Annotated in this window: 47 protein-coding genes, 2 tRNA genes, 1 rRNA gene and 2 pseudogenes (1 of these 52 running past the window's edge); 22 read left to right on the top strand and 30 right to left on the bottom strand. The window is 38.7% G+C overall.

Features of this window, described 5'->3' with window-relative positions; translation table 11 throughout:
• The 3 genes in view from gcvH to rpoN are tightly spaced (at most 30 nt apart) and all read right to left on the bottom strand, a layout consistent with a single transcriptional unit that may run on beyond the window.
• Window positions 1–212, bottom strand: partial view of a glycine cleavage system protein GcvH gene (gene gcvH / locus PHO71_RS16195; protein ID WP_300205282.1) — the 5' portion only. It extends 169 nt beyond the left edge of the window; only the first 212 of its 381 coding nucleotides appear in the window; it begins with the start codon at window positions 210–212; its stop codon lies beyond the left edge, outside the window.
• A gap of 30 nt (window positions 213–242) precedes the next feature.
• Window positions 243–914: a phosphatase PAP2 family protein gene (locus tag PHO71_RS16190; RefSeq protein WP_300205314.1), complete on the bottom strand. Its 672-nt coding sequence runs from the start codon at window positions 912–914 to the stop codon at window positions 243–245.
• A 29-nt stretch (window positions 915–943) separates the two neighbouring features.
• The gene (gene rpoN, locus PHO71_RS16185) at window positions 944–2,428 is read right to left on the bottom strand and encodes an RNA polymerase factor sigma-54 (protein WP_300205280.1); all 1,485 of its coding nucleotides are present in this window, start codon (window positions 2,426–2,428) and stop codon (window positions 944–946) included.
• A gap of 137 nt (window positions 2,429–2,565) precedes the next feature.
• On the opposite strand from rpoN, the gene PHO71_RS16180 reads away from it, so the two are divergent.
• Entirely contained in the window at window positions 2,566–3,939 is a 1,374-nt protein-coding gene (locus PHO71_RS16180) for an aminopeptidase P family protein (protein WP_300205279.1), read from the top strand.
• Window positions 3,940–4,055: 116 nt separating this feature from the next.
• On the opposite strand, the gene PHO71_RS16175 is transcribed toward PHO71_RS16180, so the two are convergent.
• Entirely contained in the window at window positions 4,056–5,609 is a 1,554-nt protein-coding gene (locus PHO71_RS16175) for a HAMP domain-containing sensor histidine kinase (protein WP_300205277.1), read from the bottom strand.
• A 90-nt stretch (window positions 5,610–5,699) separates the two neighbouring features.
• Window positions 5,700–7,373, bottom strand: a complete 1,674-nt coding sequence (locus tag PHO71_RS16170; RefSeq protein WP_300205275.1) for a nucleoside kinase — start codon at window positions 7,371–7,373, stop codon at window positions 5,700–5,702.
• An 88-nt stretch (window positions 7,374–7,461) separates the two neighbouring features.
• Between PHO71_RS16170 and PHO71_RS16165 the strand changes: the two genes are divergently transcribed.
• From PHO71_RS16165 to PHO71_RS16150, 4 genes and pseudogenes are all read left to right on the top strand, one after another.
• A complete protein-coding gene (locus tag PHO71_RS16165) occupies window positions 7,462–9,159 on the top strand; it encodes a Na/Pi cotransporter family protein (RefSeq protein WP_300205274.1) in 1,698 nt (565 codons plus the stop codon).
• A 163-nt stretch (window positions 9,160–9,322) separates the two neighbouring features.
• Window positions 9,323–10,171 (top strand): annotated as a pseudogene (locus tag PHO71_RS16160) (HlyD family efflux transporter periplasmic adaptor subunit); the annotation flags it as partial.
• A 23-nt stretch (window positions 10,172–10,194) separates the two neighbouring features.
• Complete coding sequence (locus PHO71_RS16155) at window positions 10,195–10,392, top strand: ABC transporter permease (RefSeq protein ID WP_367279910.1); 198 nt, start codon at window positions 10,195–10,197, stop codon at window positions 10,390–10,392.
• A pseudogene (locus tag PHO71_RS16150) lies at window positions 10,382–10,807 on the top strand (PAS domain-containing sensor histidine kinase); the annotation flags it as partial. The gene PHO71_RS16155 and the pseudogene PHO71_RS16150, both read left to right, overlap by 11 nt.
• A gap of 64 nt (window positions 10,808–10,871) precedes the next feature.
• On the opposite strand, the gene rd reads toward PHO71_RS16150, so the two are convergent.
• Window positions 10,872–11,036: a rubredoxin gene (gene rd / locus PHO71_RS16145; RefSeq protein ID WP_300205272.1), complete on the bottom strand. Its 165-nt coding sequence runs from the start codon at window positions 11,034–11,036 to the stop codon at window positions 10,872–10,874.
• A gap of 234 nt (window positions 11,037–11,270) precedes the next feature.
• Here rd and PHO71_RS16140 point away from each other — a divergent pair, with 234 nt between their 5' ends.
• The 5 genes from PHO71_RS16140 to PHO71_RS16120 all read left to right on the top strand — a co-directional run bounded on the left by PHO71_RS16140 (window position 11,271) and on the right by PHO71_RS16120 (window position 17,621).
• The gene (locus tag PHO71_RS16140) at window positions 11,271–12,446 is read left to right on the top strand and encodes an ATP-binding protein (protein WP_300205270.1); all 1,176 of its coding nucleotides are present in this window, start codon (window positions 11,271–11,273) and stop codon (window positions 12,444–12,446) included.
• Window positions 12,447–12,537: 91 nt separating this feature from the next.
• Entirely contained in the window at window positions 12,538–15,240 is a 2,703-nt protein-coding gene (locus PHO71_RS16135; RefSeq protein WP_300205268.1) for a calcium-translocating P-type ATPase, PMCA-type, read from the top strand.
• Window positions 15,230–15,856, top strand: a complete 627-nt coding sequence (locus PHO71_RS16130) for an HAD family phosphatase (protein ID WP_300205266.1) — start codon at window positions 15,230–15,232, stop codon at window positions 15,854–15,856. The genes PHO71_RS16135 and PHO71_RS16130 overlap by 11 nt, the downstream gene beginning before the upstream one ends.
• A gap of 10 nt (window positions 15,857–15,866) precedes the next feature.
• Window positions 15,867–16,820 carry a bifunctional riboflavin kinase/FAD synthetase gene (locus PHO71_RS16125; protein ID WP_300205264.1) on the top strand — a complete coding sequence of 318 codons (954 nt, stop codon included), beginning with the start codon at window positions 15,867–15,869 and terminating at the stop codon, window positions 16,818–16,820.
• Between the two features lie 18 nt (window positions 16,821–16,838).
• A complete protein-coding gene (locus PHO71_RS16120; protein ID WP_300205262.1) occupies window positions 16,839–17,621 on the top strand; it encodes a CPBP family intramembrane glutamic endopeptidase in 783 nt (260 codons plus the stop codon).
• Window positions 17,622–18,045: 424 nt separating this feature from the next.
• Here the strand turns inward: PHO71_RS16120 and PHO71_RS16115 are convergent, their stop codons facing one another.
• From PHO71_RS16115 to PHO71_RS16100, 4 genes are all read right to left on the bottom strand, one after another.
• Window positions 18,046–18,471, bottom strand: coding sequence for a SufE family protein (locus PHO71_RS16115; RefSeq protein WP_300205260.1), 426 nt, complete (start codon window positions 18,469–18,471; stop codon window positions 18,046–18,048).
• A 79-nt stretch (window positions 18,472–18,550) separates the two neighbouring features.
• On the bottom strand, window positions 18,551–19,534 hold the full coding sequence (locus tag PHO71_RS16110; RefSeq protein WP_300205310.1) for a M28 family peptidase: 984 nt from the start codon (window positions 19,532–19,534) through the stop codon (window positions 18,551–18,553).
• A gap of 71 nt (window positions 19,535–19,605) precedes the next feature.
• Window positions 19,606–20,514: an LD-carboxypeptidase gene (locus PHO71_RS16105; RefSeq protein ID WP_300205258.1), complete on the bottom strand. Its 909-nt coding sequence runs from the start codon at window positions 20,512–20,514 to the stop codon at window positions 19,606–19,608.
• A 4-nt stretch (window positions 20,515–20,518) separates the two neighbouring features.
• Entirely contained in the window at window positions 20,519–21,322 is an 804-nt protein-coding gene (locus tag PHO71_RS16100; protein ID WP_300205256.1) for a glycoside hydrolase family 16 protein, read from the bottom strand.
• Between the two features lie 177 nt (window positions 21,323–21,499).
• Between PHO71_RS16100 and PHO71_RS16095 the strand changes: the two genes are divergently transcribed.
• Both PHO71_RS16095 and buk read left to right on the top strand, forming a co-directional pair.
• Window positions 21,500–22,447 (top strand): phosphate acyltransferase, encoded by a 948-nt coding sequence (locus tag PHO71_RS16095; protein ID WP_300205254.1) that lies wholly within the window; start codon window positions 21,500–21,502, stop codon window positions 22,445–22,447.
• 17 nt (window positions 22,448–22,464) lie between these two features.
• Window positions 22,465–23,526 carry a butyrate kinase gene (buk, locus tag PHO71_RS16090; protein ID WP_300205252.1) on the top strand — a complete coding sequence of 354 codons (1,062 nt, stop codon included), beginning with the start codon at window positions 22,465–22,467 and terminating at the stop codon, window positions 23,524–23,526.
• 385 nt (window positions 23,527–23,911) lie between these two features.
• Here the strand turns inward: buk and pnp are convergent, their stop codons facing one another.
• On the bottom strand, window positions 23,912–26,038 hold the full coding sequence (gene pnp / locus PHO71_RS16085; RefSeq protein ID WP_300205250.1) for a polyribonucleotide nucleotidyltransferase: 2,127 nt from the start codon (window positions 26,036–26,038) through the stop codon (window positions 23,912–23,914).
• 195 nt (window positions 26,039–26,233) lie between these two features.
• On the opposite strand from pnp, the gene PHO71_RS16080 reads away from it, so the two are divergent.
• From PHO71_RS16080 to PHO71_RS16070, 3 genes are all read left to right on the top strand, one after another.
• On the top strand, window positions 26,234–27,385 hold the full coding sequence (locus tag PHO71_RS16080; protein ID WP_300205248.1) for a DUF4369 domain-containing protein: 1,152 nt from the start codon (window positions 26,234–26,236) through the stop codon (window positions 27,383–27,385).
• Window positions 27,386–27,562: 177 nt separating this feature from the next.
• Window positions 27,563–28,027, top strand: coding sequence for a transcription elongation factor GreA (gene greA, locus PHO71_RS16075; RefSeq protein ID WP_300205246.1), 465 nt, complete (start codon window positions 27,563–27,565; stop codon window positions 28,025–28,027).
• A gap of 51 nt (window positions 28,028–28,078) precedes the next feature.
• Window positions 28,079–28,471 (top strand): HIT family protein, encoded by a 393-nt coding sequence (locus tag PHO71_RS16070; RefSeq protein ID WP_300205244.1) that lies wholly within the window; start codon window positions 28,079–28,081, stop codon window positions 28,469–28,471.
• Between the two features lie 76 nt (window positions 28,472–28,547).
• Here PHO71_RS16070 and PHO71_RS16065 read toward each other — a convergent pair whose 3' ends face one another.
• Window positions 28,548–29,474, bottom strand: coding sequence for a DMT family transporter (locus PHO71_RS16065; RefSeq protein WP_300205242.1), 927 nt, complete (start codon window positions 29,472–29,474; stop codon window positions 28,548–28,550).
• A gap of 8 nt (window positions 29,475–29,482) precedes the next feature.
• Window positions 29,483–30,724, bottom strand: coding sequence for an MFS transporter (locus PHO71_RS16060; RefSeq protein WP_300205240.1), 1,242 nt, complete (start codon window positions 30,722–30,724; stop codon window positions 29,483–29,485).
• A gap of 181 nt (window positions 30,725–30,905) precedes the next feature.
• On the opposite strand from PHO71_RS16060, the gene PHO71_RS16055 reads away from it, so the two are divergent.
• Window positions 30,906–32,351, top strand: a complete 1,446-nt coding sequence (locus tag PHO71_RS16055; RefSeq protein WP_300205238.1) for a glutamate decarboxylase — start codon at window positions 30,906–30,908, stop codon at window positions 32,349–32,351.
• An 8-nt stretch (window positions 32,352–32,359) separates the two neighbouring features.
• Window positions 32,360–33,325 carry a glutaminase A gene (glsA, locus tag PHO71_RS16050; RefSeq protein ID WP_300205236.1) on the top strand — a complete coding sequence of 322 codons (966 nt, stop codon included), beginning with the start codon at window positions 32,360–32,362 and terminating at the stop codon, window positions 33,323–33,325.
• Between the two features lie 109 nt (window positions 33,326–33,434).
• Here the strand turns inward: glsA and PHO71_RS16045 are convergent, their stop codons facing one another.
• Entirely contained in the window at window positions 33,435–34,217 is a 783-nt protein-coding gene (locus PHO71_RS16045) for a potassium channel family protein (protein WP_300205234.1), read from the bottom strand.
• Window positions 34,218–34,396: 179 nt separating this feature from the next.
• Here PHO71_RS16045 and gadC point away from each other — a divergent pair, with 179 nt between their 5' ends.
• The 4 genes from gadC to PHO71_RS16025 all read left to right on the top strand — a co-directional run bounded on the left by gadC (window position 34,397) and on the right by PHO71_RS16025 (window position 38,776).
• Entirely contained in the window at window positions 34,397–36,037 is a 1,641-nt protein-coding gene (gadC, locus tag PHO71_RS16040) for a putative glutamine/gamma-aminobutyrate antiporter GadC (protein ID WP_300205232.1), read from the top strand.
• A gap of 235 nt (window positions 36,038–36,272) precedes the next feature.
• Window positions 36,273–36,345: transfer RNA gene (locus PHO71_RS16035), tRNA-Phe, on the top strand.
• 10 nt (window positions 36,346–36,355) lie between these two features.
• Window positions 36,356–36,428 (top strand) — tRNA-Pro (locus PHO71_RS16030).
• Window positions 36,429–36,997: 569 nt separating this feature from the next.
• Window positions 36,998–38,776 (top strand): glycoside hydrolase family 2 protein, encoded by a 1,779-nt coding sequence (locus PHO71_RS16025; RefSeq protein WP_300205230.1) that lies wholly within the window; start codon window positions 36,998–37,000, stop codon window positions 38,774–38,776.
• 120 nt (window positions 38,777–38,896) lie between these two features.
• Here the strand turns inward: PHO71_RS16025 and PHO71_RS16020 are convergent, their stop codons facing one another.
• The 3 genes from PHO71_RS16020 to PHO71_RS16010 form a co-directional block, all read right to left on the bottom strand.
• Window positions 38,897–41,098 (bottom strand): S41 family peptidase, encoded by a 2,202-nt coding sequence (locus PHO71_RS16020; RefSeq protein ID WP_300205228.1) that lies wholly within the window; start codon window positions 41,096–41,098, stop codon window positions 38,897–38,899.
• Between the two features lie 297 nt (window positions 41,099–41,395).
• On the bottom strand, window positions 41,396–44,524 hold the full coding sequence (locus PHO71_RS16015; protein WP_300205226.1) for a glycosyl hydrolase: 3,129 nt from the start codon (window positions 44,522–44,524) through the stop codon (window positions 41,396–41,398).
• Between the two features lie 66 nt (window positions 44,525–44,590).
• Window positions 44,591–45,106: a DUF2961 domain-containing protein gene (locus PHO71_RS16010; protein WP_300205224.1), complete on the bottom strand. Its 516-nt coding sequence runs from the start codon at window positions 45,104–45,106 to the stop codon at window positions 44,591–44,593.
• Between the two features lie 463 nt (window positions 45,107–45,569).
• On the opposite strand from PHO71_RS16010, the gene PHO71_RS16005 reads away from it, so the two are divergent.
• On the top strand, window positions 45,570–47,204 hold the full coding sequence (locus tag PHO71_RS16005; protein WP_300205223.1) for an alpha-galactosidase: 1,635 nt from the start codon (window positions 45,570–45,572) through the stop codon (window positions 47,202–47,204).
• A 153-nt stretch (window positions 47,205–47,357) separates the two neighbouring features.
• On the opposite strand, the gene PHO71_RS16000 is transcribed toward PHO71_RS16005, so the two are convergent.
• The 13 genes from PHO71_RS16000 to rrf all read right to left on the bottom strand — a co-directional run.
• The gene (locus PHO71_RS16000; protein ID WP_300205221.1) at window positions 47,358–48,164 is read right to left on the bottom strand and encodes a hypothetical protein; all 807 of its coding nucleotides are present in this window, start codon (window positions 48,162–48,164) and stop codon (window positions 47,358–47,360) included.
• A 15-nt stretch (window positions 48,165–48,179) separates the two neighbouring features.
• Window positions 48,180–48,548: a GntR family transcriptional regulator gene (locus PHO71_RS15995; RefSeq protein ID WP_300205219.1), complete on the bottom strand. Its 369-nt coding sequence runs from the start codon at window positions 48,546–48,548 to the stop codon at window positions 48,180–48,182.
• A 12-nt stretch (window positions 48,549–48,560) separates the two neighbouring features.
• Window positions 48,561–49,421, bottom strand: coding sequence for a hypothetical protein (locus PHO71_RS15990; RefSeq protein ID WP_300205308.1), 861 nt, complete (start codon window positions 49,419–49,421; stop codon window positions 48,561–48,563).
• A gap of 5 nt (window positions 49,422–49,426) precedes the next feature.
• Window positions 49,427–50,272 carry an ATP-binding cassette domain-containing protein gene (locus PHO71_RS15985; protein WP_300205217.1) on the bottom strand — a complete coding sequence of 282 codons (846 nt, stop codon included), beginning with the start codon at window positions 50,270–50,272 and terminating at the stop codon, window positions 49,427–49,429.
• 167 nt (window positions 50,273–50,439) lie between these two features.
• On the bottom strand, window positions 50,440–51,873 hold the full coding sequence (locus PHO71_RS15980; protein WP_300205215.1) for a tetratricopeptide repeat protein: 1,434 nt from the start codon (window positions 51,871–51,873) through the stop codon (window positions 50,440–50,442).
• Between the two features lie 21 nt (window positions 51,874–51,894).
• Window positions 51,895–52,833 carry a PstS family phosphate ABC transporter substrate-binding protein gene (locus tag PHO71_RS15975; protein WP_300205213.1) on the bottom strand — a complete coding sequence of 313 codons (939 nt, stop codon included), beginning with the start codon at window positions 52,831–52,833 and terminating at the stop codon, window positions 51,895–51,897.
• Window positions 52,834–52,840: 7 nt separating this feature from the next.
• Window positions 52,841–53,659: an energy transducer TonB gene (locus PHO71_RS15970; RefSeq protein WP_300205211.1), complete on the bottom strand. Its 819-nt coding sequence runs from the start codon at window positions 53,657–53,659 to the stop codon at window positions 52,841–52,843.
• Between the two features lie 28 nt (window positions 53,660–53,687).
• Window positions 53,688–54,338, bottom strand: coding sequence for a biopolymer transporter ExbD (locus PHO71_RS15965; protein WP_300205209.1), 651 nt, complete (start codon window positions 54,336–54,338; stop codon window positions 53,688–53,690).
• Window positions 54,339–54,353: 15 nt separating this feature from the next.
• On the bottom strand, window positions 54,354–54,959 hold the full coding sequence (locus PHO71_RS15960) for a biopolymer transporter ExbD (RefSeq protein ID WP_300205207.1): 606 nt from the start codon (window positions 54,957–54,959) through the stop codon (window positions 54,354–54,356).
• A 29-nt stretch (window positions 54,960–54,988) separates the two neighbouring features.
• Window positions 54,989–55,786: a MotA/TolQ/ExbB proton channel family protein gene (locus PHO71_RS15955; protein WP_300205205.1), complete on the bottom strand. Its 798-nt coding sequence runs from the start codon at window positions 55,784–55,786 to the stop codon at window positions 54,989–54,991.
• 149 nt (window positions 55,787–55,935) lie between these two features.
• Window positions 55,936–56,382: a hypothetical protein gene (locus PHO71_RS15950; protein WP_300205203.1), complete on the bottom strand. Its 447-nt coding sequence runs from the start codon at window positions 56,380–56,382 to the stop codon at window positions 55,936–55,938.
• A 660-nt stretch (window positions 56,383–57,042) separates the two neighbouring features.
• Window positions 57,043–57,486, bottom strand: a complete 444-nt coding sequence (locus tag PHO71_RS15945) for a hypothetical protein (RefSeq protein ID WP_300205201.1) — start codon at window positions 57,484–57,486, stop codon at window positions 57,043–57,045.
• A gap of 101 nt (window positions 57,487–57,587) precedes the next feature.
• Window positions 57,588–57,671, bottom strand: a 5S ribosomal RNA gene (gene rrf, locus PHO71_RS15940); the annotation flags it as partial.

Below are 57,671 nucleotides of genomic sequence, written 5' to 3'. Positions count from 1 at the left end.
GGCAAGAAAAGGTCGGAAATAGTTTTCACTACTTCGATAGTACCGAAAGTTTCACCTTCTTCGAGTGCCTCTCCAACAGTAGGAATATCTACAAATACAATATCACCCAGTTGTTCCTGTGCATAGTCTGTAATACCTACATAAGCAATATCTCCTTCTACACGAATCCATTCGTGTTCACTTGTGTACTTCAAATTCTGTGGAAAGTTCATAATAATTAGTTTTTAGGATTTATACTATTTTTAATATAATAAGATTTTGAATAACAAATTACATATCGGATGAAGAATCAAAAGAGCACATAAGAATCCGACAACAAAGCCGGAAAGTACTTCACCTAATGAATGATGCCCCAAAACGATCCGCGCAGAGCCCAGTATTCCTGCTATCAGGATAAATATACATAACCATCCTACAGGGTTATAACCGAAAAGTGCACTAAAAGAAACCAATCCTCCAACAATTCCGCCCATTCCTGCCATATGTTCACTCAACTTCCACTTTATGTTTACAATGATACAAATAACAGACACAACCAAAGAGACAAAAATAATACCAGTCATATATGGCGGAATATTCAACCGCCTCATCATCAGTAAACAAAACACGTAGGAAATGATAGTCAGCAAAATAGGTATATACCGCTTTTTCCGTTCACTCAATTCATGACGGGCAAATCCGTTAATTTTGCGAAACAGAAATATAGTGATAGTAGGTGTTAATATAGTGAAACAATACACAATGCCCAGCACAATCAATTTATACTGTAGTGGCATAATGCGTAAATAAGAAAACAGAAATAATATCAAAAACGATAGAAATGGTATAGAAAATGGGGTAAACACCATTGAAGTAATGCGTGCTACCCTCAACATAGTCTTATCGGCTATAATATGCTCTCTCTCTTTATCCATCATCCTCTTACTTTATTTTGAATTATGAATCACTTTCTTAGACGTGCCACCGGTATGTTCAATTGTTGGCGATATTTAGCTACTGTCCGCCGGGCTATAGGATACCCTTTTTCTTTCAGTATATCCGCCAGTTCATCATCTGTCAGCGGTTTCTTTTTATCTTCACCGTCGATGCACTCCTTCAGTATCTTACGAATCTCACGCACTGACATTTCTTCCCCGTCTTCAGTCGTATATCCATCACTAAAGAAGAATTTAAGCGGATAGATACCAAAATTGGTTTGTACATATTTACTATTGCTGACGCGGGAAATAGTCGAAATATCCAAACTTGTCCGCTCAGCAACATCTTTCAGGATCATTGGTTTCAGCAATGATTCATCTCCATCCATAAAAAAAGGGCGTTGCAAATCGATGATTGCCTGCATGGTCGTCATCAATGTATTCTGCCGCTGTTTCACAGCGTCAATAAATCCTTGTGCCGCATCCATCTTCTGTTTTAGAAACATCATAGCTTCTTTGGATTCTTTTGACTGATTGGCTCTATTCTTTGTATGTTCCTCCACCATTTCAGTAAAGCCACGACTCATACGTAGTTCGGGAACATTCCGGTTATTCAAACTGAGATTAATCGTTCCGTCATCATACGTTTCCACTATAAAATCGGGAACGATCTGTTGCAAATTCCGCCCGATAGTTTCTCCCAATGAAGCTCCCGGACGGGGATTCAATTTGGTGATCTCAACAATTGCTTCATTAAATTCTTCCTCTTCAACATCGAGCTTCTTCATCATTTTCTCCCAATGTTTTCGGGTAAACTCCTCGTAACAGTCGGTAACAATACGTTCTTCCAGATTCAATACCGGATCGGGCTTCTTTTCTTCATCCTTCTTGCGACGAATTTGTATCAACAGGCATTCCTGAAGTGAACGGGCACCGATACCAGCCGGATCAAAATCCTGCAAAACAGATAATGCTTCTTCCAATTCCTCTTCGGTAGACTCAATACCGGCATAAATAGCAAGTTCATCACCGATACTTTCCAAAGATTTACGTAACAGTCCGTCGTCATCTAAGGAGCCAATGAGATATTCAACCAGTTCGCACTGATGTTCACTCAGATTACGTTCACGTAACTGTTCTTTCAGAATTTCATAAAAAGAGGTGGAATCAGAGAACGGAATATCTTCCGCCTGTTCATCTTTCGAGCGGTTGTTCTCCTGTAACTTATAATCAGGAATATCATCTTCGGTTAAATAATCGTTCAAAGAATCGTAGTCATTCGCTCCATTATCCATTCCATCTTCCGAAGAGTCGCCATCGGCATAATCATCCGTAGCCGTCTCTTCCTTACCTTCTTCAAGCGCAGGATTCTCCAATAGTTCAGCATGGATACGATCTTCCAACTCTACTGCGGGAAGTTCCAACAGTTTCACGACCAGAATCTGCTGCGGTGAGAGCGTTTGGATCTGCTGTTGCGCCTGCGATTGTATTTGACGGGAACCTTGTGCCATATTCGTTTTTGCTTTCTACTGTTTCTCGCTACAAAAGTAACTTTTTAACTACAGATTACACAGATTAGGGAGATTATTTTTAATCCTATAACACAAAATTCCTTATCTTTGTTGCACAAACTTTAAATTAGGACAATATGTTTGCCAAAGAAACGTATATGCAGCGCAGAGCCCTGCTGAAAAAGAATTTAGGCTCCGGAGTCTTGTTATTTCTAGGTAATGATGAATGCGGACTGAATTATGAGGACAATACTTTCCGCTATCGTCAGGATTCAACTTTTCTTTATTATTTCGGTCTTTCGTGTGCTGGTCTTTCGGCTATCATCGACATCGACGAAGATAAAGAAATTATATTCGGTAACGAATTGTCCATTGATGCCATTGTATGGATGGGATCACAGCCTACCTTGCATAAAAAATGCGAACGTGTAGGAATAAATGAAATGATGTCGTCTGCCGAAATCGCAAACTATCTGCACAAATGTGTCCGGAAAGGAAAAGCAATTCATTATTTGCCGCCTTACCGACCCGAACATAAACTAAAACTGATGGACTGGCTGGGAATTCCTCCTGCTCGCCAGGAGGGTTCCGTTCCTTTTATTCGTGCGGTAATCGCCCAACGAAATTATAAGTCAGCTGAAGAAGTTGTAGAAATAGAAAAAGCGTGCAATGTCACTGCCGATATGCACATCACAGCAATGAAAGTGCTTCGTCCGGGAATGTACGAATATGAAGTGGTAGCAGAAATGAACCGAGTAGCCCAAACTAATAATTGCGAACTTTCTTTTGCAACAATTGCTACAATCAATGGGCAGACTTTACACAATCATTATCATGGTAATAAGGTTAAACCAGGTGATTTATTCCTGATCGATGCGGGAGCAGAAGTGGAATCGGGATACGCGGGAGATATGTCATCTACAATCCCTGCAGACAAGAAATTCACAGCTCGCCAGCGTGAAATCTATGAAATACAAAATGCCATGCATCTGGAGTCTGTAAAAGCTCTCCGCCCTGGCATTCCATATATGGACGTATATGAATTGTCCGCCCGTGTCATGGTAGACGCAATGAAAACACTGGGATTAATGAAGGGTAATACGGATGATGCCGTTCGTGAAGGAGCTCACGCTTTGTTTTACCCTCATGGGTTAGGTCATATGATGGGACTCGACGTCCATGATATGGAGAATCTGGGTGAAATCTGGGTAGGCTATAACGGACAACCGAAGAGTACGCAATTCGGCCGTAAATCACAACGTCTCGCTATTCCATTGGAGCCGGGATTTGTACATACCGTTGAACCGGGTATTTACTTTATCCCAGAACTGATCGATATGTGGAAAGCACAAAAGAAGTTTACCGATTTCATCAATTACGATAAAGTAGAAACTTACAAAGACTTTGGTGGCATCCGCAACGAGGAAGATTATCTGATCACAGAAACCGGAGCCCGCCGATTGGGTAAGAAGATTCCTTTGACATCGGAAGAAGTAGAGGCGCTGAGATAAGAATCTGTCGGGCTATCTTTATTCATATAATAATTAGGCATGGACTACACAGAATACACAGTTTTAGTTAATTAAAGAACCGTGAAATCCGTGTAGTACATGCCTAAAAACTTCGATCAAATGTGTAATTCCAATATAAACCGGCTTCCTTTGTTATATGCAGTATCCAATGTCAGACTTCCATTCATTTTAACAGCAAGCAGAGAACAGATTGGCAATCCCAGCCCGTCACCTTGTGTCAGATCCTTTATTTCTGCAAAAGGCTTAAATACCTTCTCCTGAAGTTCCTCTGGGATTCCGCAACCGGTATCAGTCACGATGAACTGATATGTATGTGCCCCCCTTTTCTTAAAATCAAGTATGACTTTCCCTTCAGAAGTATAGAAAGCTGCATTCCTCAATAAATGAATTAAAATACGTTCCAACTGCTCAGGGTTCGTTTTTATCTGCGATTTAGCAGCATTGACCACTGCAGTAACTCCCGGCTGCAACAATCCTGAGACCTTTGCCATAACCGCTTCACTAAATGCACTGGCATTGACTTCACGCAGCTCATATATTTCGGTCAGCGAGTTTTCCAAAGTGGAAAGTTCCTGTATATCATCACTGAACTTTTTCAATGAAGCTACCTGCAATTGCATTTGCTCTCCCTCCTGCAATGCTTTTTCAGAAATACGCCCGGCTGAAGTTTCCAATGTTTCCAGAGCCGGTGCCATTTGTGCGGAGATATTACTAATAAACTGCGTCTTTAATTCATTATGTTCATTGGCAATCTTGATACTTTTCTTTAATTTCTTATTGTAAACGATACAACGAAGCCAAATAACAGCAAGCAGAATCAAACCGGCAATAAGTATGGCAACAAATATACAAAGTCCTATTATCATATATTGCTTCCCTGCCAAAGAGTCATCCTTCTCTGCAATAATATTCAGACTTTCTTCATTTTTTCTTTTAAGGACATTAAGTTCATCCTGTGCAGTTAATACCTTAACCGAATCTGCCCACAATATAAAGTTCTCATAAGTACGGCAAGCAAATGCGGCATTATTCGATTTCTTGGCAATTTCGATTAAGTTCCGGTAGCATTCGTTTACTTTCTCGTAATTCTTCTTTTCTTTATATTGGCTGATCAGCTTCTGGAAACTGGCATCGCCTTGGGCATTAAGACCAAATGTGTAATAATATTCAGCTTGAATATACAAAAGTTCTTCACCCAAAGAATCAGTTTTAGCCAAACCGGATATTTCTTCTAACTTAGTTAATTGCTCCTTAGCTTGTGCAGTAGCTTTCAGTTTGATATACATTTTCAGCCTTTCTTCGGTAACCAGAAATTGCAAGTCATAAAAAGGCTTATGCAGTTTTTCTGCGCCAACGGCAATCAACTGATTCATATCTCGGCAAAGATCAAATCCTTCTTTATAAAAATTTTCCCGAGCATAGAGATCAACAACCTGAATTCCACATTCAACAGCTTTTTCATAGTTCTCGCGAGAAGCAAATGCGGAATATGCTTGTTTGAAAAGATAACGCGCCTTAATATATTCTTTTTGTTCAAGGCTACTTTGCCCCATTTTCATCAACTCTGTTGCTCTATCAGAGACTTCTTCTGCTCTAGTTATTGTGCTGATACTAAAAACAATAACCAAAAATAAAGACCATATTTTCATAAATAATAATATTTGTTACTATAGCAAAGGTATAAAATAATCCTGAACAATAGCCTTTTTGCTATTTTATTTGAGAACATTTTTCTTTACCTAGTATTTAAAACTACTGCCTCCAAGAAATTCTCTTAGCAAGGAAGTAGGGGGAATCTCTTTATCTTGCACCGGAACAAAATATTTAATGAATTTCAACAAACGATATGCCTCGCAATATTCCGGACAATTACGTGGAACTCCAGTCAGAATAGGCTCAGCGTGTAAGCGCAGCACTGCAAACTCGAAAAGTAAAGCAGAATTGAACATCACATCAGCGTTTTCCTGATAAGGGAATATCCATTTATCTTCTCCCGCACGCACACTAGACCAACGGGAAATAGTTTCACGGGCTGAATAACCCCGGTAATTAAAATCACGGATAATACGGCGAAGCAAACGGTTATCAGTGGTTGGAATCCAGTTATGATCATCCAGTGATATCGTAGTCAAAGCAGATACATAAATCTTAAATTTTTTCTCGCTAGGTATATGAGGAGTCAGTTCTGGATTCAACGCATGAATACCTTCCAGAATCAGGATCGTATTTTCTTCAATCTTTAGTTTATCTCCTTTAAACTCTTTCTTGCCAAGAGCAAAATTAAAACGAGGCAGTTCTACTTCTTCCCCAAGAAGCAAAGCTTGCAACTGCCGGTTGAACAAATCCAGATCAAGTGCATACAGAGATTCATAATCATAATTCCCATTTTCATCCAATGGTGTATCTTCCCGGTCTACAAAATAATTATCCAATGAAATAGGGAAAGGCTTTAAACCATTCGTCATCAACTGTATGGAAAGACGCTTACTAAAGGTTGTCTTTCCGGAAGAAGAAGGACCGGAAATTAGAACCAGTTTCACCCTGTTTCCATTCTCTCCGCGATGAAAAATGGTATCGGCTATCTGGGCGATCTTCTTTTCCTGTAATGCCTCCGCTACATTGATCAGGTCCGTAGCATAACCAACATCGCACGCAAGATTAAAATCACCGGCATTATTAAGCCCCATGATATAACTCCATCTCAGGTGCTCTTTAAATACGTCTAGCATTTTTTCCTGTTTGACCACATCTTCCAACACCTCCGGATTTTCTTTACTAGGAATACGTAAAAGTAATCCATCGTAATATTTTACGATATCAAATAGTTTCAAATAACCGGTACTAGGCAAAAGATTACCATAATAATAATCTACCGTATCACCCAAAGTATAATAATAGGTATAAATAGAGCCGGATGTTTCGAGCAGCCTCACTTTATCATTCATTCCCCGTTCACTGAACACCCTCACAGCTTCAGCCGTATGGCATTCAATCCGATGATAAGGAATATTTTCTTCTACAATTTCCTGCATTCTCCGTTTGATACGTGTCACATCCTCCAATTCAATGGGACGACCAATGCGTAAATTGCAGAAATAACCTTTAGACACCGGATGTTCCACATATAATTTTCCTTCCGGAAACAATTCTGTCACTGCCTTAAACAAGACAAAACACAAGGACCGGACATATGTTCGCATACCGGACTGGTCACGTACATCGAGGAATTCTACATCTTTATTATTATATACTCTAAAGTTAAGTCCTTCGGAGCGATTATTTACTTTGGCACTGACAACCTGATAAGGAAAATTAAGATTAAAACCGTAATAAATATCCAAAAGTGAGCTTCCAATAGGGAATTCTTTATAAATATTATTATTTTTGCAACATATTTGTAACATCTGTTTCATCGTTGTTCGTTTAAAGGTGAATTATGTGGGACTAAATATACGTCATATTAATCAGATAGAGAACAAACAACCACTAATATTATTATAGATGGAATATTCTTTTTATGATTTTTTAAAGCTCATAGGTTCATTAGGACTCTTCCTGTATGGAATGAAAATAATGAGCGAGGGCTTGCAAAAAGTCGCGGGCGACAGGCTACGAAGTATTCTGACGGCAATGACTACTAACCGGGTAACGGGAGTATTAACAGGGGTGTTAATCACAGCTCTTATCCAATCCTCCTCAGCAACAACAGTCATGGTAGTAAGTTTCGTCAATGCCGGACTGCTGACTTTAGCCGAATCTATCAGCGTAATTATGGGTGCCAATATCGGTACTACAGTTACTGCTTGGATTATCTCAGTTTTTGGATTTAAAGTTGATATGGCGGCTTTTGCCCTTCCGCTTCTGGCGATTGCCTTACCGCTGATCTTCTCTGGCAAAAGTAACCGTAAATCTATCGGTGAATTTGTTTTCGGTTTTTCTTTCCTCTTCATGGGGCTCTCTTATTTGAAAGCAAATGCTCCAGACCTGAATTCTAACCCCGAAATGCTTGCCTTTGTACAGAACTATACGGATATGGGATTTTTCTCCGTCCTCCTGTTCTTATTTATTGGTACTATACTTACTATGATCGTACAAGCCTCGGCAGCTACCATGGCAATAACTCTGATTATGTGCGCCAATGGTTGGATTAGTCTCGAACTGGGAGCAGCTCTAGTATTAGGAGAAAATATCGGAACCACTATCACAGCCAATCTTGCCGCATTAACAGCCAACACACAGGCTAAGCGAGCGGCATTGGCTCATTTTGTTTTTAATGTGTTCGGCGTTATTTGGGTACTGATCATCTTCCATCCTTTTATGCAATTTGTAAATTGGGTGGTTGATACATTCTTCCAGACAAGTAATCCCGAAGTGGCTATCTCTTATAAGCTATCCGCCTTTCACTCTATCTTCAATATATGTAACGTATGTATCCTGATATGGAGTGTGAAACTAATAGAACGAACTGTATGTGCTTTAATTCATCCCAAAGAAGAAGACGAAGAGCCGCGCTTGCGGTTCATCACCGGTGGTATGCTTTCTACAGCAGAGCTTTCTATTCTTCAGGCACGTAAAGAAATTCATCTGTTTGCAGAACGTACACACCGTATGTTCGGAATGGTGCAAGACCTGCTACATACAGAAAAGGATGATGATTTCAATAAGCTGTTCAGCAGGATTGAGAAATATGAGAATATCAGTGATAATATGGAGTTGGAAATAGCCAACTATCTGAATCAGGTATCCGAAGGACGTTTAAGTTCTGAGAGTAAGTTGCAAATACGTGCTATGTTACGCGAAGTAACCGAAATCGAAAGTATTGGTGATAGTTGTTACAATCTAGCCCGTACCATCAATCGCAAACGTCAAACGAATCAGGACTTTACCGAAAAGCAGTACGAGCATATTCACTTCATGATGAAACTTACAAGTGATGCTCTTTCGCAAATGATTGTGGTGGTAGAAAAGTTGGAACATCAAAGTATTGATATCAATAAGTCTTTCAATATTGAAAATGAAATTAACAACTACCGTAATCAATTGAAGAACCAGAATATTCTGGATGTGAATAATAAAGAATATGATTATCAGATGGGAGTTTACTATATGGATATTATTGCCGAATGCGAAAAGCTCGGTGATTATGTAGTCAATGTAGTGGAAGCAAGTAGTGATGTAAAAGAGAAGAAAATCACTTAAAGATTATATTTCGGAAATCAATTCCACATTTTACATAAAAACGCACAGGGTGTTCGAAAACGGACACCCTATTTTTGTTTATACATCTAGTTATCAAAACATTATTTCTTTGGCATAAACTTTGATTTATTATTTGCAACTTATATAAAAATAGAACAAGCTTATGGACAGGGCTATCTCCAAAGAAGAGCAACAGAAAGAACTTAGAAAGAAGATTATTAAATATTCAGCAATCGCTGTGATTACCATTATTATCATTGGAATTCTTATTTCATTGATGAGAAGTAGTGTGGACAAAAAAGATCTGAGCCTCTCTACTGTAGATAAAGGAATAATAGAGGTATCTGTCAGTGCATCAGGTAAAGTTGTTCCGGCATTTGAAGAAATTATTAATTCACCAATCGACACACGTATTGTAGAAGTTTACAAGAAAGGGGGAGATTCTGTAGATATAGGGACCCCGATTTTTAAATTGGACTTGCAAAGTACAGAGACAGAATATAAGAAATTACAGGATGAAGAGCAAATGAAAAGCCACCAATTGGAACAGTTCAAAGTGAATAATCGAACCAAAATGAATGATCTCGCAATGCAGATCAAAGTATCAGCGATGAAACTGAACCGAATGACTGTAGAATTACGTAATGAGCGTTATCTGGACAGCCTCGGTGCAGGCACGACAGATAAAGTGCGCGAAGTGGAACTTAACTACAACGTTGCCCAACTGGAACTGGAACAACTGAAACAACAATATAAGAATGATCAACAGATTCGCTCTCCCCGCAAAGCGATTCTCACTTACATCAATAATCAGGTAGGAATGCAAGTATCCAAAGGAAGTCAAGTGGCTATTATATCGGACCTCTCACATTTCAAAGTAGACGGTGAGATAGCCGATTCATACGGTGACCGGATTTCGACGGGGAGTAAAGCGATCGTAAAGATTGGGATTGAGAAATTGCCAGGCATCGTAAGCAACGTGATTCCAATTTTTAAAAACGGTGTAGTAGCCTTACTTTGTCGCGTATGTAGGAGATAGGAATACGCAAGTCTTTCAGAGCTACCCGGAGACAGATTGTCAATCAGGTATTAAGCGAAAATCTGGTTTTCACATTCTTCGGCGGTATATTAGGTATGCTACTCTCCTATCTGGGCATATTTCTGATGCACGACTGGCTTCTGAACGGCGATCCGTACATTTCGCCTGAAATAAATGATTGCAGTCGATCTTAATGAAATGCTTGTTTCCTGTAAATGCTTCATGGAGCCACATTGTCTCAACAAGAATATAATAATTAACACAAACTTGCACTACACACCGATCGAAATGAAAATAGACCGGATTCTTTTTGAACAAGTGATTGTAAACATCATTAAGAATGCCGCAGAAAGCATAGAAGAAAATGGTGATATATATATTACTACTACCCGAAATCCAGTCTGTATTGAAATGTCTGATACAGGGAAAGGAATCAGCAAAGAGACAGAAACCAAATTATTCAGTCCCTTCTTTTCCACCAAACCTAACGGCCAGGGTATTGGACTAATATTTATACGTAAAGTTCTTTTCAGACATGGATGTACGTTCTCTTTAAAAACATATGCCAACGGACTGATGAAATTCAAAATAATATTCAAAACTATCTAAAAAATAATCGGATATGTTATTGACACATATCCGATTATTTAAATTAACAGTTTTTTTCTCTCTTTTATTCTTCATACGGTTCGAAATCTTCTTTACCTACTCCGCAAAGAGGGCATACCCAATCCTCCGGAATATCTTCAAATGCTGTACCCGGATCAATTCCACTTTCCGGATCTCCTTGTTCGGGATCATAAATGTATTCACAAACCGTGCAAATGTACTTTCTCATACTGTTCGTTTTTTATTGGTTTTCTAATAATAAAACGCAAATATAAGCAAAATGTTCAGTTTTTCTTTTTTTTAATAAAGAGAAAAAAGTACCTTTGTAAACACATGTAATCACATCTTGAATAAAAAACATATCATGTACACAGTGCTGCTATACACATTTATATCCACATTTATATTCATATGTATTATCCTGCTAAGCATTTTTTTGTGGGAACGAAAAAAACGATTTTATATGCGACAACAGTTGCTACAGGATTCTAAAGAGTTGAGTGATACCTATCATATAACTGACGCTATACTGAGAAATGTACATGCTTTTATTTTATTGATAGATAATGACTTTAAAGTACAAAAGACTAACTACTATCAACAAACCGGAGCATTAGAAAGTTTGGATCAAAAAAGAGTTGGCGATTTGTTACAATGCCGCAATGCTTTATCCGCTGAAGGAGGCTGTGGTACACACATTTATTGTGGTTCTTGTCCTATACGCCACGCCATTCAAGAAGCTTTTGATCAAAAAAAGAGTTTTACCAATTTAGAAGCAACTTTAAATATAGCTACATCCGAGACCAAATCTGTTGAATGTGACGCAATTATTTCTGGTTCTTACCTTTTACTTGATAAAGAAGAGAAAATGGTACTTACTGTACATGATGTCACTAAACAGAAACAGACAGAAAGAGCATTAGCACAAGCTAAGGAAAAAGCTGAAGAAGCTGATATTTCGAAATCTGTTTTCCTCGCTAATATGAGTCACGAAATACGCACTCCACTGAATGCAATCATGGGATTTTCCGAAATATTGGGAGTCGCCAATTCAACGGAAGAAAAAGTGCAATACCAGCAAATAATCAAGATGAACGCTGAACTCCTGTTACAACTGATTAACGATATTCTTGATATGTCTAAAATAGAAGCAGGAACTCTTGAGTTCGTACGTGCAGAAGTAGATGTCAATCTATTAATATCTGAATTACAGCAACTTTTCCAAATGAGAGCTGCTGAAACCGGAGGAAATATAAAGATATTAGCAGAGGCTCCACTCCCCTCCTGTCTGATACAAACTGACCGTAATCGTATCTCACAGGTACTTGCCAACTTTATGACCAACGCTATCAAGTTTACTAAAAAAGGAAGTATTCGTATCGGCTACGAGGCAAGAGAGAACGTACTTTATTTTTATGTCATTGATACAGGAATGGGAATCGCGAAAGATAAGTTACCGGAAGTATTCGAACGTTTTGTAAAACTAAACAAAGACAAAAAAGGAACGGGATTAGGACTTTCCATTGCGAAAACTATTATAACCAAGCTAGATGGATTGATTGGTGTAGATTCAGAAGAAGGAAAAGGCTCTACATTCTGGTTTACGATCCCCTATAGTTCATGCGGAAAACCACAATGAATAATTGTAACTTCATAAAAAGTTTTAATTAAACATCTTATCACAATTTAATATTGTACTTTTGTCTCCCTAACTAAACGCATGTATCTGCATGAGTGCAAAAAAAGATGATTTCAATCATTTAGGGCTTACTGATAAGGAAGTCCTACAAAGCAGGGAAAAAAATGGAGTAAACCTGCTGACACCTCCTAAGCGTCCATCTCTTTGGAAACTTTATCTCGAAAAGTTTGAGGACCCTGTTGTACGCGTATTGCTAATAGCTGCCGCATTTTCACTGATTATTTCTATCATCGAAAATGAATATGCCGAAACGATCGGAATTATTGCAGCAATCCTCCTTGCTACGGGTATCGGTTTCTTTTTCGAATACGATGCTAACAAAAAATTCGATCTGCTGAATGCTGTCAATGAAGAGACTTTAGTCAAAGTGATTCGAAACGGACACGTTCAGGAAGTTCCCCGCAAAGATATTGTGGTTGGTGATATTGTGATTTTGGAAACGGGAGAGGAAATTCCTGCCGATGGAGAATTAGTGGAAGCTATTTCCTTACAAATCAACGAATCCAATCTGACTGGAGAACCCGTAATCAATAAAACTGTCATTGAGGCGGATTTCGATGAAGAAGCAACATATGCCTCTAACTTGGTTATGCGCGGAACCACCGTAGTGGATGGTCACGGAACAATGCGTGTACTACATGTAGGAGATGCTACAGAAATTGGTAAGGTAGCCCGCCAGAGCACGGAACAGAATCTGGAACCAACTCCGTTGAACATCCAATTGACCAAACTTGCCAACCTGATCGGAAAGATTGGGTTTACTGTTGCAGGACTGGCTTTCCTTATTTTCTTTGTAAAGGATGTGCTGCTATATTATGATTTTGCCACACTAAGCGGTTGGCATGAATGGCTTCCTGTTCTCGAACGGACACTTAAATACTTTATGATGGCCGTTACTCTGATCGTAGTAGCTGTTCCGGAAGGTCTACCGATGAGTGTTACATTAAGTCTGGCTTTGAATATGCGTCGTATGCTTTCTACCAATAATCTGGTGAGAAAGATGCACGCTTGCGAGACAATGGGGGCTATCACTGTCATTTGTACCGATAAAACGGGCACATTGACTCAGAACCAAATGCAAGTTTATGAGCCGAACTTTTATGGAATCAAGAACAACAGTCAGTTGTCCGATGACGATATCAGCACTCTTATTGCGGAAGGAATCAGTGCTAACTCGACTGCTTTCCTTGAAGAAACAACAACTGATGAAAAGCCAAAGGGAGTAGGAAACCCAACTGAAGTAGCTTTATTATTATGGCTCAACAGTCAGGGAAGAAACTATCTGGAGCTCAGAGAGAATGTACATATTCTCGATCAATTGACGTTCTCGACAGAACGCAAATTCATGGCAACGCTGGTAGAATCACCGATTATCGGAAAGAAAATACTTTATATCAAAGGTGCTCCCGAAATAGTTCTCGGCAAATGTAAAGAAGTCATATTAGACGGACGCCGTGTAGATGCGGTAGAATATCGCTCAACGGTAGAAACACAGTTACTGAACTATCAGAATATGGCAATGCGTACACTTGGTTTTGCCTTCAAGATTGTAGGAGAAAATGAGCTGAATGACTGTACAGAACTTGTCTCTGCCAATGATCTTAACTTCTTAGGTGTAGTTGCAATTTCAGACCCCATCCGCTCGGATGTACCTGCTGCCGTTGCTAAATGCCAATCCGCCGGTATCGGAATTAAGATTGTCACCGGCGACACTCCAGGCACTGCCACGGAGATTGCTCGCCAAATTGGATTATGGAATCCCGAAACGGATACTGAATGGAACCGTATTACAGGTGTTGCCTTTGCTGAATTAAGTGATGAAGAGGCTTTAGACCGGATCATGGACCTTAAAATCATGTCTCGTGCCCGCCCTACAGATAAACAACGCCTGGTACAACTGCTTCAGCAAAAAGGGGCAGTAGTTGCCGTAACCGGTGATGGTACGAATGACGCTCCCGCTCTGAATCATGCTCAGGTAGGATTGTCAATGGGTACAGGAACTTCAGTAGCCAAAGAAGCAAGTGATATCACTCTGCTCGATGATTCGTTCAATAGTATCGGAACAGCCGTTATGTGGGGACGTTCACTTTATAAAAATATCCAACGGTTTATCGTATTCCAGCTGACAATTAATTTTGTAGCTCTTTTAATCGTACTGTTAGGTTCTGTCATTGGCACAGAACTGCCACTTACCGTTACGCAAATGCTGTGGGTAAATCTGATTATGGATACTTTTGCCGCTTTGGCTTTGGCTTCTATTCCTCCCAGCGAAACCGTTATGCAAGATAAGCCTCGCCGTAGCAGCGATTTTATCATTACGAAGGCAATGAAGCATAATATATTAGGAGTAGGTTCTGTCTTCCTTATTATACTGCTGGGAATGATCTATTATTTCGACCACACTCCTCAAGGTATGGACGTACACAATCTTACTATCTTCTTCACCTTCTTCGTCATGCTTCAGTTCTGGAATCTCTTCAATGCCCGTGTATTCGGTACCACCGATTCTGCATTCAAGGGAATTTCCAAATCATATGGTATGGAATTAATCATCCTGGCTATTCTGGCCGGTCAGTTCCTTATTGTACAGTTTGGCGGAGCCGTATTCCGTACAACACCGCTCGACTGGCAAACCTGGCTTTGTATAATAGGTGTTTCTTCCATGGTTTTATGGGTTGGAGAACTTATTCGCCTTGTTCAACGTATTACTCACAAAAATAATAATGAAAAGTAAAGGAATTAAAAACCTCCTTATCGATCTTGGCGGTGTACTTATAAATCTCGACCGCCAACGTTGTATTGACAATTTTAAGAAATTAGGATGTGAACATATGGAAGCCCTGCTGAATTTTTATCATCAGCAGGGAATCTTCATGCAACAGGAGAAAGGATTGATTACCTCTGCCGAATTCCGCAATGGAGTTCGTGAAATGATGGGAAAAACCCTTAGCGATGAACAGATTGATGCTGCCTGGAATAGTTTTCTGGTAGACATACCTGCACTTAAACTTGAACTTTTATTGAAGCTCCGTGAGAAATATGTGGTCTATCTACTCAGTAATACAAACGCTATCCATTGGGAATGGATTTGCAAGAATGCCTTCCCCTACCGTACATTCAAAGCAGAAGATTACTTCGAAAAAGCTTATCTCTCTTTTGAAATGAAGATGATCAAACCTGATACGGAAATCTTTGAAGCCGTCATTGAAGATGCGGGTATTAACCCAAAAGAAACTTTCTTCATTGATGACTCTGAAATAAATTGTAAAGCAGCTCAAGAATTAGGAATTTCCACCTATACTCCAAAAGCCGGAGAAGATTGGAGTCATTTATTCAACAGAAAAAGGTAATTTTGCAGCTATGCAGATTATACGTGATACAGACGCTATAGTTCCTGAACCATGTGTAGCTACTATCGGTTTTTTTGATGGAGTACACGTAGGGCACCGCTATTTGATTCAACAAGTGAAAGAAATAGCTGCAGCAAAAGGTTTACATTCTGCATTAGTCACTTTTCCTGTTCATCCCCGTAAGGTGATGGATTCAGATTACCATCCTGAGTTGCTAACTACCTTGGACGAGAAAATCAGTTTATTGGCTGATACCGGGGTAGACTACTGTCTGATGCTCGATTTCACACCCGGAATTTCCAGTTTGACAGCTCTGGAGTTTATGACTCGGTTGTTGAAGGAGCGTTTTCATGTGAAATGTTTGGTAATAGGCTATGATCACCGTTTTGGGCATAATCGGAGGGAAGGATTTGAAGATTATGTACGTTATGGTAAGTCTATCGGCATTGAAGTGGTTCGTGCTCTTGCTTGCACGGATCATATAGAAATAAATGATACTAAAAAGGTAGCAATAAGTTCTTCACTTATTCGGAAACTGCTTCATCAAGGAGATATGGATTTAGCCGCTCGCTGTCTAAAATATAAATATTTTTTGGATGGTACAGTCGTAAGCGGTTATCAAGTAGGAAGAAAAATAGGATTTCCAACTGCTAACTTAAGTGTTGATGACCCCGACAAGTTGATTCCTGCAGATGGAGTATATGCTGTTTGGGTAACTTTTGACGGGAAAACTTATATGGGTATGTTGAATATTGGAGTACGCCCCACTATTGACAATGGTTCCAACCGGAGTATCGAGGTAAACATCCTTCATTTCCATTCAGATATTTATGATAAATTTATCCGGCTTACTTTTGTAAAGCGCACACGTCCCGAATTGAAGTTCAACAATATTGAAGAATTAATCAAAGAACTTCATAAGGATGCTAAAGAAGTAGAAGCCATACTAAATACACCTTCGTAGAATAAAAAAATAACGGATATGAAAACTTCTCTAAAACTGATTTTATTATATCTTATCATTGCACAAATAGTCGCCCCCATTCTAATAATGATTCCTTATGTTATTTATCAAGTAGTAACCACAGGAAATATAAGCGATAAAGCACTGGAGCCTTCACTTTTGGTTCCGACACTATTAGCTGGGCAGTTCATGGTGGTAGTCTATTTATGGAAAGCCGGTTACATCAGCAAAGAAAAAACAACTTGGTCACCGATATCTGGATTATATTTATTCCTTAGTGTATTGGCAATTTTCTCTTGCTGGTTTATAGAATTAGCTTTAATGGATTTCATGAAGTGGCTCCCTAATATATTGGAATACCCCTTTGAGATTCTTCAATCCAGTTGGGAAGGAATACTTGCCATAACAATTATAGGTCCGATTTTCGAAGAATTACTATTTCGAGGTGCAATCACCAAAGCCTTATTACAACAGTATAATCCTACAAAAGCAATTCTTCTTTCAGCCTTTATGTTTGGAATAATCCATATCAACCCGATTCAGATTCTTCCAGCATTTTTAACTGGAATACTGTTAGCATGGATTTATTATAAAACACATAGTCTGACACCTTGTATCATCATGCACATTCTTTATAATTCGCTATCAGTTTATGTTAGTACCCAATATCCAGAAGCCAAATATCTGGATGAACTGATTAGTGGAACTCCTTATCTGATCACTGTCTTTACATCTGCTTTACTATTGATAGGAGTTATTTGGTTAATGCGTCAAATCACCATTCATTATCCATGGAAATAGAACAATTACAAACTATTTAATATTCTCATTATAAATATTTCTATATTAATCCAGAATATATAAGGCTTTGCCATAGGTAACTGACAAACAAGAGATTATTTCTCTAATTCAAAACTCATAATTATCAATTTCCATTAAACTTGATCTTTTACATTAGATCAAAAGTTTTAGTCTAATAACTATATATACAAATATTTTTAATCGTTTCTTCGAAAAAAAGGCTTGAAGTAAAACTAGACAAATCATATTGAATCTTTTCTATATCCTCTTCCACTTCTTTAAATTAGAAGGAATATTGCAATGATCTTAAAATGTAATTAAACAACAAATTCCCTTTTCTTCTGATAATACATAAGGAGCAATAAAAGTATTTCTCATATAACGTTTGCGGAAAAAAGTTTTAGAGATCACTGGATAGAGTCAATCACTTCCCTTCTTTCGCTTTGAATGCTAGCGCATACATACGTATTTGTTTTACCATCGAGAGCAAACCATTGCTACGTGTCGGTGATAAATGTTCTTTCAGACCGATCTTATCAATAAAATAAAGGTCTGCATTTAAAATCTCATCGGGTGTATGTCCAGACAGTACTTTTATCAATAAAGCGATAATTCCTTTTACAATTAACGCGTCACTTTCTGCTTGAAAGACAATCTTTCCATCAAGATCATGCGCCTGAAGCCATACACGGCTTTGACAACCTTCAATCAAATTTTGTTCTGTCTTATATTTCTCATCAAGTGGTTCCTGTTCATTTCCCAGATCGATAAGCAGTTGATAACGGTCCATCCAATCATCGAAGTCGCTGAATTCAGCAATCACTTCGTTCTGCAATTCATTTATTGACATATAGAATAATATTTAATTTAGCGATACGCCAACGTGCTAATTCAGTATCTAAAACTTCAATCAGCACATTGATAGATTATTATTTTTCCTTGTAGATTACTTCCAATACAGTTTGTCCTACAGCCTTCAAAGTATTCTTATCAATATGATCCATATTGTCATTGACAGTATGCCAAGTAGGAGTAAAACCACCTTTTGGATCAGAAGCAATAATATCAATTGTTTTGATATGTGCAAGTTCGTTTACAAACAGATGATCATCTGTTACATAACCTCCTTCTTCATCTATGAACATTTTTCCATAGCCCAGTTTCGCAGCCGATTTCCATACTTTTTTATTGATATCCGGCGCATATTTCTCTGAATGTCCTTCTTTCATAAATACAGTATTTTTACCTCCAACCATATCAAGCAAAATACCAAAACGAGCATTATACCCTTGCACGTGCGGGTTACGAGCCCAATATTGGGCACCCAAACACCATGAATTATTATTTCCATCATGTGACCCATAATCTTCTGCATCCAGAAAAATAATATCAATGCCTAATTCCGGCTGTTGCTGATTGACCAAGCGTGCAATCTCTAGCAAAGCTCCTACTCCACTTGCTCCATCATTTGCCCCCAAAACAGGAGTACGATGATTTTTCTCATCAGGATCATCATCCGCCCAAGGGCGAGTGTCCCAATGCGCAAACAAGGCAATTCTTTTTTTACTTTCCGGTTTATAAGAACCAATAATATTCCGCGCTTTCAATAGTGTCCCGTCATATGCTATCAAATCAGCATATTGATTGGTTACTTTTGCACCCAAATCTTCTAATTGTGTAGCCAGATAGTTGCCACACGCTATATGTCCTTTAGAATTTGGCACACGAGGACCGAAATCAACCTGACTCTTTACATACTGATACGCACTATCTGCATCAAACTGAGGCACATTCACTACCGTTGTCTCATTCTCTACTTTGTTAGTACTTCCTGCTTTACTACTTCCTCCACAAGAAAAAGCGGAGAACAACAAGAAAGTACTACCCAATAATATCATAGCTTTCTCTTTCATTGCCATTTTTTTATGTTAAGGCTTCAAAATTAGTCATTTTCATGACAGTATCATCCGGATGGAATAGATTATTAACAATTAAACTTTAGTTCTACATTTTTCTTACCAACTGTAAATTCGACTTTTGCTCCATTAATAAGCGGTAAATTATGAGTCACATGCCCAACCGGAAAGTTAAAACAAACCGGATAGTCGTATTCTTTCACCAAATTCGCTAAAGCCGCATACAATTCCTTACCTAATGAACAATCTTCTTCGTATTCGGTAAACTGTCCGATGATCAATCCTGACAATTTCTCAAGCACACCTCCCAGCTTCAGATTATACATCATTCGTTCAATTGCATGAGGACGCTCGCTCACATCTTCAATAAATAGTACAGTCCCTTCAGCCGGAATATCATAAGGTGTCCCCCGCAAACCATATGCAACTGCCATGTTTCCTCCCCGCAAAGTACCCTGCACACTTCCCTGTTTATTCAACTTATGTTTTTCACAAGTATATTCAGGAAGATTTCCGAATAGAATATCTTTCAGATAACCAGTACAAAGATCATTTTCCGACTCTACCGTGAGATGCCGAGCCATCAACGAATGCAACGAAGCATACCCATTCTTCTGGAAAAGATTATGTAAAGCGGTAATATCACTGAATCCGAGTAACCATTTAGGATGTTCTCTAAATCGGGTAAAATCAATCTTATCTATCAAATGTACGGCTCCATACCCTCCCCGACTACAAAGAATCGCTTTCACTTTTGGGTCGTCCATCGCACTTTGAAGGTCCTTCAAACGCTGTTTGATAGTTCCGGCATAACGCCCACAAGAACTTCCGGCATATTTTCCCATAGCAACCTTCAGCCCCCATGACTCCAAATGCTTCTTCGCACCTTTCAAAAATTGACCATCAATCTTACTAGAAGGAGAAATAATCACCACTTTATCACCTTGTTGCAAAAAAGGAGGAAATTGAATATCCATATTATTATTTTATTGATTTTCGCTGATAAAAACGTACCCAATCCACTTTCATTTCTACCGGGAGTTCTTTGGGATCGACCGCTCCCACCCAGGTACCACCTAATTGCATATCAATCAACAAATAAAAAGGCTCGTTGTAAGGGAACTGTCCTTTTTTTGTTGTCTGTATACGGGGATAAGTAAACGTGTGTATATCATTGATATAGAATAAAAGACTGTCTGGATACATCTCTACTGCAAACACATTATAGCGGTTTGGATAAATCATTCCTTTAGAACCAGACTTAGGAAGGTTTCTTATACCCAATGTATATGTATAATAAGAATGGACTGTTTGATAAGCGATAGAATCGTGATTCAGACGTTCCATAATATCAATCTCACCGCCCACAGGCCACTCCGCATTTTCAGGCAACATCCAGATAGCAGGCCAAGCTCCTTTAGCAGGATCTAATTTAGCACGAATCTCGATACGACCATTGGAGAAGGCTTTCTTGCCTTTCGTATAAACGCCGCCAGTCAGATAAGGAGCTGTATCATTGATTTGAGTATGATTAGCAATTCCTCTCAGCACTAATTCTCCCTTTCGCATAGCGTAGCAGGAATCAAAATCTGTCATATAATTATCCCAATCAGCTCCTCCTCGCGGAATCTTACTCCATATTTGCGCATCGAAACTTTTTTTCTGGTTGAAATTTTCTTTCCATACCAACGACCAGCCAGCTAATTTCTGTGTTGTTTTGCAAGAAACAAGCATCAAGCAAAAGAGTAATGAGCTAATAAATAAAAGAATATTAAACTGTTTCATGTCAATTTTATTTCCAGAGGATTTCTTCTGCAAAAATACACGAAAAAATGATTCTACACATATCTGATCATAAAAACAAATGGAATATAGCAAAATGTTATATAAAGGATAATTTTTTAAGATTATTCTCCTTATTTTTTCAATCATTTTTCAGATATTTGCTAAAAACATAACGTTATGGAACCTATTCAAAGCTTTGCCCAATTAACAGCCCATTTAAAGAAACAAAATCGCAGAAAACGAATTGCTGTAGTTTGCGCCAATGATCCCAACACAGAATATGCTATTGCGCGTGCTTTAGAGGAAGGATTTGCGGAATTTCTTATGATTGGTGATTCTTCTATTTTGAATAAATATCCCACACTCAGAAAATTTCCCAAATATGTGAAAACGATTCACATTGATGATCCGGATGAAGCCGCACGCGAAGCTGTAAGTATTGTACGTGAAGGAGGGGCAGATATTTTGATGAAAGGAATTATCAATACTGACAATTTGCTCCATGCCATACTCGACAAAGAGAAAGGTTTATTACCCAAAGGTAAAATCCTCACTCACCTTGCTGTTATGGAAATCCCGACTTACCATAAGTTACTATTCTTTTCGGATGCTGCCGTAATCCCACGCCCAACCCTACAGCAACGGATAGAAATGATCTGGTACTCTATCTGTACCTGCCGTCATTTCGGCATAGAACAGCCACGAATCGCGCTCATTCATTGTACAGAAAAAGTTAGTGCTAAATTTCCACATTCACTGGACTATGTGAATATTGTGGAACTTGCCGAAGCCGGAGAGTTTGGCAATGTCATCATCGATGGTCCGCTTGACGTACGCACTTCCTGCGAACAAGCGAGCGGAGATATCAAAGGTATTGTTTCTCCCATCAACGGACAAGCAGATGTACTGATTTTCCCGAATATAGAATCCGGCAATGCTTTCTACAAATCTGTATCATTATTCGCAAAAGCAGAAATGGCAGGACTATTGCAAGGTCCCATCTGCCCTGTAGTACTTCCGTCACGCAGCGACTCCGGGTTATCCAAATATTACAGCATCGCAATGGCTTGCCTGCAAGTATCAGGAGACTGCGAATGCAGAAAACAAATTCATCCGAATTCATAATTTAAAATTCAAGCTTAATGAAGATTCTGGCAATTAACCCCGGCTCTACTTCGACCAAGATAGCAGTATATGAAGACGAAACTCCAATTCTTGTTCGCAACATTCGTCATACCGTAGAAGAATTATCCGTTTATCCGCAAGTGATAGACCAGTTCGAATTCCGGAAAAATCTGGTCCTTCAGGAGTTGAAGACTAATGGAATTCCTTTTTCATTTGATGCAATCATCGGACGTGGAGGACTAGTAAAGCCAATTCCCGGTGGTGTATACGAAGTAAACGATGCAATGAAGCATGATACCTTACACGCCATGCGCACTCATGCATGTAACTTAGGAGGATTAATTGCCGATGAACTATCTTCCTATCTACCTGATTGCCGCGCATTTATCGCTGATCCCGGAGTAGTGGATGAATTGGAAGACGTAGCTCGTATCACAGGCTCTCCGTTAATGCCACGAATCACTATCTGGCACGCTTTAAACCAGAAAGCAATTGCCCGCCGGTTCGCAAAGGAACAACAGACTCATTATGAGAATCTGGATTTGATTATCTGCCACTTGGGAGGGGGGATTTCTATTGCAGTCCATCACCACGGACGTGCAATTGACGCCAATAATGCACTGGATGGTGAAGGACCTTTCTCACCAGAACGTGCAGGAACTCTTCCTGCAGGTCAGTTAATAGATTTATGTTTCAGTGGTCAGTTTACCAAGGACGAGCTAAAGAAACGCATTTCGGGACGAGCCGGACTTACGGCCCATTTAGGTACAACTGATGTAGCTGCTATCATCGACTCGATAGAAAAAGGTGACAAAAAAGCGGAACTGGTAATAGATGCTATGATCTATAATATTGCTAAAGCAATTGGTGCAGCCTCCACTGTGCTTTGTGGAAAAATAGATGCTATCCTTTTAACTGGCGGAATAGCTTATTCCGATTATGTAGTTTCCCGCCTGATAAAGCGTATCGCATTTCTGGCTCCTATACACATCTATCCCGGAGAAGATGAAATGGAAGCATTGGCATCGAATGCTCTAAGTGCATTAAAAGATGAACTTCCAATACAAGTTTATAAGTAATATATACCTAGAAGTATTTATGGAGAAAGTCTTTTATGCTATTAATTCAGAAAAGATATTTTAACGATCTAAAAAGCAGTTTTATGTCCACAGGAGAAGGTTTTGCCTACTTTTTCATCACACTCTAAAACGGCATTATTTGCATAAGCATAAAACTTTTTTATGCAAAAAAGCCGTTCCAAAGAAAATTTTCTCATATCTTTGTAACGTGTTAAGTTAATAAATTGATTAAGGTCGATTTTTGACTGTTTCGAATCGGGAAGTATGGGGGTACTTTCCGATTCTTTTTTATATCGTTTACAAAAACAAGGTAAGTATTAAAATAAAAATAGCCCGACTACTAACGTAATCAGGCCATCTATATTATATAGAAACTTTCGTTTCTTTATTTCTTTTCCGGTTTCGGCATCAGAACCTTTCTTGACAGTTTGAATTTACCAGTTTTTGGATCGATATCAATCAACTTAACTTCAATTTCATCGCCTTCCTTAATTCCAGCTTCTTCTACTGTTTCAAGACGTACCCAATCGATTTCCGAGATATGCAGCAAACCGTCTTTGCCCGGCAAGAATTCGATGAATGCACCGTAAGGCATGATAGAACGAACCTTACCTTTATATACTTCACCTATTTCAGGAACAGCAACGATTGCTTTGATCATACGCATAGCATCATCAATACATTTCTTGTTTGTTCCGGAAACTTCGATGCGCCCTATTCCACCAATTTCTTCGATAGTGATGACAGCACCGGTTTCTTCTTGCATACCTTGGATGATCTTTCCGCCCGGGCCGATTATAGCACCGATAAATTCTTTTGGAATAGTCATAGTCTCGATACGAGGAGCATGATCCTTCAAATCTACACGTGGTTCAGCAATTGTATCAGTGATCTTACCGAGGATGTGCAAACGTCCTTCTTTTGCCTGATTCAAAGCACGTTCCAGAATTTCATATGACAGGCCGTCTACCTTAATATCCATCTGAGTAGCAGTGATACCGTCTTTTGTTCCGGTTACCTTGAAGTCCATATCTCCGAGGTGGTCTTCATCACCGAGAATATCAGACAATACAGCATATTTTTCTTCACCTGCATTCTTAATCAATCCCATAGCGATACCAGAAACCGGTTTGTTGATTTTCACACCAGCATCCATCAATGCCAATGTTCCGGCACATACGGTAGCCATAGAAGAAGAACCGTTAGATTCGAGGATATCTGAAACTACACGTACTACGTAGGGATAATTAGCAGGAATCTGTCCTTTCAAAGCACGCCAAGCCAAGTGACCGTGACCGATTTCACGACGACCTACACCACGTTGTGCCTTAGCTTCACCAGTTGAGAAAGGAGGGAAGTTATAATGTAACAGGAAACGTTCTTTTCCGTGAGTCAATACATCGTCTATAATCTTCTCGTCCAACTTCGTACCCAATGTAACAGAAGTCAATGATTGAGTCTCACCACGAGTAAAGATAGCAGATCCGTGAGGACCAGGCAAATAACCTACTTCACACCAAATAGGGCGAATTTCAGTAGTCTTACGGCCATCCAAACGTTTGCCTTCATCAAGAATAGAACGACGCATTGCTTCTTTTTCTACGTCATGATAATAACGGTCGATCAGGGAAGCTTTTACTTCCAATTCTTCTTCAGAGAGCTGAGCCTTGAATTCTTCACAGATAGCTTCGAAAGCATCCATGCGTTCATGCTTGTTCTTATTTCCGGAAGCAGCAATAGCATAAGCCTTATCATAACAAGCGTCACGCACAGCCTTACGCAAATCTTCGTCGTTTACTTCATGACAATATTCGCGTTTTGCTGTTTTGCCAACTTCTTCTGTCAGTTCCATCTGAGCCTTGCAATGAACTTTGATAGCTTCGTGAGCTACTTTCATTGCTTCCAGCAATTCAGCTTCCGATACTTCACTCATTTCGCCTTCTACCATCATGATGTTCTCATAAGTAGCAGCAACCATAAGGTCCATATCAGCTTTTTCCAGTTGGTCAAAAGTTGGATTGATAACGAACTGACCGTCAATACGTGCTACACGTACTTCAGAGATGGGTCCGTTGAAAGGAATATCTGAAACAGCAAGTGCTGCAGAAGCAGCAAGTCCTGCCAAAGCATCCGGCATATCTTCACCATCGGCTGAAAAGAGGATGATGTTCACATATACCTCTGCGTGATAATTGTCGGGGAATAATGGGCGGAGAGCACGGTCTACAAGACGGCAAGTAAGAATTTCATAATCAGAAGCTCTACCTTCTCTTTTAGTGAAACCGCCAGGGAAACGGCCAAATGCCGCAAATTTTTCTTTATACTCTACCTGTAAAGGCATAAAATCTGTTCCGGGAACTGCATCTTTAGCGGCACAAACAGTAGCTAGCAACATGGTATTTCCCATGCGAAGCATTACAGAACCATCTGCCTGTTTTGCCAACTTTCCCGTCTCGAGTGTGATGGTTCTTCCATCAGGTAACTCGATCGTTTTAACAATTGGGTTGATCATAAAAATTGTTTTATCTATACTTTTCTTTCAAAATTCTCGCAAAGATATACATTTATCGTTGTAATCAGGTGGAAATGAGGTAAAAAGTTAGTTGTAATATGATTTTTTTTCAAAATAAGGGTGAAGAACCAGGCAAAATGCTTTGACTAATCTTGAAAAGAAGTATATTTGCAACTCTTATAATACACACACGATATGAAAAAAATAACTTTTGCAGCTCTTGCTGCACTTACCATTACAGCTTGTAGTTCGGATCCTGAATTCCGCGTAAACGGAGATGTGTCGGGAGCTGACGGGAAAATGCTTTATTTGGAAGCTTCCGGGCTGGAAGGTATTGTTCCACTTGATTCTGCTAAGCTAAATGAGGAAGGTAAATTCAACTTCAAGCAACCCCGCCCCGGATCACCCGAATTCTACCGATTGCGGGTAGAGGATAAGGTTATCAATTTCTCTGTTGATTCAATTGAAACAATTCAAATTAATGCTCCTTATACCGATTTTTCTACAGCATATACGGTTGAAGGTTCAGAAAACAGTAAAAAGATTAAAGAGCTGACAATAAAGCAAGTTCTCCTTCAGAAAGATGTGAATAATTTGTTGAATGCATTACGTGCCAACAAATTAAGCCATAATATTCTCGAAGATAGTTTGGCTGCAATGGTGAAGAAGTACAAAGAGGATGTTAAAATGAATTATATTTTCGCTGCTCCTAATACCGCAGCCGCTTATTTTGCTTTGTTTCAGAAACTCAACGACTATTTGATATTCGATCCATTGAACAACAAAGACGATGTAAGATGTTTCGCAGCTGTTGCCACCAGCCTCAACAATGCTTTCCCTCATGCTGTACGTTCAAAGAACCTTTATAATATTGTGATCAAAGGAATGAAGAATACTCGCCAGTCCGAAGGCAAGAATCTGGAAATCCCACAAGACAAGATCATCGAAACAGGTATCATCGACATCGCTTTACGCGACGTAAAAGGAAATATACGCAAGCTGACTGACCTGAAAGGCAAAGTAGTATTGCTTGATTTCACTGTATTCCAGGCTCCTGCCGGTTCTACACATAATCTGGTGCTTCGTGAATTATATAATAAGTATGCTTCACAAGGATTGGAAATCTATCAGGTATCCCTGGATGCTGATGAACACTTCTGGAAAACTTCCGCAGCTAATCTGCCTTGGATATGTGTACGCGATGGTAACGGAGTATACTCTAGCAACGTAGCTGTATATAATGTCCGTCAGATACCATCCATTTTCCTGGTCAATCGCGACAATGAATTGAAACTTCGCGGAGAAGATATCAAGGACTTGGAAGCATCTGTCAAATCGATGCTTTAAGTTGTTACAATTTAGCATAATTCATTTAAATATGTTACATAGCATTCTTTTTTGCTTGACACATATCACTTAAAAAGCTATCTTTGCAAAGAAATCATTGAAAGAGGGTTCCAACATGACTCATGTTGGAATTCTTTTTTGTTTATATGACCATTTTAAATTAAAGGAGGAAACATCATGGCTTATATGTCAGAAGAAGGTTACAAAAAACTAATGGCGGAACTCAAAGAACTGGAAACAGTGGAACGCCCTAAAATCTCCGCGGCAATAGCTGAAGCTAGAGATAAAGGAGATTTGTCAGAAAATGCAGAATACGATGCTGCTAAAGAAGCGCAAGGAATGTTGGAAATGCGTATCAACAAGCTGAAAACCATTATCGCAGATGCTAAGATCATCGATGAATCAAAACTGAAAACTGATTCCGTACAGATCTTGAACAAAGTGGAACTGAAGAATGTAAAGAATGGTATGAAGATGACTTATACCATCGTTTCTGAGAGTGAAGCCAACCTGAAAGAAGGAAAGATTTCTGTAAATACACCTATCGCACAAGGACTACTTGGCAAGAAGGTAGGTGAGGTTGCTGAAATCAAGGTTCCGCAAGGTCAGATTGCACTGGAAGTAGTGAATATATCATTTTAATGTTAAGGCAGGTCTCCATATGGAGCTTGCCTTCTTTTATCTATATACGTTATGGCAACAATATTCAGCAGAATTATCGCAGGTGAAATTCCCTGCTACAAGGTAGCCGAAGACGACAAGTTCTTTGCTTTCCTTGACATCAACCCGTTGGTAAAAGGACATACGTTGGTAGTTCCTAAACAAGAGGTGGATTATATTTTCGATTTGAGTGATGAAGATCTGGCAGCAATGCACATCTTTGCCAAGAAAATAGCTAAAGCCATTAAAAAGGCTTTCCCTTGTCAGAAAGTTGGTGAAGCAGTTATTGGTCTGGAAGTTCCTCATGCTCATATTCATCTGATCCCTATCCGGAAAGAATCGGATATGCTGTTTTCTAATCCTAAATTAAAATTATCGGATGAAGAATTTGCAGCCATAGCTAAAGCAATCAGCTCCTCTTTATAAAACATGATGATTAAATATTTGAGAGACATCTCTATAGTGATATAGGGATGTCTTTTTTCCAATACACTTCTTATTTCTATTTTTTGTTTTTCAACGGGTTCACCGATTGCTCTTTACTTTCAGCGACTTCTACCAGATAAACTCCCACACAGATAAACAAAATGGCAAAAGTCTGTGTCCAGCTAAAACGGTCCTGCCCTAGTGCTAAAGAAACAATTGTTGCAACAATAAGTATCAAATAACCATAGATGGCAACGACTGTTGCCTTCAAATATTTCAATCCGACAGGAATCAGCAAATAGCTGACAGTAGTCGGGAAAATCAAAACAAACATCAGAACCAGAAAAGGTTGCCAGTGAATAGGCATAGACAACACCGGAGCATCAAAGCCGATGAAAGCAGTCACAATAAGTCCACAAATTGCTGCCCCCGTAAAAGTGTAGCGCAGCATAGTCATTGCACCCACATTTGTCAGAATACGTTGGCTTGCTATCAGATAAATGGCATAGACCACAGAGCTTAATAAACATAGCATATTTCCGTTAAATGCATCGGCTGCCAAATCATCACTTTTCTGCGTCAGGACACAGACTAGCGCGCCAGCCAAAGCAATAACAATTCCTATGACTTTCTTTGCCGTGGCTTTTTCTTTTAAAAAAAATATCATAATGAGAAAAACCCAAATAGGCTGGAGACTCGTGAAGATAGAACTCGAAACAGGAGTGGTTTTACTCAACCCGATCAGATAAAGAAACATAAAGCCATAAAGTCCTAAAGCTCCTAACAATAAAAGTAATCCTTTTTCTCTCGGAGTTGATTTTTCTTTAGGCATAAACCAGCCGATCACCCAAAAGGCTATTGCAGCAAAAGTACAACGAATGGCAGTACCGGTCAAAGGGCTCATCCATAACGGAAGAAGGTATTTTAGTGCATTCATATTCAAGCCACTGAATATCTTCGATACCGCCATACTCAAGTTGGCTTCCAGTTTCTTATTCTCCATTGTTAGTTTTAATTCAATTGGTCATTAAACAAAAATTTATGCCGACAAACATAAGCCCATATAAGTGTAATGATTGTAATGCAAAGGTTGAATACAAAGGCAAACTGCTGCGTTTTAATATGTAACGCTGACTTAAAAAAGTCAATAACAAAAGGACAGAGTAAAATAGCGAGATAATTCATCATCATCACAAAAGCTAGTGCTAACGTTACCATTCGGGGAATAGCCGTGTGAGTGGTTTTATCATAAATAATCGGTTGGATCACCCCAAAACCTAAGCCGACAAAAACACATCCGGGTGCTATCACCCACTCCTTCGGAGAAATCCAGATTAAAGTAAGACCGATGGCAATAAATAATAAGCTATAGAATTTAGTTTTCTCTTTCAACCGACCGACAATTTGATTGAGAAAAAAGCCAGGTGTCATGATAGCCAAAAAGAATAGAGATATCATAATGCCGGAGTTTCCACTGGTAAAATGATATTCTTCCATCAAAAAAGGAAGATTAAAGGCTACAGCCAATGCGAGGAAAGTAGATAGTCCATAAAAAAGCATTACTTGTACCAAATGTTTCACATTGATGCCATTCTTACTGTGTAATGTATCTGTATCTACTTCTTCATTGATGTTCTCATCTGCTGACTCTTTTTTGACAAGTGAGGAGTCACCTTCGCTGTTCATACTTCTTTTCAAATAGACAGATAAGACAAGAGATACGATAGGAAGCAAATAAACCACAAAAGGAAGATGCCAATTTACTTCTGCCAAATAACCGGTAACAGTAGTGGCAACAACAAGTGTCATATTAGTTATAGCAGAACTAAGACCAAACTGCTTTACTCTGTAAGCCCCGCTAAAATATTTTGAAATCAAACCAGTAGATAAGGGAACAATCATTCCGGAACCTACTCCGAGCATGGCACTGACAGCAATTAGCTGCCACATCTTATTAGACATTAAATATAAAAAACCACTCAATGCAAAAATCACAAGTCCTGCCTGAAGCAAACGGATAAAATTTACTTTCTCCGTAAGCTTACCTGATAATAGAATAAAAGGAATAATCAATAAAGAAGGTAACGATGACAGCATCTGAATATCCAGTTCCGTGGAAAGAGGGAAGATAACAGAAAGTTTCCCCAGAATAGGAGATACTGCTAATCCGGGTATCGCATTCAATGCTGATATTGACCAGATGCCAATCAAGGTAATAAGGGGAATAGTCCCATGCCCCGTCTGTATCCTCATATTATTTATATAATAGTTAGTATTTAGGTTAGAAAAGAACAATCACACTGCAATAAAGTTCACCCCTTAATAAACGCCAAATAATGTAAAACCAGCAAACTTTCAATAGTATGTAATGTTGTTGTGAAAAACTAGACGGGGAAAATCCCCATCGCCTAAACCTTATAAAAATAAATTAAGTATGGAAGATTTAAACTTTAGAAAAGGTGATGCCAAGACAGATGTATTTGGTTCTAACAGAATGTTACAACCTTCACCAGTAGAAAAGATTCCTGATGGTCCTACTACCCCTGAAATTGCATATCAAATGGTGAAAGATGAAACATTTGCACAGACTCAACCAAGACTAAATCTAGCAACCTTCGTCACTACTTACATGGACGAGTATGCTACGAAACTGATGAACGAGGCTATCAACATCAACTACATCGATGAAACTGAGTATCCGCGTATTGCAGTAATGAATGGTAAATGTATCAATATCGTTGCCAACCTGTGGAATTCTCCGGAAAAGGATACTTGGAAAACTGGCGCTTTGGCTATTGGCTCTTCCGAAGCTTGTATGTTAGGTGGCGTAGCAGCTTGGTTGCGTTGGCGTAAAAAAAGACAAGCTCAAGGCAAACCGTTTGATAAACCAAACTTCGTTATTTCAACCGGTTTCCAGGTAGTTTGGGAAAAGTTTGCTCAACTGTGGCAGATTGAAATGCGTGAAGTACCTTTGACATTGGAAAAAACTACTCTCGATCCGGAAGAAGCATTGAAAATGTGTGATGAAAACACAATCTGTATTGTACCTATCCAAGGTGTTACATGGACAGGATTGAATGATGACGTCGAAGCACTTGACAAATCTCTCGATGCTTACAATGCAAAGACAGGTTATGACATTCCTATCCACGTAGATGCCGCCAGTGGTGGTTTCATTCTTCCATTCCTATATCCGGAAACGAAATGGGACTTCCGTCTGAAATGGGTACTTTCTATCAGTGTATCTGGTCATAAATTCGGACTTGTTTATCCGGGATTAGGCTGGGTAGTATGGAAAGGCAAAGAATATCTACCGGAAGAAATGTCATTCAGTGTAAACTATCTCGGAGCTAACATTACTCAGGTTGGTTTAAATTTCTCTCGTCCCGCTGCTCAGATATTAGGTCAATATTATCAATTCATCCGCTTAGGATTCCAAGGTTACAAGGAAGTTCAGTACAATTCTTTGCAGATTGCTAAATATCTTCATGGTGAAATAGCCAAGATGGCTCCATTCGTAAACTATTCTAAAGAAGTAGTGAACCCGCTATTTATTTGGTACATGAAACCGGATTATGTTAAGACTGCAAAATGGACTCTGTATGATTTGCAAGACAAACTGTCTCAACATGGCTGGATGGTTCCTGCTTATACATTGCCTGAAAAACTTCAAGACTATGTAGTAATGCGTATTGTTGTTCGTCAGGGATTCAGCCGCGATATGGCAGATATGTTGTTGGGTGACATCAAGAATGCAATTGTTGAATTGGAAAAACTAGACTTCCCGACTCCTACTCGTTTGGCTCAGGAAAAGAACTTGCCAGTAGAAGCTAAAATATTTAATCATGGTGGACGTCGCAAAAAAGCCGCTAAAAAATAAATTGCTTTATGGATAAAAAAATAACTATTGCTCAATTACAAGCATTGGTAGAGGAAGCATATGAGCAGGTAAAGACGAATACTGGTGGTAAAAATGCCGACTATATTCCTTATCTGGCAAATGTAAACAAAGATCTCTTCGGAATTAGTATTTGTCTGCTTAACGGACAAATTATACACGTAGGAGATACTGATTACCGCTTCGGTATTGAATCCGTATCCAAAGTACATACAGCTATTTTGGCACTTCGTCAGTACGGTGCAAAAGAGATATTAGAGAAGATAGGTGCTGATGCAACCGGATTGCCTTTCAACTCAATCATCGCTATTTTATTAGAAAACGATCATCCTTCTACCCCGTTGGTAAATGCCGGTGCAATCTCTGCTTGCAGCATGGTAAAGCCGATTGGCGACTCTGCTAAGAAATGGAATGCTATCGTAGAGAATATTACTGACTTATGTGGTAGTGCACCTCAACTGATTGCCGAATTGTACAAATCGGAATCAGATACTAACTTCAACAATCGTTCTATTGCTTGGTTGCTGAAGAATTATAACCGCATCTATGACGACCCGGATATGTCATTAGACCTCTATACTCGTCAATGCTCTTTAGGAGTAACTGCTCAGATGCTGTCCGTAGCCGCCGGTACAATAGCCAATGGTGGAGTGAATCCGGTAACTAAAAAAGAAGTATTTGAGGCTAGTCTAGCTCCTAAAATCACGGCAATGATTGCCGCAGTAGGTTTTTATGAACATACAGGTGACTGGATGTATACTTCAGGTATTCCCGCCAAGACAGGTGTAGGCGGTGGTGTAATGGGCATTTTGCCCGGTCAGTTTGGCATTGCTGCATTTGCTCCTCCTTTGGACAGCGCAGGCAATTCCGTTAAAGCTCAGCTGGCTATTCAGTACATTATGAATAAACTTGGTCTAAACGTATTCGGAAATAATCATATCATTGTTGGGGAGTAAAATTCGATTTTTTTCAACGTGAAAGAGGGCGCTATCCTGTAAAAAGGATAACGCCCTCAATTTTATTATCTGAATTAGGCTTTTACTTATATTTATTAAACGTATTTTGTTATGAATCTGCCTTCTCCGTTGGAGGCTGCTGTGGTTTTTGTCCTTGTGCCACAGTTTGTACCTGTTGTGTAGTCTGATCTTGGTAATACTGTTTCTTCTTATTGTTTGAACTCTGTACCAGATTGGTCACATATACTGTAAAAATAGGGAACATCATCATACCCAAGGCTGCTAATACGACCGACAATACACGCCCTGTAACAGTAACAGCTATAATATTCGAACCAACGGTAGTGACATCCATAAATGCCCACCACAAAGCATCACCATATCCAACAACCAAAGGATTCACTTTATGCTCGAGTAAAAAGAATGCTAAACTGGAGAAGTAAACAGTAGCAAGCAACATCGTCAGGTAAGAGACAAAAAGACTGGAAGCTCTATTATAAGTAAGCCATCCAACTACAATAGCGAGTGCATATCCCCCTCTCAACAAAGGAATAAAACGTAACATATAAGTAACTTCCGGCGAAAATGTCCAACCATAATAAGTAATAATATTCTGATAAGGAATCGCCACTAGCAAGAAGACAAAGTGAGAACGTAAATAACGCCATTTATGCTTTGCCAGAAAGAATTCCAATACAAAATCAAACAAGAACCAGATACATATCCATAGCTGGACCTTCATATACGTAGATTGCGTATAAAAGGGAATGCCCTTAAATGTATCAATCGAAATACTTATGACCAGAAAAAGAGACATCAACAAAATGACCACATGAAGAATGCCGTAGATACCCTTTTTCTCCCATACAAAATCAGAAAGAGCGGATTTCATAATTGTTAATTTTAAAAAGTTTCCAGTATTATTATGTACAGAAACAAAAAGAAGCGACGAATGTTCCAGCAGTATACATTTGTTAATTAACCAACTTTGAACTATAAATTGCAAACATCTCCTAAGGAATCTTGTTATAAACACTGACTAAAAAAATATTTCACTTAAAACCTTAACTTATGGCAAATATTAAAAATGTAGTGAAGCTGGGTGTATTTACTCTGGCTATCATGAATGTTACGGCAGTAGTATCCCTGCGTGGACTGCCAGCTGAGGCCGTCTATGGAATGAGCTCAGCTTTTTATTATCTTTTTGCAGCTATTGTTTTCCTCATCCCTACATCGCTCGTTGCAGCAGAGCTGGCAGCTATGTTCCAAGATAAACAAGGTGGTGTGTTCCGATGGGTAGGCGAAGCTTACGGAAAAAAACTCGGATTTCTTGCCATTTGGGTACAGTGGATCGAAAGCACCATTTGGTATCCGACCGTATTGACATTCGGTGCTGTTTCCATCGCCTTTATAGGTTCAAATGATGCACACGACATGACATTGGCAAACAATAAGTACTACACACTAGCCGTTGTACTTATCATTTATTGGTTAGCTACCTTCATTTCATTAAAAGGTATGGGTTGGGTAGGTAAAGTAGCTAAAGTCGGTGGTATGGTAGGAACTATTATTCCTGCAGCTCTTCTGATCATTCTGGCAATCGTTTATCTGGCTTCAGGCGGGCACTCTAATCTTGACTTCCACAGTAGTTTCTTCCCTGACCTGACTAACTTCGACAACGTCGTACTGGCAGCTAGTATCTTTTTGTTTTATGCAGGTATGGAAATGGGCGGTATTCATGTAAAAGATATGGAGAATCCATCTAAAAACTATCCGAAAGCTGTATTTATCGGTGCTTTTATCACTGTTATCATCTTCGTATTAGGTACTTTTGCCCTAGGAATCATCATTCCTACCAAAGACATCAGTTTAACTCAGAGCTTACTTGTCGGTTTCGATAATTACTTCAAATATATCCATAGCTCTTGGCTATCACCAATCATCGCCATTGCCTTGGCATTCGGTGTATTGGCAGGTGTCTTGACATGGGTTGCCGGTCCGTCAAAAGGTATTTTCGCCGTTGGAAAAGCCGGTTATATGCCTCCGTTCTTTCAAAAAACTAACAAGATAGGTGTTCAGAAAAATATTTTGTTGGTACAAGGCATTGCAGTAACCGTATTGAGTCTTCTGTTCGTTGTTATGCCTTCGGTACAAAGTTTCTATCAGATACTGTCACAATTGACAGTAATCTTATACTTAATTATGTATATGTTGATGTTCTCTGGAGCAATCGCTCTACGTTACAAGATGAAGAATTTGGACCGTCCGTTCCGTATTGGTAAAGGTGGTAATGGATTGATGTGGATCGTTGGTGGTCTAGGATTCTTGGGTTCTTTGCTCGCTTTTATATTGAGTTTTATTCCTCCTAGCCAAATTTCGACTGGTAGTAATACTGTATGGTTCTCCGTATTGATTATTGGTGCTCTGATCGTTGTGATCGCTCCATTCATCATCTACGCTTCTAAGAAACCTACATGGGTAGATCCGAATTCTAGTTTCGAACCGTTCCATTGGGAGGTACAAGCTCAACCTGTTACTACTAAAGTTGGCTCAACTGACACTACTACTTCTGCAACAACAAGTTATAGTACAAATACCAGTACACCAACTGCAACAGGAGAAACCGTCGATTCATCAAGCAAGCCTTCTCCAACAGGTTCAGAGGATACATCCGATACTGCTACCAGTAAAGACAAAAATCCAACGTCTTAATCTGTGGTATAGATCGTATAGAATAATTTATAAAAATAATCCCTTGATAGTTTCCCATGGGAAACTATCAAGGGATTATTTCATGCATTCCAGTCTCTTACCTGTTATTTACAATACTCACAACTCTTTTACAGCATTTATTCTCCTTCTCTTTTATAGCATTCCGGATATTTTTCGAAAAAAGTTCTTGCAGTATAAAAAAATATATTTATCTTTGCACCCGCAAACGAGAAAAGGTGCCATAGCTCAGTTGGTAGAGCAAAGGACTGAAAATCCTTGTGTCCCCGGTTCGATTCCTGGTGGCACCACTTTCGAGAGCGGAATGTAGCGCAGTTGGTAGCGCACTACGTTCGGGACGTAGGGGTCGGGCGTTCGAGTCGCCTCATTCCGACAGTAAAAAGCGGCAAATGAATTAGTTCATTTACCGCTTTTCTAATTTCTTACCTTTTTCAAATCGAGAAAGACATAGACGAGATAACATACCACTCTCCGTTGTCTGACTTTCTTCCTTCGATTAAAATAGTGACTCTATCCGGCAATTATAGCAACAGTATCATAATCATATATTGTCACTATATTAAGCATATACCGTCACTATAATTCTTAGCTTTAGTAGATTCGAATATTGCTTCAATTTGCCTAGTAGTAGTGGATGAATTACTACCTGGTAATTGATTAACTACTACCGGGTAATTGATTCATTACTACTAAGTAGTTGAGATAACCATTGCCGAATACAAATAACTATAAATAAAAGAACACATCCAACTAAAATTTCCACCTAATCCGGAATTGTTACATTATTATTTTATATATGTACTAAATGTAACTAGTTTACCTCAAGAATGAACAGATATTTTCCTTATTTGAGCAATTAATTTCCTCTTTTATCCACTTTAATTCTTATTTTTGTAATCAACTAAGATACTTGAATAATACAAAAAACAAAAATTACAAAACATGAGAAAAGCACATCTGATTCTCGTTAGTCTATTACTCTCTTTTGCAGCAAAGGCAACGAATGATATTCCCAGACCGGAATATCCGCGTCCACAATTTGAAAGAACCGATTGGGTTAATTTAAACGGAGCATGGACCTATGAATTCGATTTTGATAATTCGGGGGAGAAACGTAACTTGCCAACTACGAATGGTCTCAGCAAAACAATTATCGTTCCTTTCTGCCCGGAGAGTAAGTTATCCGGAGTAAACTACGCAAACTTTATAAAGAGAATGTGGTATCAACGTTCTCTGACGATACCCGCAGACTGGAGCAACAAAAAAGTTCTGCTTCATTTCGGCGCCGTAGATTATGCCGCCAGTATCTTTATTGATGGACGGCAAGTAGGTTTTCATCAAGGCGGCAGTTCTCCTTTTTCTATAGATATCACCCATATAACGCAACCGGGTAAGACTCACAATTTGGTAGTATCCGTATCGGACGATATAAATTCAGGACTTCAGGGATCGGGCAAACAGTCTGCTAATGTAAATTCCTATGCCTGCTTTTATACCCGTGTCACAGGTATCTGGCAAACTGTATGGATGGAAGCGGTTTCTCCTTATGGATTGAAAGCGGTGGTAACCAACCCGGATATTGACCAGAAACAATTGGTTATCACTCCACAATTTTATCAGATATCTGATGACCAGACTCTGGAAGTTACGATGTATGACGGAAAGAAGAAGGTAGCCAAACTGACATCCAACTGCGCTAATGGCAATAATTTGATTTTGCCGGTGAAAAAGATGAAGCTCTGGAGTCCCGAAACGCCTCATCTTTATGACATCATTTACCGTGTGAAGGATGCCAAAGGGCAGGTCATTGACGAAGTAAAATCTTACGTGGGAATGCGCAAAGTACATACTGCCAACGGCCAGTTTTACTTAAACAACGAACCCTACTTCCAACGTCTGATTATGAATCAAGGATATTATCCTGATGGCATCTGGACTGCACCTACCGACGAAACACTAAAGAATGACATCGTATTAAGTAAAGCCGTCGGGTTCAATGGCGCACGTCTCCATCAAAAGGTTTTTGAAGAACGTTTCCATTATTGGGCAGACAAGCTGGGTTTTATCACTTGGGGAGAATTTCCTAACTGGGGAATGAGTAGTAGTAACGAACTTGCATCACGTAATTTTCTCAGTGAATGGATAGAAGTAGTCGAACGCGACCGCAATCATCCTTCCATTATCACATGGGGCCCTTTCAATAACCCAATGGATATAATAGGCGGCATACCTTTGCCATTCGTGCGCTTGGTATTCGATACACATAAACTGACAAAAGCAATCGATCCCAGTCGCCCATTCAACGATATGGGTTCGAATTTTCACTTCCTGACCGATATTTGGAGTATTAGTAATTATGAGTCCGACGCAACACGTTTCGCTCTAGGATTAAAACCGAATAAGAACCAGCATTCTTATACCAATCAGCCCTTAATCATCAGTGAATTCGGAGGTATGGTATGGGATATATCAGATACGAACAACAGGACATGGGGACATGGAGAAATGATTAGCAATGAAGACGCACTCTATGAACGTTTGGAAAAACAGGTCAATGCTATACAGGCCGCCGGAAATGTGACCGGATTCTGTTATACACAGCTCAACGATATCGAACAAGAGAAAAATGGTATTTATACTTACGACCGAAGCGCCAAATTAGATACAGTACGCATAAAAGCTATCTTTGAAAAGATACCAAGCAGACCGGTAAAGAAATAAATCCGGTTTATTCATCTTACAAAGTTCGCCCCTTCAACAAGGTTTTATTATAATTCAGCCCATCAACGTTTTTTTGTATGATTACGTTGATGGGCTGATAAGTTTTACAGGAATCAAGTGCTATTGCTCACTCTCAACGTATTCAATGGCTTTTCTGATCCACATATCTTCTCCTGCCTCCACATCTTCTACAGTCTGCTCCACCGGGATATCTATCCGTACTCCCTCCCGTTGATTCATCCCCCATTCAGGATAAAAAGCACCCGCCATTGTATAATTAAACTTTAGACCGCGAGGCAGATACAAATATCCGCAATGCCCATTAGCTCCGGCAGTCTGAGTACCAATAACTGCACTACGGGGTGCTGTGCGGAAAGCAATAGAAGTGAGTTCCCCAAAGCTTTGAGTTCCTTCGTTCACTAAAATTGCAATCTTGCCTTTAAAATAATCAGGGTTCTTTTCTACGCCCACATATCCTATCACATTAATGACATAATTACCCGGAAACTTCTTCGGATTAATAGAATACCACATAAAAGGATTTTGTTTGGGAAAAAGATACTTCTCAAGCAAATTCATTGTATACCACTGAGGATATTTACGCATATCCAATATAAGTCCTTTGGCATTTGGACGAGTTTTCATCAATTTTTCCATCATTTGAGCACTCGTTTCGCCTACATTTATATATAGAATATCCTTTGCATTCAGTCCGTAATCCTCCGGTTTCTTTTTACCTTTGTAATCCATCCTCGCAAAGGTTTGCATAGGTATAACACATTCACGAGAGATCCCTTTGTTCTCGATCGTAACCTTTATTTGATTTTCTGATGTGACAAAAAGTTTGTGAGACACATTCCTTAATAATCCTCTTTCATTGGACGAAGGCAGAAGCAAACGGTTAATTTCAACGATTTCGGATATCGGTTTATCATTCACAGCCAGGATGACCGAACCTCTATCAACATCCTTCAGTATAGTAGATTCTACTACCAGTTTTCCGTCTTTCGTCTGAGTAAGTCCCAATGGAAGACCATTTAAACGGGGACCATACGGAAACTCAAGATTTCCATGTGAGTCATTAACTTCAGCAGCCAGTTTGAGTATAGAATTGTCTAAATCGGCTTCTGAAGAGGCATTTATAAACTCAGGAAGATACTGTGCCAGAAGAGTACTCCACTTATGATTCGTAAGGTTGGTATAAGGGTACGCATGTTCAATCGCATTCCACAATCGGTAAACCGTAAGAATGCGATAACCCTGATCTTCCCAACCAATACTCGGATAAGGTTTATCTCTGGCAAATTCTACATTCTCTTTTCCGCTGAGTAACGGGAGATAATAGTTAAATACACTGTTACGTTTCGCATTCTTGATCTTTACCAGTTTTTCAGACAACCTCTTATCAAAGATGTTTTGGTCTTCCAACCAATCCAGTTGAGCAAAGCGGTGGTACTGAGTAGAATCTGTGATAGTGTAATTCTCCGTTTCGGTAATTTCACCGTATTTGTCTACCCACTTATTGAGAAGTGCGTTTCTTACTTTTTTATTCTTTGCCTCGGCTATCTCCGGCATCACTCTAAACAATTCAAAGTCCCAGTTATATTTTCCAGTCACAACTTGTGGATGAAAATATTTAAGGAATCCCCAGACCTTACCCAATACCTCCAGATTTTCCAATGTTTGCGGACTAACCTCCTTGATTGATATGCCTGAACTTCTTACGAACTCTATATCTTTATCCACCTCAATGTCCGGGTTCTTAACAATATCGAACGACTGACCATCGAATAACACCTGGCAATCACTCACCCATAGTTTGACATCTCCCTCACAGAATACCCTGAAATAATAATCTTCCGAATGCTCCAACGGTATCTCCACATAAAACTCTTTCCAATCCTGATTCCCGTTGCATTCAATGTCCATAGCCTTCACTGCTTCTTTCTTTAAGTTTGTTTTAAAGTTAATTAAGAAGCTGACTTTTGCATGATCTGCCTGTTCGTACTTATATTTACCTTTAAATACGATTGTTTTTCCCACAATGTCCTGATTGAAAATATAAAAATAAGTATCTGTTTTCTTCCCTTTAAGAGACGGAATTAACATGGAAGACTGATTATTATAGAGAACTTTGGTATCTACCCTAACATCTTTATTATCACTGTACCAAGCCATTTTAAGTTTGCTCTGCATTAAGCCGGTAGAAAGGATACGAGTCCCGTCGAAAGTCAGAAGCCCTTTCTTACTTTGGTCAGACTGTGCGTACACGTTAAAAGAAACCAGTGCACACAGCAATAAGCTAAATAGTCTATTTTTCATAAGTATAATAGTTTTGTTGTTCAATTTACATATCAACAAGTTTACGTTCTACACACAACAAAGGTTTGTGCTCTTACTTAACAAATATCGGAAATAAAGAATAAAATAAGAGACATTATTTGTTCATAATATAACAATATCTATTCATTTTGACTCTGAATATATACAGAAAAACGGAGTAGTTAGACAAAAACCATACAAAGTATCATAAGAAACGATACTTTGTATGGTTTTTATCTAAATTCGTGACTTTCAATTAAATAATAAAAGCAGATATAAGATTAATCTAAATAAATATTATTTGATCAGATAATCGCAAGCCTTTATCTGAACAGGACCTAATAATCCGGAAGATTGGAGTGGTGAATTCGCATTCCAAGGATTAACAGCAGTCCAAGTAGGACGTAAGTTTTCCGGTAATTGCTGGTCACCAATCAAGCGATTCTCCCAGTTATTCACGACTTCAACTCTTATAGTATTCTTTCCTGCACGCAAATAATCAGTGATATTGAGTTGATAAGGATAGGTCCATACACCACCCGCATACTGATCGTTAATATAGACTTTTGCCATTACCATCACTTTCCCTAAATCAATATACAGCTGTTTCTTCGGTAAATTCTCCAAGTTAAATGTATTGCTATAAATAGCTGTCCCGGAGTAATACTTGATACGTGCATCTTCTGCCTCTTTCCAATCTGTCAGGCTATTGAAAGTTACAACTTCCTCCGGTCCTCTAGCCTTCTTATCAAAAGAAACAGTCCAGGGAGTATCTACATTTATCAACACATCCGTTTGAGGATAATTACTGCCGGACATCTTTTTCCCAGTTTTTTCACGGAAAACAATAAAAGAACTTTCAAGAGGCTCCAATTTTAAAGGTACTGTAGTCAATCCATTTTTTTCTGTATATTCTGGCAAGAAACGCATATCCTGAGTCAGCGGATTCCACAACTCGGGCGTTTTAGAAGAAGTTCGGAAGGTCGCGTCAAAAGAGATCGTTTGCTCACTCTGATTGGACAAGAAGTAGAAATCTCCTTCCGACGTCCGACGATGGATAAACAAAACCGGAGCTTCATTGCTTACGCTGCAATCAGGAAATAAAGACAATGCTGCGAAAACCTTCTCTAACGAATCGTCAGATGAGAATACATGACCTTTTCCATAGTTCTGTCCTGCCCACAAGTCTAAAGCCATATTCTTCACTTCACGGTCAGCTTGGGGATAGCCGGCCATGCTTGGTGAGTATTCCGGAGCAGTTCCTACAATGACCAATCCTGCTTTCACGAGCTCTTTCACTTTCTTCAGAACCTCCGGTCTCATCGTTTTCTGGCGGGGCAATACGAGTACACGATATTGCATACCACTTCTCAATGTCAGTTTACCATTCTGCACAGAAGCCTGGTCCAAAAGTATTTCTGAGTTTATATAATCAAAAGAATATCCTTTAGGCAAAGCCGGATCACAAACGCCTGTCATTTTGGGGGCATCTTCACCAATAAAATAAGCTACATCAGCCATATATTGACCTTGTTGCAACATAAAATTACAACGTTTCAGATAACCGGTAAATACATCCATTTGGTTGAACCAAGTATTATTACGATTAAATTCGCAACCAAACCAGGCACTCATTCCCGGCAGGCGGTCACTTGATGGTTGATGGATATATACGTGCAACAACGTACTATTAATTCCTTCTGTAAAGAAGCGGTCACCACGTTGTTTCATCAGATAAGGATAACGATGAAAATTAGGTCCTCCGGCGGTAAATGACTCCGCCCAAACATTCTTTTTCCCATAGATATGAGCGCAAGAAGAAGCAGCGCGATTTTCAATATCTCCTAAAGAACCTTCGCACCAGAACTCACCACCGACTTCATCCGACTGTCCGCCATACTGTAAGAATTCACCGGGAAATCCCCAATGCCCGTAATTCTCCAACCAGGTCTTCAAGCCGTGTTTATGACATACTTCGCGCAAACCACCTACATAATCATAAGCTACCCGATCGGCTACCAACCGACGAAGATCCCAAAGGAAACGGTCGGAACGATCAGGATTTTCCACTATCAACCCTTTTAAAACAGGAAGATAAGGAACCGGGTCATATTTGTATTTCCGCTTGAAACTTGCAATCATATCGTCTGTCCAGTTTTGACCACCAGTCTCATAACTATCCTGCACCACCAACTTAAAGCTAGAACGGTCTTTCTCCGGTATACGTCGAAGGATCTCTCCAATAAAAGCATCAAAGTGAGCAGCAACGTGCTTCTTACTCATTTTATCCACTTCTAGTCCTGTTCCTTCAGGGCTGGCAGGACTGTTGGTCACTTGTGTAGAACGCATACCGGTGCGCATGATGGTCCACTCGCCTTCCGGAACTGTCCAATTAAGTTTGCCATCCTTAAAGGAAGAAGTAATATCCACTACCTTATTCGATTCAATCAAATAGTTCTTGTCGGACACACCCGGTAATCTCTCCCACATATAATCATGCCAAAGGGGCAGAGGAGTTTGAAACATTTTAGCCAACATCTTCTCCGGATAACGTTCCAGCATGGGTTGTGAGGAAAGTTGCACCTCCAGTTCCGCATTACCACCGGCATGAATAACCAGACGAAAATCCTGTCCGGTTGTCTCCGGCAAAGAGATTACGACAGGAGGATAAGGAATAAATCCTACATTCAAAGCGGCATTACTTCTATCGATATGTATTTTTTTAAGTAACCGGTACTCATTCCCCACTTTAACATATAAATCGGCATCTGTCTTTATAGGGGTATTTGCCTGGAGGAAAAAACTACGAATAGTAGCTTCTTTAGAAAGGCTCATCTCTACCACTTCTTCTTTGCCTTCTTGTTTCTTCACCTTCCAGTTTCCACTAAAGACATCTCCTGACGGGGCCGGAAAAGCAATTACGCGAACGTCTTCCGCATCTTCCGCAATAGCAGGCAAAGCCGTTTTTAATACCTGCGGTCCCTTTACTTTTAATTCGGAAGAAGCCAGATAGCGCATACTCTCATTAGGTTTGATCCAGGGTCCGCCGGACTGACTCCAACCAGGACTATTAAAAATACCAATCTCAATATTAAGTTCTCCTGCCTTCTTCAGTGCAGCGTGCAGCACTTCCCACCATCCTTCCGTAAGAATTTTATGTTTCCCGGAAGGAAGATCACCTAAGCCTATATTACCTATATAAGCACGGCTGATTCCCGCTGCCTTCATAGCCTCCAAATCCTTAATAACTCCTTCTTTAGATATATTGTCAGAGATCCAATACCAATAAACAGCTACTCTTACATCATCCGGCACTTGCCGGAAACCTGTTTCTATTTTCTCAAATGATAGAAATTTATCTTTTCGTTCTGCACGTACCACAAAAGAAAAGAAACTCAAAAAAAGCAATAAGATAACTGTCCGCATAATTTAAAAGTATTTTTGATAATATTGTTTATGTTATTGGATCGAATGACTAGAAGGTACTAATATTTATCTGGAAGTCGGAATCTCCAAATCATCTTTACCGAGCAAAGCAAGGAACTTTGCATGAGATTCTGCCTGATACCAAAATACAGTAGAAGCTATATCCGATTTTTGATTATTATATCTTCCGTCATGTCTCCATCCTAAGTCTTGTATAGTTACCTTCAATTCTCTATCAAAACGAATTGGGTCTACAATATGCCAACTATAGAGCCCGAAAGTTTGAACTGCGCTATACAGTCCATCAGGCCGGATCACCTGATACATACCTGCATAAGAAGTAGTGAACTCCTGATACCTTCTCTTAGCCACGTTTCTGGCATCTCCCTCCATTGCAAGATCCCCCATACCTCCTTTACCTTTCTCACCTGTCCTATTTTCAGGACTGATGGAACGAGTACGGGCATTGGATAATTTTGATAATGTTCCCATATTCATATCCAATCCATTGAAAGGATATTCTTTTTGAGTATTTATAGAAAGGCTCAAAAAGAACATTAGTAATAACAAACTTCTTTTCATAATCTATCAATTTAAAAAAGAATGATATTTCATTCCAAAAGTAAACAATAAAATTTAAATATCAAATTTACTTACCATTTATACTTACTAAAATCCGTACAGGACCCAATAACACAGATTTCAATAGGGGAGAATCTTTGGTATAATGGCTAAAAGTAGTAAATGTAAACCAGTCTCTCGCCCGTATTTTTACCTTTCAGCAACCATTCCAGCCATTGCCCGTTTACAATTCCATCATATTCATTAAACTCATTTATACTACTGTGTTTGAATAAAACAGTACTACGATTTATCAAGAAAATCCTAATTTTGTAAGAAAGAAAGCAAAAACATTCTTTCACTTTCCCGGCATATCTTTTATAAAAAACGACAGTTCTCATTCAATTTATTTGCACGCGAATAGAATCATTTATATCTTTGGTAACTTAATTTATTTAATTCATTATTAATCTACATTTACACAATGAAAAACAAGTTCTATCTCCTAGCTACAGCAGTCATCTCTCTTTTCTGTAGCAGTTGCACGGAAAGCGGAATGACTCAGTCAAATAGTGATAAACCGTTTGCCCCTCCCATTATGGGATGGAGTTCGTGGAATGCCTTCCTTGTAAACATCAGCGAAGACATTATCAAGAATCAGGCTGATCTCATGGCAAAAACAGGCCTGAAAGATGCCGGTTACCTCAATATCAATATTGATGACGGTTTCTTTGGAGTACGAGACAGTACCGGAAAGATGCACGTCAATGCAGAACGTTTCCCTAACGGAATGAAACCGGTAGTAGACCATATACACGGTCTGGGGCTAAAAGCTGGTATTTATACAGATGCGGGAAATAATACGTGCGGGTCGATGGCAAACAATGATCACTCCGGAGTAGGAGCCGGTATCCACGGACATGAAGAGCAGGATGCTCAATTATATTTTGGTGAATGGGGATTCGACTTTATTAAAATAGATTATTGTGGTGGAAGTTACTTAGGATTGGATGAGCAAAAACGCTATACTTCTATTAGAGAGAATATTAATAAAGTAAATAAGAATGTTTCTGTCAATATCTGCCGTTGGGCTTTCCCCGGAACATGGGCCGAAGATGTAGCAACTTCATGGCGTATCAGTGGTGACATTAATTCTCATTGGAATTCATTAAAATATGTGGTAGGCAAAAACCTTTATTTATCTGCCTATGCTAGAAACGGACACTACAATGATATGGATATGATGGTAGTAGGTTTCCGTAATAATAGTGGTGTAGCGGGAGCAGGACTTACTCCAACCGAAGAAGAAGCTCATTTTGGTTTATGGTGTATCATGAGTTCGCCTTTATTAATTGGATGTGACCTTGCAGCTCTTCCTGATTCTACTCTTCAGCTATTAACAAACAAAGAACTAATTGCACTAAACCAGGACCCTTTAGGATTGCAAGCCTATGTAGTTCAACATGAGAACGAAGGATATGTACTTGTAAAAGATATCGAGAAAAAACGTGGAAATGTTCGTGCTGTAGCACTCTATAACCCATCTGATACAGTTTGCACCTTTTCTGTTCCATTCTCTACATTAGAGTTTAGTGGAAACGTAAAAGTACGCGATCTTGCAAAACATAATGATCTGGGAAGTTTCTCCGGTACCTTCGAACAATCTCTTCCCGCTCATAGTGCTATGTTCCTTCGTATGGAAGGAGAAAACCGTTTAGAACCAACTTTGTATGAAGCAGAATGGGCTTACTTGCCTCTCTATAATGACTTGGGTAAAAATTCTAAAGGCATTGTATATTCTTACGACGGACAAGCTTCCGGTAAAATGAAAGTAGGATTTATCGGTGGACAGCCGGAGAACTATGCAGAATGGTCCGAAGTATATAGCGAGAAGGGCGGACGTTATAATATGATGATCAACTATTCATTCGGCAAAGACCGTCAATTGGATGTGACAGTCAATGGAAAAACAACCAGAATTAATTCATTAAGCGACAATAACGATCATAATCAAATAACAGTACCCGTAGAACTTAAACCGGGTTACAATGTGATTCGTATGGGAAATAGTTATAATTGGGCACCGGATGTCGATTATTTCACTTTGACTAAAGAATGATAGTTAATAAATAAACCAAAAAAAAATTTGTCACTTTATAAGAAGGTACGGATTTAGCAATAATAATTGCAGGATCCGTACCTTTTTTAGTTAGCTGAAACCTATTGAAAACTGATTTTATATTCGGCTCGTTCTTTTTGATATCCAATGCCATTACTCCATTACAGTAATGCAAGACTTCTCACTAAGCGTAACACGCAATTCTGAATCTTTTTTCTCAGGAATCCAAAACAGACGTTTACATTCACCTTTTGCCAGGTACACATTACCATTTTTTCCTTTCAAATATTCCGTGTCAATTTTACATGTGCCAACATTTACACTCCAGTCATTAATATAGTCCAGAGACAAATACAAGTTGTGAACATTACCACTTTTAAGTTCCAGATTTCTACCACATCTCAAAACATTGAAAGCGGTAAAATTACAATCTTCCACTGAAACAGGAACAGAAACATTCATAACAAGAGAATCCTGCGAGAGACTCTTAAGTGATAATTGCTGATTTCTCATATCACTGATAATAGTTTCCACACTTGGTGGTATTCTTAGTTGCCAGTCACCAATATGCATATTCAGATATTTTTGTTTCTCAAATTTATCAGCCAGTTTATCTATTGGATAATCAAAAGAAATCTTTAAAGTATCTCCTGCAACTTTCATTGTCAGATAATCATTTACCCCTTTTGGGTAAGAAAGTATATTCTTTTCTGCTTCCGAAGGCAATATTTCCAAACTAGAATTTCCCATCCAGACCATGTGACCCTCCTCTTCAATTACTGTTTGAGTAAGCCATATTACTTTACACGGTGGAAATTCTTTTTCCACTTGTTCTCCTCTCAAAACAATGTCATCTGAACCATAAGGTCTTCCTGTGAGGAACATCATCAATATTCCTCCTACCAGTACAATAAGACCGGCAATGAAGAGACCTATCAATATATAAGTTGTACGTTTCATAATCTTTACTTCATTTTACTGTTCTTTTTTACAAAATTCCCGATACATATCTGTGATCTCCTTCATCGGAATATCAAGCGTTTTGATCTGCTGAAAGAAATATTCCAATTCTTCCTTCAAAAAGGTATCCTTTCGCAAAGAAAGAATCAGTTCTTTGGCACCCGTAGCTACAAAATAGCCAATACCACGTTTATTATAAATAACATTCTGCGACTGAAGATAATCGTAAGAGCGCATTACCGTGTTGGCATTCACTTCTACAATAGCAGCATATTCTCTGACAGAAGGTATACGTTCCTCCTTCATATACAGCTCCAGAAGTATCTCATCACAGATTCTATCAGCAATCTGCAGATAAATAGCTTTACTTTCTTTAAAATTCATAGGCTTAGGAAATTACATACGTTGAATAACCTCTAATTCTTTAAAACGGAAATATGAAAGAACCCAGTTGAACAGAGTAAAGAAAATTAGAATTACAGAAATTATAGCAAAGATTTTCTCTTCTCTAAAATCGCTGAATGGAGGTCTGTATATTACTTCTTTTTCAAATAATACACTACCTAAGAATGTGCCCACTACCATATAGATTAAAACAATAACCGCGACGACAGCAAAAGTCTTAATGAAGGAGTTCTTTGGCCAAACAGAGCTACCTAATACAAATAATGATTGCACAAACCAATATAAAGAAAGAACAAATGTCAGCTGATACATTTCATTAAAAACATGATAATGGGGTCCAATATCATTTTCTCTAACCAAGTCATTCAGATTTACAGGAAGAATAGCCTTTGCTATATCTGGATAAGTTAATGAATAGACCAATACACGTGTATAATCCGCTAGTTTAAAAGCAATAAGAAAAACGATCAGAAACACAATGGTAGATACCAGCCAACGAGAAAAATAGTTTTCAAAAGGTGTTGCCGGAGTCATTAATGTAGAAGTTCGTCCTGTTTTATTCTTCATTTTTTCCATTGTAAACGATGCGCTCAACCATCCAAAACCAAACAAAAAGAAGAAAAAAGACATCAATACGAACTTCCAAACAGTGTCATAATCTGCATAATGGTTTATAAAAGATTTTGAATCATATGAATGTCTATATTCTAAATAACCATTCCATAAAAAAACAATTGCCATTACTCCATAAATTAAAACTATACGAAGTATATTTGACTTCCAATTCTCCACCATCTCTTTACGACAGAGATTCACAAAACGGGGCATACTGAAAAAAGTGTCTTTTATCATCTTCATTAGTTTTGAGGGTGAAACAATTGGGAGATTTTCTCAGGATTCGAAAGAGTAGCATTAAAAAGAAGTTCTAGATTTATTTCCGATTCTTCATCATTCTCATTGGCAAGCATTATACTATTTCCTTGTAAGGAAGGAGTACTAAATAAAGCATCTTTCAACAGTTCACGATTGTCACTCTCGACAAACAATAATTTCTCGGTAATTCTCGATGTTGATTCGTTAAGTAATACCTGGCTTTTATCCACAATCACCACATGATCCAACGCTTTATCAATATCGCGAACCTGATGAGTAGAAATTACGATAGTCTTATCTTCCGACATACCTGATGCAATAAATTTACGAAACTGGCTTTTACTGGGAATGTCCAATCCATTGGTTGGTTCGTCCATCAGTAACAAAGAAGTATTGGTGGCCAGAGCAAAACTCATGAACACCTTCTTCTTTTGGCCCATAGAAAGTGCTCCCAGATTAATATCCATTTCCATCTCAAAATAATGAAGATATCTCATCATATCCTCTTTACTGAATCGCGGATAAAACAAACGGTTCAGTTCCACATAACTAACTAACGATACAGGAGGTAACTCAAATTCTTCGGGTACCAAAAACATATCCTGCAAAGTAACAGGCAAACGACGACGCACATCAGTATCATGATACATTACTCGCCCTCCTTTCGGAGTCAGAAGACCAGACATTAAATAAAGAAGAGTGGATTTACCCGCACCATTCTTACCCAACAGTCCATACACCCTCCCCTTCTCCAAAGAAAGAGAGAAATCGTGCAAAACAGAAGACCTGGATTTTCGATAAGAAAACGAAAGATTCTCAACTGTAACCATAGCTCTTAAATTAGAAGTTTCAATTGTTTTAGTGTATTAGTTTAATAGTACACTGCAAATGTAGAGAATCTTTTGAATATTCCAATAGAAAAAGAGAAAATATAAAAAGGAGGAGCTAAGAATCACTCTCCACTCCTCCTGTCACGACAAACAACTAAAATTATTCACTATTTGATGCCATCCAATGCTCTTTTAGCAGTAGCATTAGCGGGGTCTATAGCCAGAATTTTGTTCCAATATTCCTTGGATTCGGGCAGCTTATTGACTACCAGATAATAATACCCAAGGTAACTGTAACACTCAATCAAAGCAGAATTGTACCGGGAATCGTTTTTGCTTTCCAACATAGCAGCCACTGCTTCATAGAAAGGTTTTGCCAATCCCTGAGTTGTTTCGGGATCAAGTGCCGAATTGGTACGAGCTCTCCAAAAGTTACCTAAATAACTGTCCGGAGCTACTTCAGCTATGGCTTTGAACACGGAATCAGCCGATGCCAAAGCCTGCTTACGCTCTTCTTCTGTGATTACTAATGAATCAGCCTGCGTACCTGTACCGTAATAAAGTTTACCCATTTGAAATTGCAAATCAGGAGTTTGCTGTTCCTTTTCAAGGGACGAATAATACTTTTGGTAAGCACTGATTGCTTTTTTATACTCATTCTGCTCTTCATAAGCAGAAGAGATATTTTTATATAAATCTGTCTTTGTTGAATCTAAGGCAACAGCTTTCTCATATTGCTCGGCAGCTTCTCCGTATTTCTTTAAAGCTTCCAACAAATGACCATAATACATATAATCCAAGTAAGAGTAGTCTGCCTTATCACATTCTTTAAAGAAAATATCGGCAGATTTGATTGCTTCATCAAAGCGTTTCAGGTCAGTGTAATTATACATTGCCAGACGATTGAATGCAGCATGACGTGAATTTTTCTTCAATCCCATATTAGCCACTTCAAGCGACTTGTCAAAATCATGTTTCAAAAAAAGTGCAAATGCATATTTTGCTAAATCTTCTTCAGTTGCTGTCGGTTCAGTCGCAAACTGCGAATAAGCATCAGCAGCTTTGGAAAAATCATTTTTAAAATAATAAATCTCGGCTAGTTTTTTATCTACATTTGTGTTGGACGGTTCCAAAGCTTTCAGTTGTTCCAGCTTCTCAATAGAAAGGCTTGCATTGGCTGATCTATAAATATCCGCATATTTCAGGTAAGCTTCCATACAATGGGGATCGAAATAAATAGCTTCTTCAAATTTTTGGGAAGCCAAACCTGCATTCTTCTGAGCAAGTGCAATGTCACCTTCCAATAAGGAAGCAAGAGCCGATTTACCATTCACTTTTTTGGCAAGAGCAGCATATTTTTCTGCTTCCGGCAGTTTCCCAGCTTTCAGATACGCTTCTCCAATCGCTACCAAAAGTTCTACATTCTTTTTATTTTTTCCTTTTATCAGTTGTTCAGCTTCTTCCGTCGCTTGAGTCGGATTCTTCTGAATAGTTTCTTTCAACTTTGCAACACCCGCCTGCCATTCAGCATCGGATGATTGCGCATAGAGCGACCCAACTGCTATAAACGCTCCAGCTAAAAACATTTGTACTCGTTTCATGATAGTCTCTAATTTTAGTTATTATTCGTCTCTTACATTAACAACACGTGTTGGCTGCGTGGCCGGAAGAAGTCCCGACTTGAAAATAATCCGCTGCCCTTTATCAAAAGTCATAAAAGAGGCAAATCCCCAGGGCAGCCCACCACGGGGGTCATTCAGCAAAGCATAAATAGGACGTGCCAACGGATAATTGCCATAATACAAATAAGCCTGAAAAGGTTTATAACTATTGGCAACAGTTGCCACATCTTCGTCACTCACTGCCATGACTCTGATTTCTTCTATAAAAGATAGATTAGTAGTATCCCGGCGATTTCCTAACCAGTTTACTCCAATCACTCCTATCGCATCAGGAGTCTTCGCTACATAATCTATGACCTGTTGGTTCGTTTTCAAAGCGCTCACATTACCTGTTGCCAATGACCTTCCCCCACAGATAGAATCTATAGCAAAACGTACCGTACTCGAGTTTTTATTGTCAAATACCACTTGAATCTCTTTTAGATGGGAACTTGGATAAACTTCTTTCCAATCCTTTACTTCTCCTGTCAAAATACGGCGGAAATCTCGCACGCTTAACAAAGAATCCGGATTGGAACGATTAACAATCAGTGCCAAAGCGTCTGTAGCTAACTTAATTTCCTTAGGGAAAAACTTACGGCTATGAAATGATTCCATTTCTTCTTTAGTCAGTGTCCGGGTTGCAATAGCCAACCGGACACTGTCTTTCAGAAGTAAATTAATGGCTTCCACTTCCGTAGTATAGCGAGGGACAATTCCAGCTGCAGGATAAAGACTTTCAAAAACATCAATCTCTTCCTGTATAATGGGTTCAAAACTTGCATCTGCCGCAATAGCAACCACACCAGACGAATAAGTATCCGTTGGTCCTCCTTTAGAACGGCAAGCACTAAATACCGTCAATAATACAATGCCTATCAGCCAAAATTGTCTATCCATCTTTAATTTACTGTAGTTTAAATAAGACCGGAACAGTGAACTTCACACGTACCGCTTTACCATTCTGTTTACCGGGAAGCCATTTTGGCATACCTTTTATAACACGTATTGCTTCTTTGTCCAGATAAGGATCTACTCCACGAGCTACATGTACATCTGTAATTGAACCATCACGTTCTACCACAAATTGTATAATAACACGTCCTTGCGTACCTTGCTCTTGTGCAATTGTCGGATATTTGATATTCTTTCCAAGATAAGCCATTAATTCCTGATTTCCGCCAGGAAATGAAGGCATCTGTTCTACTGCTTCAAATACTGTATTATCCGGTTCAGGTGTACCCTGCACTACGATTTGTTTCAAGTCAGAAATATCTGCTCCGTGAACTTCATCGTTACCTTTTACATCGGCAATCGAAATAGCCACATTAGTGGAAAGCAATTCTTCCTGACTCTTGATTTCATTCGTTTCATCAATTTCTGAATCCTTCTTTATCTTAGGAGTCGTAAACTTGATAGAACTCTTCACTGCCTGAGGAGGAGGTGCCACAGGAACAACTTTTTTCACTTCTTCCTGTTTAACTTCTGGTGCTTCCAACTTCGACAAGGTAGTTACTTCTGTCATTACTTCTTTTTGCTTCGGAGTCGCCAATTTAACGAGTGTAGGGATCGTAAAACCAACCAAGGCTATCACCAATACTATCAGCATGGCTATATTATGCCGCTTGGTAGAGTTTTCACGCATTTTATAGGCACCATACGCCTGATTCTTGCCTTCAAAAATCAGCTGACACCATTCCGAAGAAGTCAAATCTATTTTTGCCATTTTACTTTTCTTTTTAGGTGTTACTTATTTATTCAGCTAAGTTCTTCGACAACTCTCCTTTTGAAGTAAAGTTCTTCATCAAAAACTCATCTCCATCTGCAATATCAGTAATTACATATTTACCAATATTACAAATTTGCATTTCATCCAGCACATCAATCAGATTTTCATAAGAAGCATCATCTGTAGCCTTGATAATTACGGTGGGCGTGTCTTTTCCGCCCTTAATCTCTGTTACCTGCTTCTTAAAATCGTCATCCGTTATCTTTAAATCCAGCTTTTGCTGTTTCAAAGCTCTTACTTTATTCACTGCAACAGCATTTTTATGCAAGAGCACATCACGAATTCCATCTGGAGTATAACTAGTTTCCTTCAACGACGAATAGTCCTTATAGTCAGGTTCCCCTTCATAATAATAGAGTTTGTTGTCTCCACCCAGCAGTAACGTAATTGCCTGAGAAGCTTTCACCATACTCTTCTGCTCTTCTGTTATATCCTTATCATTCGACGGCATACTTATTTCCATCGTTTGAGGTATATTTAATGTGGTACAAAGCATAAAGAAAGTAATCAGCAACATATTCATATCTACCATCGGGGTAAAGTCTACCCGCACAGATATTTTTTTCTGCTTACTTTTTCCTGTCTTTCCACTGCTTTCTTGTACTTCGGCACTCATAATTTTTCCTCCTTTTTATTCTTCAGATGATCCTTTGAGAGTAGTAATCAGATTATACCGATTCTCCCGCAAATCCTGAAGAGAGTTCATTACATTCTTTATCACTGAGTATGGAGTCGAAGCATCTGCCTTGATAGCGATTCGCAAATCCGCATTGGCAGCACGAGCATTACGTACCCACGATTTAAACTGATTATCAGTACTATCACAAGGAATTCCTTCATTTTTCAGAATTTTATCCTGTTGATCTTCGGGAAGATCCAAGTACTGCTTCATACTTCCAATAGGTACCCCAAATGTAGGAGATATAATAAATTTTTTCTCTTGCTCCGGAGTAAATTTGATACCATATTCATTACCCATACTCTCCAAAACAGCCTGCATATCTTGCTGTTTATCGAGACTCATAAATACTTTCCCCGCCGGATCAATTAAAATCTGGAGTACATTTTTCTCTGGTATTTTAATTTCCGATACAGAAGCCGGAGTATTAACTGTTACCGGTTCTTTCTTTACAAATGCTGAAGTCAGCATAAAAAAAGTCAGAAGCAATACAGTTACATCACTCATAGCAGTCATATCTATGAACGTACTTTTCTTTTTAATTTGCGCTCTACCCATAATTAATAGATTTTAAAGAGTTCGCAAAATTAATGAGTAGCAGCAAAAGTCTGCACGATAGAGAATCCAACCTCATCGAGTCCGTAAGTCAATTTATCAATTTTGTTAGTGTAGTAGTTGTAAGAAATAACAGCCAATGCACCAGTCAAGATACCAAATGCGGTATTAACCAAAGCCTCAGAAATACCTTGTGACAATGCTAAAGAGTCGGTGCCACCACCTACAGCCAAAGCTGTAAACGAACGTATCATACCGATTACAGTACCAAGTAATCCCATCAATGTACCCAGTGTAGTGATAGTAGCAATAATAGGAAGGTTTTGTTGCATCATCGGCATTTCCAGAGCAGTAGCTTCTTCCAATTCTTTCTGAATAGCCAAAAGTTTCTGTTCTTTAGACAAAGTTGCATCGTTTTCCATCTCTTCATATTTACGAAGAGTAGAAGTAACAACATTAGCTACTGAACCACCTTGTTGATCACAGATAGCCTGTGCCTTTTTGATATCACCAGCAGACAAAGCTTCTTTGATATGAGCTACAAACTTAGCTAATGAACCTTTACCATAAGCAGAGCGGAGAGCTATATAACGTTCAATGCTCAATGCAATTACAGTTAGCAACAGTGTCTGAATAATAGGCACAATAATACCACCCTTGTAGATTGTACCTAAGATATTCAATGGATGGTTGTCGGGGTCATTATTCATAAAGTTAGCCCCATTTCCTAATAGGAAATAAAAAATACACAAAGCTATTATAAAACAGCAAATGATAACAATGCCAGCATTCTTAATGCCAACGACCTGAGTTTTTTTAGTAGTTTCCATAATAAGTTTTTTGTTAAGAAAATAAATTTTAGTTATTTAGAAAATTTTGATTTCGATTAGACACACTATGCTATAGACCTTACAACTTTAAAAAAAGCTGAGAAGAGTTCATACAAGGGTACGAAAAGTAAATAGAAAGGAATAAAATACTAAATAAAGATACGTCTTAGAGCGAACACGTAATAGTCGCTAGAGACAATGGAGTAATGTGGATCCTTATCCGAATTATAAGATTTACTTTGGTCTAATACAAGTGAATTTTCTCTTAACAAGAAAAACTTATGTATGATGTCTTTAAAAAAATCATTAGCTTCAATGATTCTACGCAGACGATAATTATTAGAACATGTTTCAGAAACAGATTTAATTGCCATCTCTACATCAGAAATAGACAACGATTGTGATTTATCAAGACCAGATGATGTACGAGTGCCTAAAGAGGAGCACGAATCAATAATATAGGAAGATTCTGAAAATTGGCACGATGAACATTCACTCTTAGAAATACAAGTTGAGAAATTCGTAGCAGTGCCACTGATGCTATATGATAGCATCAGTAAGACAAAGGCAAATATGAATTTCACAGAAACTTTCATTGTATTTCTCTTGTTATTATAGGATTCTCATGTTTCGGCGACAAATGTAGTAATAAAACATATCCGTTTGTCGTTATTCACATCATTTAAGGTTTTTAGTTTAACCCTATTATAGAAACAATCTACTATAAGTTTTGTTTCCATATAAAAAGGAATATTGCATTAATATATCTTTATACATAATAATATCATAAACCTCTTTATAGAAAAGATATAATTAAAATCTTAAAAATAAATAGGCTAAACCTCTTCCTCGATGTCTTATTTTCAATATCTGTTCAGAGTAAAATAATAGCCATCTTCTTTTCAATAAGGCAACTAACAAGACAAACATGAAAGACAATATGCCTTTCATATTCTCTATTCAATATTTTAATTGAACGGAGAAAATTTAACTTCTCTACTTGAAATAGTAAATCGCAGCCCAAATTAAATAAATTTATGCAGTCCCAATTATATAGAAATTCTCATTAGCTAGTCTTAGATATAAATGATCAGTTAATATTCACTTTTTAATTAGTATTATTAGAAACCTAATTGCTGAAACAATAACATTAGTGAATGCTACTTTATTAGCGGAAGAAGAAAAGAAACTGTCGTTTATCCTTTTGTGAAAGGATGATTATGTTTTTCACTTTAAGGGATAATTGTAGTTTAGCTTCACTTAATATTCTCAATCAAGCCTTCTAACTCTTTTTGTGAAAGCGAGTTTACGCTGACTCCTTGAATAATTGTTCTTCTAAGTTTATAAATGCCTAAATACTTTAAATCAACTTCATTAGATACCTTCGGATTTATAAGTAGTCTCATCCTTTTCTTATCATACAAAGGCTCTTCTTGTCCTTGCTCTTTAAATAATGTATCTAATTCATTCTGACTAATAGGAGCATGTTCACTCGCATTTTGGTAAATATTCACTCTGATAAATCCTAAGAAAAAGGTTTCTTCAGTAGTTTCTGCAAAACTACTGAATCGATTATTAGATATAGTATCCAGCATAGCTATATCTACTTTTGTCGTATTATATCTATTTAAAGGATGAGAAGCACAGCTATACAATACGGCTCCCAACGAGATAACCATCAGATATTTTAATTTTTTCATCTTTTCAATTCATGAATATGATTTCAAAGATAAGATAAATTCTTCTTACTACCAAACACAATAAAGCCCCTTGACTCTTTCGAATCAAGGGGCTTCTTGAAAAACGGCAGTTACCTACTCTCCCACTGTTACGCAGTACCATCGGCGTGACGAGGCTTAACTTCTCTGTTCGGAATGGGAAGAGG

Source organism: Bacteroides sp., from assembly GCF_028690125.1.
Lineage (GTDB): Bacteria > Bacteroidota > Bacteroidia > Bacteroidales > Bacteroidaceae > Bacteroides.
This window is presented reverse-complemented; position numbering and strand designations above follow the sequence as displayed.

Coding starts and splice junctions, on each gene's coding strand:
- PHO71_RS16005 (WP_300205223.1), top strand. CDS start 45,570: ATGAAAAACAAGTTCTATCTCCTAGCTACAGCAGTCATCTCTCTTTTC.
- PHO71_RS16105 (WP_300205258.1), bottom strand. CDS start 20,514: ATGGATATTCAATTTCCTCCTTTTTTGCAACAAGGTGATAAAGTGGTG.
- PHO71_RS16190 (WP_300205314.1), bottom strand. CDS start 914: ATGGATAAAGAGAGAGAGCATATTATAGCCGATAAGACTATGTTGAGG.
- PHO71_RS16130 (WP_300205266.1), top strand. CDS start 15,230: ATGAAAAGTAAAGGAATTAAAAACCTCCTTATCGATCTTGGCGGTGTA.
- PHO71_RS15945 (WP_300205201.1), bottom strand. CDS start 57,486: ATGAAAAAATTAAAATATCTGATGGTTATCTCGTTGGGAGCCGTATTG.
- PHO71_RS15965 (WP_300205209.1), bottom strand. CDS start 54,338: ATGAGTGCCGAAGTACAAGAAAGCAGTGGAAAGACAGGAAAAAGTAAG.
- PHO71_RS15970 (WP_300205211.1), bottom strand. CDS start 53,659: ATGGCAAAAATAGATTTGACTTCTTCGGAATGGTGTCAGCTGATTTTT.
- PHO71_RS15960 (WP_300205207.1), bottom strand. CDS start 54,959: ATGGGTAGAGCGCAAATTAAAAAGAAAAGTACGTTCATAGATATGACT.
- rd (WP_300205272.1), bottom strand. CDS start 11,036: ATGAGAAAGTACATTTGCACGGTTTGTGAATACATTTATGATCCCGAA.
- glsA (WP_300205236.1), top strand. CDS start 32,360: ATGGATAAAAAAATAACTATTGCTCAATTACAAGCATTGGTAGAGGAA.
- PHO71_RS15955 (WP_300205205.1), bottom strand. CDS start 55,786: ATGGAAACTACTAAAAAAACTCAGGTCGTTGGCATTAAGAATGCTGGC.
- PHO71_RS16095 (WP_300205254.1), top strand. CDS start 21,500: ATGGAACCTATTCAAAGCTTTGCCCAATTAACAGCCCATTTAAAGAAA.
- PHO71_RS16045 (WP_300205234.1), bottom strand. CDS start 34,217: ATGAAATCCGCTCTTTCTGATTTTGTATGGGAGAAAAAGGGTATCTAC.
- PHO71_RS15990 (WP_300205308.1), bottom strand. CDS start 49,421: ATGATAAAAGACACTTTTTTCAGTATGCCCCGTTTTGTGAATCTCTGT.
- PHO71_RS15995 (WP_300205219.1), bottom strand. CDS start 48,548: ATGAATTTTAAAGAAAGTAAAGCTATTTATCTGCAGATTGCTGATAGA.
- PHO71_RS16120 (WP_300205262.1), top strand. CDS start 16,839: ATGAAAACTTCTCTAAAACTGATTTTATTATATCTTATCATTGCACAA.
- PHO71_RS15975 (WP_300205213.1), bottom strand. CDS start 52,833: ATGGATAGACAATTTTGGCTGATAGGCATTGTATTATTGACGGTATTT.
- PHO71_RS16180 (WP_300205279.1), top strand. CDS start 2,566: ATGTTTGCCAAAGAAACGTATATGCAGCGCAGAGCCCTGCTGAAAAAG.
- PHO71_RS16015 (WP_300205226.1), bottom strand. CDS start 44,524: ATGCGGACAGTTATCTTATTGCTTTTTTTGAGTTTCTTTTCTTTTGTG.
- pnp (WP_300205250.1), bottom strand. CDS start 26,038: ATGATCAACCCAATTGTTAAAACGATCGAGTTACCTGATGGAAGAACC.
- PHO71_RS16125 (WP_300205264.1), top strand. CDS start 15,867: ATGCAGATTATACGTGATACAGACGCTATAGTTCCTGAACCATGTGTA.
- PHO71_RS16100 (WP_300205256.1), bottom strand. CDS start 21,322: ATGAAACAGTTTAATATTCTTTTATTTATTAGCTCATTACTCTTTTGC.
- PHO71_RS15980 (WP_300205215.1), bottom strand. CDS start 51,873: ATGAAACGAGTACAAATGTTTTTAGCTGGAGCGTTTATAGCAGTTGGG.
- PHO71_RS16175 (WP_300205277.1), bottom strand. CDS start 5,609: ATGAAAATATGGTCTTTATTTTTGGTTATTGTTTTTAGTATCAGCACA.
- gadC (WP_300205232.1), top strand. CDS start 34,397: ATGGCAAATATTAAAAATGTAGTGAAGCTGGGTGTATTTACTCTGGCT.
- PHO71_RS16060 (WP_300205240.1), bottom strand. CDS start 30,724: ATGAGGATACAGACGGGGCATGGGACTATTCCCCTTATTACCTTGATT.
- greA (WP_300205246.1), top strand. CDS start 27,563: ATGGCTTATATGTCAGAAGAAGGTTACAAAAAACTAATGGCGGAACTC.
- PHO71_RS16110 (WP_300205310.1), bottom strand. CDS start 19,534: ATGAAAGAGAAAGCTATGATATTATTGGGTAGTACTTTCTTGTTGTTC.
- PHO71_RS16115 (WP_300205260.1), bottom strand. CDS start 18,471: ATGTCAATAAATGAATTGCAGAACGAAGTGATTGCTGAATTCAGCGAC.
- PHO71_RS16025 (WP_300205230.1), top strand. CDS start 36,998: ATGAGAAAAGCACATCTGATTCTCGTTAGTCTATTACTCTCTTTTGCA.
- PHO71_RS16135 (WP_300205268.1), top strand. CDS start 12,538: ATGAGTGCAAAAAAAGATGATTTCAATCATTTAGGGCTTACTGATAAG.
- PHO71_RS16020 (WP_300205228.1), bottom strand. CDS start 41,098: ATGAAAAATAGACTATTTAGCTTATTGCTGTGTGCACTGGTTTCTTTT.
- PHO71_RS16010 (WP_300205224.1), bottom strand. CDS start 45,106: ATGAAAAGAAGTTTGTTATTACTAATGTTCTTTTTGAGCCTTTCTATA.
- PHO71_RS15950 (WP_300205203.1), bottom strand. CDS start 56,382: ATGAAAGTTTCTGTGAAATTCATATTTGCCTTTGTCTTACTGATGCTA.
- PHO71_RS15985 (WP_300205217.1), bottom strand. CDS start 50,272: ATGGTTACAGTTGAGAATCTTTCGTTTTCTTATCGAAAATCCAGGTCT.
- rpoN (WP_300205280.1), bottom strand. CDS start 2,428: ATGGCACAAGGTTCCCGTCAAATACAATCGCAGGCGCAACAGCAGATC.
- PHO71_RS16165 (WP_300205274.1), top strand. CDS start 7,462: ATGGAATATTCTTTTTATGATTTTTTAAAGCTCATAGGTTCATTAGGA.
- buk (WP_300205252.1), top strand. CDS start 22,465: ATGAAGATTCTGGCAATTAACCCCGGCTCTACTTCGACCAAGATAGCA.
- PHO71_RS16140 (WP_300205270.1), top strand. CDS start 11,271: ATGCGACAACAGTTGCTACAGGATTCTAAAGAGTTGAGTGATACCTAT.
- PHO71_RS16055 (WP_300205238.1), top strand. CDS start 30,906: ATGGAAGATTTAAACTTTAGAAAAGGTGATGCCAAGACAGATGTATTT.
- PHO71_RS16000 (WP_300205221.1), bottom strand. CDS start 48,164: ATGAAACGTACAACTTATATATTGATAGGTCTCTTCATTGCCGGTCTT.
- PHO71_RS16170 (WP_300205275.1), bottom strand. CDS start 7,373: ATGAAACAGATGTTACAAATATGTTGCAAAAATAATAATATTTATAAA.
- PHO71_RS16070 (WP_300205244.1), top strand. CDS start 28,079: ATGGCAACAATATTCAGCAGAATTATCGCAGGTGAAATTCCCTGCTAC.
- PHO71_RS16080 (WP_300205248.1), top strand. CDS start 26,234: ATGAAAAAAATAACTTTTGCAGCTCTTGCTGCACTTACCATTACAGCT.
- PHO71_RS16065 (WP_300205242.1), bottom strand. CDS start 29,474: ATGGAGAATAAGAAACTGGAAGCCAACTTGAGTATGGCGGTATCGAAG.